At 72.0% G+C, this 43,021-nt stretch carries 45 protein-coding genes; 34 read left to right on the top strand and 11 right to left on the bottom strand.

The window, feature by feature from the left end; all coding sequences use genetic code 11:
* Positions 1–31: 31 nt before the first annotated feature.
* The gene (locus tag BIU96_RS02455) at positions 32–493 is read right to left on the bottom strand and encodes a DUF3817 domain-containing protein (RefSeq protein ID WP_071291081.1); all 462 of its coding nucleotides are present in this window, start codon (positions 491–493) and stop codon (positions 32–34) included.
* 52 nt (positions 494–545) lie between these two features.
* On the opposite strand from BIU96_RS02455, the gene BIU96_RS02450 reads away from it, so the two are divergent.
* The 3 genes from BIU96_RS02450 to BIU96_RS02440 all read left to right on the top strand — a co-directional run bounded on the left by BIU96_RS02450 (position 546) and on the right by BIU96_RS02440 (position 3,489).
* Positions 546–1,322 (top strand): ThuA domain-containing protein, encoded by a 777-nt coding sequence (locus BIU96_RS02450; protein WP_254785908.1) that lies wholly within the window; start codon positions 546–548, stop codon positions 1,320–1,322.
* Entirely contained in the window at positions 1,319–2,449 is a 1,131-nt protein-coding gene (locus BIU96_RS02445; protein WP_071291017.1) for a PP2C family protein-serine/threonine phosphatase, read from the top strand. The genes BIU96_RS02450 and BIU96_RS02445 overlap by 4 nt, the downstream gene beginning before the upstream one ends.
* A gap of 65 nt (positions 2,450–2,514) precedes the next feature.
* Positions 2,515–3,489, top strand: coding sequence for a helix-turn-helix domain-containing protein (locus BIU96_RS02440; RefSeq protein WP_139199713.1), 975 nt, complete (start codon positions 2,515–2,517; stop codon positions 3,487–3,489).
* Here the strand turns inward: BIU96_RS02440 and BIU96_RS19290 are convergent.
* Complete coding sequence (locus BIU96_RS19290; RefSeq protein WP_071291015.1) at positions 3,464–3,889, bottom strand: disulfide bond formation protein B; 426 nt, start codon at positions 3,887–3,889, stop codon at positions 3,464–3,466. The genes BIU96_RS02440 and BIU96_RS19290 overlap by 26 nt on opposite strands.
* Positions 3,890–3,956: 67 nt before the next feature.
* Here BIU96_RS19290 and BIU96_RS02430 point away from each other — a divergent pair, with 67 nt between their 5' ends.
* From BIU96_RS02430 to BIU96_RS02395, 8 genes are all read left to right on the top strand, one after another.
* Entirely contained in the window at positions 3,957–4,619 is a 663-nt protein-coding gene (locus tag BIU96_RS02430; protein WP_071291014.1) for a ScbR family autoregulator-binding transcription factor, read from the top strand.
* A gap of 141 nt (positions 4,620–4,760) precedes the next feature.
* Complete coding sequence (locus BIU96_RS02425) at positions 4,761–5,639, top strand: aminoglycoside phosphotransferase family protein (protein ID WP_071291013.1); 879 nt, start codon at positions 4,761–4,763, stop codon at positions 5,637–5,639.
* A 60-nt stretch (positions 5,640–5,699) separates the two neighbouring features.
* Complete coding sequence (locus tag BIU96_RS02420) at positions 5,700–6,311, top strand: hypothetical protein (RefSeq protein WP_133519219.1); 612 nt, start codon at positions 5,700–5,702, stop codon at positions 6,309–6,311.
* On the top strand, positions 6,308–7,021 hold the full coding sequence (locus BIU96_RS02415; RefSeq protein WP_083402588.1) for a DinB family protein: 714 nt from the start codon (positions 6,308–6,310) through the stop codon (positions 7,019–7,021). Before BIU96_RS02420 ends, BIU96_RS02415 begins: the two co-directional genes overlap by 4 nt.
* Positions 7,022–7,228: 207 nt before the next feature.
* On the top strand, positions 7,229–7,876 hold the full coding sequence (locus BIU96_RS02410; protein ID WP_071291011.1) for an ABC transporter permease: 648 nt from the start codon (positions 7,229–7,231) through the stop codon (positions 7,874–7,876).
* Positions 7,863–9,131 carry an ABC transporter ATP-binding protein gene (locus BIU96_RS02405; protein WP_071291010.1) on the top strand — a complete coding sequence of 423 codons (1,269 nt, stop codon included), beginning with the start codon at positions 7,863–7,865 and terminating at the stop codon, positions 9,129–9,131. The genes BIU96_RS02410 and BIU96_RS02405 overlap by 14 nt, the downstream gene beginning before the upstream one ends.
* Positions 9,128–9,889 (top strand): ABC transporter permease, encoded by a 762-nt coding sequence (locus tag BIU96_RS02400; protein ID WP_071291009.1) that lies wholly within the window; start codon positions 9,128–9,130, stop codon positions 9,887–9,889. The genes BIU96_RS02405 and BIU96_RS02400 overlap by 4 nt, the downstream gene beginning before the upstream one ends.
* Positions 9,886–10,929 carry a glycine betaine ABC transporter substrate-binding protein gene (locus tag BIU96_RS02395; protein WP_071291008.1) on the top strand — a complete coding sequence of 348 codons (1,044 nt, stop codon included), beginning with the start codon at positions 9,886–9,888 and terminating at the stop codon, positions 10,927–10,929. Before BIU96_RS02400 ends, BIU96_RS02395 begins: the two co-directional genes overlap by 4 nt.
* Here the strand turns inward: BIU96_RS02395 and BIU96_RS02390 are convergent.
* Positions 10,916–11,545, bottom strand: coding sequence for a TetR/AcrR family transcriptional regulator (locus tag BIU96_RS02390; protein ID WP_071291007.1), 630 nt, complete (start codon positions 11,543–11,545; stop codon positions 10,916–10,918). The genes BIU96_RS02395 and BIU96_RS02390 overlap by 14 nt on opposite strands.
* 81 nt (positions 11,546–11,626) lie before the next feature.
* Between BIU96_RS02390 and BIU96_RS02385 the strand changes: the two genes are divergently transcribed.
* The 3 genes from BIU96_RS02385 to BIU96_RS02375 all read left to right on the top strand — a co-directional run bounded on the left by BIU96_RS02385 (position 11,627) and on the right by BIU96_RS02375 (position 14,344).
* Entirely contained in the window at positions 11,627–12,451 is an 825-nt protein-coding gene (locus BIU96_RS02385) for an ABC transporter ATP-binding protein (RefSeq protein ID WP_083402587.1), read from the top strand.
* Positions 12,448–13,725 (top strand): ABC transporter permease, encoded by a 1,278-nt coding sequence (locus BIU96_RS02380; RefSeq protein ID WP_071291006.1) that lies wholly within the window; start codon positions 12,448–12,450, stop codon positions 13,723–13,725. Before BIU96_RS02385 ends, BIU96_RS02380 begins: the two co-directional genes overlap by 4 nt.
* Before the next feature lie 91 nt (positions 13,726–13,816).
* Positions 13,817–14,344, top strand: a complete 528-nt coding sequence (locus BIU96_RS02375; RefSeq protein WP_071291005.1) for a GNAT family N-acetyltransferase — start codon at positions 13,817–13,819, stop codon at positions 14,342–14,344.
* A gap of 152 nt (positions 14,345–14,496) precedes the next feature.
* Here BIU96_RS02375 and BIU96_RS02370 read toward each other — a convergent pair whose 3' ends face one another.
* Positions 14,497–14,772: a hypothetical protein gene (locus tag BIU96_RS02370; protein WP_071291004.1), complete on the bottom strand. Its 276-nt coding sequence runs from the start codon at positions 14,770–14,772 to the stop codon at positions 14,497–14,499.
* Positions 14,773–14,875: 103 nt separating this feature from the next.
* Between BIU96_RS02370 and BIU96_RS02365 the strand changes: the two genes are divergently transcribed.
* From BIU96_RS02365 to BIU96_RS02350, 4 genes are all read left to right on the top strand, one after another.
* Positions 14,876–15,550, top strand: coding sequence for a hypothetical protein (locus BIU96_RS02365; RefSeq protein WP_071291003.1), 675 nt, complete (start codon positions 14,876–14,878; stop codon positions 15,548–15,550).
* Between the two features lie 524 nt (positions 15,551–16,074).
* Positions 16,075–16,353, top strand: coding sequence for a hypothetical protein (locus BIU96_RS19285; protein ID WP_139199709.1), 279 nt, complete (start codon positions 16,075–16,077; stop codon positions 16,351–16,353).
* 40 nt (positions 16,354–16,393) lie between these two features.
* Positions 16,394–17,839: an NAD(P)/FAD-dependent oxidoreductase gene (locus BIU96_RS02355; protein WP_071291002.1), complete on the top strand. Its 1,446-nt coding sequence runs from the start codon at positions 16,394–16,396 to the stop codon at positions 17,837–17,839.
* A gap of 3 nt (positions 17,840–17,842) precedes the next feature.
* Entirely contained in the window at positions 17,843–18,286 is a 444-nt protein-coding gene (locus tag BIU96_RS02350) for an SRPBCC domain-containing protein (protein ID WP_071291001.1), read from the top strand.
* Between the two features lie 74 nt (positions 18,287–18,360).
* Here the strand turns inward: BIU96_RS02350 and BIU96_RS02345 are convergent, their stop codons facing one another.
* Entirely contained in the window at positions 18,361–19,179 is an 819-nt protein-coding gene (locus BIU96_RS02345) for a shikimate 5-dehydrogenase (RefSeq protein WP_071291000.1), read from the bottom strand.
* Positions 19,180–19,315: 136 nt separating this feature from the next.
* Between BIU96_RS02345 and BIU96_RS02340 the strand changes: the two genes are divergently transcribed.
* Together BIU96_RS02340 and BIU96_RS02335 are read left to right on the top strand one after the other, a co-directional pair.
* On the top strand, positions 19,316–19,507 hold the full coding sequence (locus BIU96_RS02340) for a PspC domain-containing protein (protein WP_071290999.1): 192 nt from the start codon (positions 19,316–19,318) through the stop codon (positions 19,505–19,507).
* A 54-nt stretch (positions 19,508–19,561) separates the two neighbouring features.
* Positions 19,562–20,959 carry an L-serine ammonia-lyase gene (locus BIU96_RS02335; protein WP_071291078.1) on the top strand — a complete coding sequence of 466 codons (1,398 nt, stop codon included), beginning with the start codon at positions 19,562–19,564 and terminating at the stop codon, positions 20,957–20,959.
* A gap of 73 nt (positions 20,960–21,032) precedes the next feature.
* Here the strand turns inward: BIU96_RS02335 and BIU96_RS02330 are convergent, their stop codons facing one another.
* The 5 genes from BIU96_RS02330 to BIU96_RS02310 are packed head-to-tail and all read right to left on the bottom strand — an operon-like array spanning position 21,033 to position 25,897.
* Complete coding sequence (locus BIU96_RS02330; RefSeq protein ID WP_071290998.1) at positions 21,033–21,869, bottom strand: class II fructose-bisphosphate aldolase; 837 nt, start codon at positions 21,867–21,869, stop codon at positions 21,033–21,035.
* Positions 21,866–22,840, bottom strand: a complete 975-nt coding sequence (locus tag BIU96_RS02325; protein ID WP_071290997.1) for a 1-phosphofructokinase family hexose kinase — start codon at positions 22,838–22,840, stop codon at positions 21,866–21,868. Before BIU96_RS02325 ends, BIU96_RS02330 begins: the two co-directional genes overlap by 4 nt.
* Positions 22,837–24,003 (bottom strand): N-acetylglucosamine-6-phosphate deacetylase, encoded by a 1,167-nt coding sequence (nagA, locus tag BIU96_RS02320; RefSeq protein ID WP_071290996.1) that lies wholly within the window; start codon positions 24,001–24,003, stop codon positions 22,837–22,839. The genes BIU96_RS02325 and nagA overlap by 4 nt, the downstream gene beginning before the upstream one ends.
* Entirely contained in the window at positions 24,000–25,019 is a 1,020-nt protein-coding gene (locus tag BIU96_RS02315; protein ID WP_217642226.1) for an ROK family protein, read from the bottom strand. The genes nagA and BIU96_RS02315 overlap by 4 nt, the downstream gene beginning before the upstream one ends.
* Positions 25,019–25,897 carry an SIS domain-containing protein gene (locus BIU96_RS02310; RefSeq protein WP_071290995.1) on the bottom strand — a complete coding sequence of 293 codons (879 nt, stop codon included), beginning with the start codon at positions 25,895–25,897 and terminating at the stop codon, positions 25,019–25,021. Before BIU96_RS02310 ends, BIU96_RS02315 begins: the two co-directional genes overlap by 1 nt.
* Before the next feature lie 131 nt (positions 25,898–26,028).
* On the opposite strand from BIU96_RS02310, the gene BIU96_RS02305 reads away from it, so the two are divergent.
* The 13 genes from BIU96_RS02305 (at position 26,029) to BIU96_RS02240 (ending at position 40,993) form a co-directional block, all read left to right on the top strand.
* The gene (locus BIU96_RS02305; RefSeq protein ID WP_071291076.1) at positions 26,029–26,817 is read left to right on the top strand and encodes a DeoR/GlpR family DNA-binding transcription regulator; all 789 of its coding nucleotides are present in this window, start codon (positions 26,029–26,031) and stop codon (positions 26,815–26,817) included.
* A gap of 143 nt (positions 26,818–26,960) precedes the next feature.
* A complete protein-coding gene (locus BIU96_RS02300) occupies positions 26,961–28,172 on the top strand; it encodes a Gfo/Idh/MocA family protein (RefSeq protein ID WP_071291075.1) in 1,212 nt (403 codons plus the stop codon).
* Positions 28,169–29,479: a sugar ABC transporter substrate-binding protein gene (locus BIU96_RS02295; RefSeq protein ID WP_071290994.1), complete on the top strand. Its 1,311-nt coding sequence runs from the start codon at positions 28,169–28,171 to the stop codon at positions 29,477–29,479. Before BIU96_RS02300 ends, BIU96_RS02295 begins: the two co-directional genes overlap by 4 nt.
* A 114-nt stretch (positions 29,480–29,593) precedes the next feature.
* Positions 29,594–30,544: a carbohydrate ABC transporter permease gene (locus tag BIU96_RS02290; protein WP_071290993.1), complete on the top strand. Its 951-nt coding sequence runs from the start codon at positions 29,594–29,596 to the stop codon at positions 30,542–30,544.
* Positions 30,541–31,449, top strand: a complete 909-nt coding sequence (locus tag BIU96_RS02285; RefSeq protein WP_254785907.1) for a carbohydrate ABC transporter permease — start codon at positions 30,541–30,543, stop codon at positions 31,447–31,449. The genes BIU96_RS02290 and BIU96_RS02285 overlap by 4 nt, the downstream gene beginning before the upstream one ends.
* Positions 31,446–32,219, top strand: a complete 774-nt coding sequence (locus tag BIU96_RS02280; RefSeq protein ID WP_071290992.1) for a hypothetical protein — start codon at positions 31,446–31,448, stop codon at positions 32,217–32,219. Before BIU96_RS02285 ends, BIU96_RS02280 begins: the two co-directional genes overlap by 4 nt.
* A gap of 82 nt (positions 32,220–32,301) precedes the next feature.
* Positions 32,302–32,553: a hypothetical protein gene (locus BIU96_RS02275; protein WP_071290991.1), complete on the top strand. Its 252-nt coding sequence runs from the start codon at positions 32,302–32,304 to the stop codon at positions 32,551–32,553.
* A gap of 25 nt (positions 32,554–32,578) precedes the next feature.
* Positions 32,579–34,264, top strand: a complete 1,686-nt coding sequence (locus BIU96_RS02270; protein ID WP_071290990.1) for a bifunctional 3'-5' exonuclease/DNA polymerase — start codon at positions 32,579–32,581, stop codon at positions 34,262–34,264.
* A gap of 55 nt (positions 34,265–34,319) precedes the next feature.
* Positions 34,320–35,138, top strand: a complete 819-nt coding sequence (locus tag BIU96_RS02265) for a phosphatase PAP2 family protein (protein WP_071290989.1) — start codon at positions 34,320–34,322, stop codon at positions 35,136–35,138.
* Positions 35,139–35,630: 492 nt separating this feature from the next.
* Entirely contained in the window at positions 35,631–37,256 is a 1,626-nt protein-coding gene (locus tag BIU96_RS02255; RefSeq protein WP_071290987.1) for a serine/threonine-protein kinase, read from the top strand.
* Positions 37,257–37,307: 51 nt separating this feature from the next.
* Positions 37,308–40,442 (top strand): GH92 family glycosyl hydrolase, encoded by a 3,135-nt coding sequence (locus tag BIU96_RS02250; RefSeq protein ID WP_254785906.1) that lies wholly within the window; start codon positions 37,308–37,310, stop codon positions 40,440–40,442.
* A gap of 34 nt (positions 40,443–40,476) precedes the next feature.
* Positions 40,477–40,707 carry a hypothetical protein gene (locus BIU96_RS02245; protein WP_071290986.1) on the top strand — a complete coding sequence of 77 codons (231 nt, stop codon included), beginning with the start codon at positions 40,477–40,479 and terminating at the stop codon, positions 40,705–40,707.
* A gap of 64 nt (positions 40,708–40,771) precedes the next feature.
* Positions 40,772–40,993: a hypothetical protein gene (locus BIU96_RS02240; protein ID WP_139199707.1), complete on the top strand. Its 222-nt coding sequence runs from the start codon at positions 40,772–40,774 to the stop codon at positions 40,991–40,993.
* A gap of 145 nt (positions 40,994–41,138) precedes the next feature.
* Here the strand turns inward: BIU96_RS02240 and BIU96_RS02235 are convergent, their stop codons facing one another.
* Positions 41,139–42,077 (bottom strand): aldo/keto reductase family oxidoreductase, encoded by a 939-nt coding sequence (locus BIU96_RS02235; protein WP_139199705.1) that lies wholly within the window; start codon positions 42,075–42,077, stop codon positions 41,139–41,141.
* Positions 42,078–42,167: 90 nt separating this feature from the next.
* Between BIU96_RS02235 and BIU96_RS02230 the strand changes: the two genes are divergently transcribed.
* On the top strand, positions 42,168–42,980 hold the full coding sequence (locus tag BIU96_RS02230; protein WP_083402585.1) for a putative RNA methyltransferase: 813 nt from the start codon (positions 42,168–42,170) through the stop codon (positions 42,978–42,980).
* The last annotated feature ends 41 nt before the right edge of the window (positions 42,981–43,021 follow it).

Genomic DNA, 43,021 nt, shown 5'->3' with positions numbered 1-43,021 from the left:
ACCGCGCCTCCCGTCCGTCTTTGCGTCCGTCTCAGGCGCGGGACGGCACGGGCGGACCGATCACGAGCAACGCGCCGAAGACGAGGGCGACGGCCACGACGCCGATCCCGGCGGACACCGCCGGCCGGCGCACCACGAAGAAGAGCAGCCGGTCCCAGAAGCCCGTCCGGGCACCGATGTCGGGCGAGCGGCGCCACGGCCCGTCGAGCATCCCGCGCCGTGCCACCGCGACCTCGAACGGCACCGTCGCGTAGGGCACGACGGCACTCGCCCAGCCGAGCACGAGCGCGCCGGCCGACCACCGCTGGTTCACCGCGACCACGGTCGTCACCACCAGGTACGCCAGGAACACGAACCCGTGCACGCCGCCGCCGATCCGGACGCCCCAGTCCCCGGCGCCGACCCCGTACTTCAGGACCATCCCCGCGATGAGCAGGGTCCAGGTCACGAGTTCGGCGATCGCTGCGGCGCGGAACAGGGAGCGTGGCGTCATGACGTTCATGGTGACGGACCGCTCCGGGGAAACACCCGGTAGCGTCGAGTGCATGTCGACGCCGACCGAGAACCGTCCCCTGAACATCGTCGTCTGGAACGAGAACGTGCACGAGACCCGCGGTGACGCGACGGTCGTCGGGCACTACCCCGACGGCATGCACACCGTGATCGCCGCCGCACTCCGCGAGCTCCAGCCCACCGACGACGTCTCCACCGCCACGCTGCAGGAGCCCGAGCACGGCCTCACCGCCGAACGCCTCGCCGCCACCGACGTCCTGTTCTGGTGGGGCCACGCCGCCCACGACGAGGTCTCCGACGAGGTCGTCACGCGCGTCGTGGACGCCGTGCACGCCGGGATGGGCCTCGTGGTGCTCCACTCGGGGCACTACTCGAAGCCGTTCAAGCGCCTGATGGGCACCACGTGCTCGCTGAAGTGGCGGAACGACGGGGAGCGCGAACTCGTCTGGACCGTCGCCCCGGAGCACCCCATCGCCGCCGGTGTGCCGCACCCGATCGTCATCGAGCGCCAGGAGATGTACGGCGAGTACTTCGACATCCCGCGCCCCGACGAAGAGGTGTTCCTGTCGACGTTCGCCGGCGGTGAGGTGTTCCGCTCCGGCGTCGCCTACCGTCGCGGGCTCGGCCGGGTCTTCTACTTCTCGCCCGGCGACCAGGAGTACCCCGTGTACCACCACCCCGACATCCAGCGGGTGCTGTCGAACGCTGCGCAGTGGGCCGCGCCGGTGTCCGAGCGGCGCGAGTTGACCGCCGACCCCCACCCGCGGGATTGGTTCCTCGGCGACGGGGCGAGTAGACAGGACACGTGACACAGCTCGACCCCGCAGCGCACCGCTCGGCCGTCGTCGAGGCGCTCGGCGTCCTCGGCAGCGGACCCGAGGAACGCTTCGACCGCATCACCCGGATGACCCAGGAGGCGTTCGGCGTCCCGCTGACCTTCCTCAACCTCGTGCACGACGGCCTGGTGACGGCGCAGTCGACGCAGGGCTGGCGGCAGGGCGGCAGCGCGCCGGCCGAGCAGGTGTTCTGCTCGACCACGGTGCTCGACGACGAGCCGATGGTGGTGCCGGACGCGACGCTCGACCCCCGCTTCGCGAACCTCGCCGCGGTCACCGAGCAGGGCATCCGGTTCTACGCGGGGGCACCCCTGTCGATGCTCGACGGCACGCGGGTCGGCACGCTCTGCATCATGGACGCGCAGCCGCGGACCCTGTCGGCGGCGGACCTCGACCTGCTCCGTGACCTGGCCCGTTGGGCGGAGCGCGAGCTCGGCCACTCGATCGAGGACGACCGCGTCCGACGGGTCGTCGACGGTCTGGTCCCCGAGCCGGTCTCGGTGCCCGGCCACGACCTCCACGTCCTGTCGCTGCCGAGTGCCGACGCCGGCGACGTCGCCGACTGGCGGGTCGCCCGCGACGGGCGACTCCACCTCACCGTCGGCGCGATCCCGTCGGCTGGCAGTGCCTCGGCGCTCCTCGCCGCGTCGGTGCGGGCAGCGGTCATCGCCCGGACCGACGTCCCGATGGAGGACGCCTTCCCGGGCCTGGAGGCGCAGGTCGCCGCCGACCTGTCGGTCGCGGACTCCGTGGGGTCGCTCTTCCACCTGCGGCTCGACCCGACGACGGGTCAGGTCGAGTACGGGGACGCCGGTCACGGTCTCGCCGCCCTGGTGCGGGCGGACGGCAGCACCGTGGCGCTGCGGTCGAACGACCTGCCGGTCGGCCTCCAGCCCGCGACGACCCCGCGGACCCCGGGCTCCCTGCAGCTCGCGTCCGGTGACCGCATCGTGCTGTGCACCGACGGCGTGCTCGCGGGCACCGGCGACCTCGACGCGCTCGTGGACCTCGCCCGGACGACCGCCGACGGCGCCGAGCTCGTCGAGCACGTCCGCCGGACCGCGACGCACGGCACGCTCCTCGTCCTCACCCGTCACTGACCGGCTTGTCCACAGCGGTGGGAGCCTGACCCGCGGGAGTCCTCCCGGTCCGGCACGATCGTGGCGTGCAAGCACACGATGTGTACCGGACGATGGTCGACCTCGTCGGGCTCGCGGCACGGTTCGACGGCGCGGTCCCGGCTGACGCGCACTCCGACTGGACCCTCGCGGTGCCGTGCGAGGCAGACCGGTTCGTCTGGGTGTCGACGAAGGCCCGACCGCTCCGGATCGGTTCCGGATCCGTCGTCGAGTACCTGGAGCCGGGTGACGCCGCGCTCATCAGGTCCGACGGTGAGGTCACCATCCAGACGGGCCCCGACGGCTCGGGACCACCGAGGGTCGACGAGTCGTTCGTGGAACTCCTGCGGGAGACGGGGCTCCTCGGGGCGTCCGACGATCCCGACTCCTTCGCGGACTCCGGGGTGTTCTACGGCACTGCTGCGTTCGGAGCCCTCGAACCCGAAGTGCTGGCGCTGCCCTCGGCGCTCAACTCGAGCCAGTGGACACCGACGACGATGGTCGTCCGCGAAGCGCATCAGCTCCTCGACGACCTCGCTGCGGGGCACCGGGCGGGTCCCCAGCGAGACGCTCTCGCCCGGGTGGTCGTCACGGCACTCGTCGACGGGTGGACACCACCCGCCCTCCGTGACGGGAGCCTCAGTCGTGCGCTCGAGCGGATCGTCCATGCCGAACAGCCGGTGCCGGTCGGGGAACTGGCCCGGATCACGAACGTGACGGACCGCACGCTCTTGCGGCGCTTCCGGGCTGCCACCGGCCGGACGCCCGACGGGTTCCAGCGGTGGTGGCGGTCGCTGCCGGTCCGCCGCGCGTTGCTCGACGGTGAGGACGAGTGCGCCGTTGCCCGCGCGTCCGGGTACAGCTCGGTCCGTGCGATGCGTCGGTCACTCGAGCGCGTCGCGAGGGCGGATCCGTTCGCGCGGATGTCGGATCCGGACCACGAACCCCGGCATTCGCGGTCCGGATCCGACATCCCGGAAACGGGATGCCGGTCTGCTAGCGGCGGGTGGGCTTCGTGGTGAGGGTGACGACGAGCAGGGTGGCGAGCAAGCCGACACCGGCCAGCTCGACGCCGAGGCCGAGGAGCTGCCAGTAGGCGCTCCCGACGACCTGCGGCTGGGTGATCGACTCCGGCCACCACGGGTCGATGAGCGGGAACGACCCCGGGAACGGGTCGAGTCCGAACACCGCGAGGCCACCGAGCAGCAGCACGACGCCGAGTCCGGCCATCGCGCCGCGCGAGCGTCGGAGCATGTGCGCGACGAGGGCCGCGGCGATGCCGGCGAGCCCGACGACGGCGACGAGGAACGCCAGCACGACGATCGTCTGCGGTGCCAGCGCCACCCAGTCGAGGACGGCGATCGGCAGCAGCAGCCACCGCCCCGTCCGGGCCCAGCGCGCGGGGTTCCGCCATCCGTCCATGCCCGGAACCGTACGACAGTCCGCCGGTGAGGATCCGGTGATCGGCCGCGGGTACGCTTGTCAGATCATGGCGCAGGACGGTCGGACGCGGCAGCAGCGGGCGGTCGCCACGCGCGCCGCGATCATCGAGGCTGCGGCGGGCGAGTTCGACGATCGCGGGTACACCGGGACCTCGATGGACGCCGTGGCCGAGCGCGCCGGGCTGACGAAGGGTGCGCTGTACTTCCACTTCACGTCGAAGGCCGACCTGGCGGGTGCCGTCATCGCCCGGCAGCACGAGGTCTCCCGGCAGTACGGCGAAGCGGCGGCGGCACGGGGCTCGACGCCGCTCGAGGTGCTCATGTGGATGTCGCAGGGCCTGGCGTCGCAGATGGTCCACGAGGTCGTGGTGAGCGCCGGCATCCGGCTCTCGACCGAGCCCGCCACGGCTGACGTCGCGCGCCAGGACCCGTACACGGACTGGATCGCCGTCGTCACGGGCCTCGTGCGACAGGCGGTCGACGCCGGCGAGGTCGACCCCGCCTGGGAGCCGGACCTCGTCGGACGCGTGGTGATCCCCGCGTACACGGGCGTGCAGACCGTGTCGGACGTCCTCGCCGACCGTGCTGACCTGTACGACCGGCTGCGGGAGCTGTGGACCGTGCTCCTCGCCGCGATCGTCACGGAGCGGATGCGGCCGGAGATCCCCCGACTCGTGGCCGTCATCGCACCGCTGCCGACGGGGAACTGACACGACGCGGGAACCGACGCGACGCGGGTCCCCCCAGGGACACCCACGTCACCGTTCCCTGTGAGGATACCAAGAGCGTCGCGAGCACTCCGGCCCCCGTTCACGGGTGCCGTCGGCGGTGGCCGGGGCTAGCCTGTGCCGATGGCCACTCCCGTTGCCGAGGTCGACGTCGACGTCCCGCTCGTGCGCGCGCTGCTCCGCGACCAGCACCCCGACCTCGCCGAGCTGCCGCTCGAGGTCGCCGCCGCCGGCTGGGACAACGTCATCGTGCGCCTCGGCGACCTGCTGGCGGTGCGGCTCCCCCGACGCGAAGCGGCCGCGACGCTCATCGAGCACGAGCAGCGCTGGCTGCCGGAGATCGCGCAGCGGGTGGCGGCGATCGTCCCCGTCCCCGACCCGGTGCGGATCGGCCGACCGGCTCTCGGCTACCCGTGGTCCTGGAGCGTCGTCCGCTGGCTGCCCGGCACGCCGGTCGGTGTGGGCACCGGCGGGGTGCACGTCGCGGAGGCGCTCGCCGCGTTCGTCGGCCTGCTGCACGTCCCCGCTCCCGAGGACGCCCCGGTCAACCCGGTCCGCGCCGTCCCGCTCGCGACGCGGAGCGACGCCGTCGTGACGCGACTCGACGCCGAGGAAGTGCCCCGGGCCCGCGAACTGGCTGCGGTCTGGCGGGCGGCGGCCGCCCTGCCCGCGTACGCCGGGCCTCCCGTCTGGGTGCACGGCGACCTGCACCCGTTCAACGTGCTGGTCGAGGAGGCACCGTCGGGCGGGACCCGCCTGGCGGCGGTCGTCGACTTCGGCGACCTGACGGCGGGGGACCCGGCCGTCGACCTCGCGACGGCCTGGCTGACGCTCGACCGGGAGGCGCGGCGCGCCTTCCGAGCACACGTCGCCGCCGACGACGACACCTGGGAGCGCGCGCGGGGCTGGGCCGTCTCCATCGCGTCGGCCCTGTCCCTGTCCGACGACCGCACGTTCCGTGCGGCTGCGCGCCGGGCGATCGACGCAGTGCTGGACGGCTGAGTCCGGGCGGGGCTATCGTGACCGCACCAATCCGTGCACGTGAAGATCGGAGGGGCCGTCATGACCCTCGAGTTCCGCGTCCAGCACGACGTCGCCACCGACGCCGCTCCACTCCCGTCCGTTCCCACCCGCACCGGCTTCCGAGGGCTCCTCGACCGACTGACCGCCCGGCGCGAGGCAGCCCGCGTCCGCCGGGTCGAGGCCCGTCTGCAGGAGCTCAGCGACCTCGAACGCCTGCTCTCCGGTGCCCGCAGCGTCATCGAGCGGGGGTGGATCCAGCACGCGTGGTTCGCGTACGTCGACGAGCACGGTCGGATGCGGAAGGCGTCGAGTGCCGCCGCGATGGACGTGCAGGGCCGACCCCTCGTCGCCGCGTGCCTGGTCGGCTCGGTGGTCTCCGCCGCCGGCGGGCCGCACGCCGTGCACTCGCAGGAGGTCCAGCGCGCGCTCGACCTGGTGTGGCACGCGCTCGCGGTCGAGGAGGGACAGCCGGTGCTGTGGTGCCCCGCGCCGGACATCCGGATGGGCCGTGTCCGCGACCTGACGAGCTGGAACGACTCCCCCGCGCGGAACTCGGGCGAGGTCGCCGGGCTGCTCCTCACCGCCGAACGCGTCGCCGTGCACGAGGCGGAGCGCGTCCGCGAGCGAGCGGTGGCACGATCGAGGGCATGAGCAGCGCCGACCCGGTCCCCGAGGTCCACCCAGCACCCGCACCCGCCCCGTCGGGTGGAGCGACGTCGATCGCCGCGGTCGGCGGGTCGCTGCTGTCCGACGAGGGGTCGGTGCCGCGGACCGACGACGCGCTCGTCAAGCAGACGCTGCACCGCTACCTGCAGAAGACCCGGGCAGCGCTGCTCGGCAAGCTGGACGGACTCGCGGAACGGCAGGCCCGCTGGCCGGTGACGCCCACCGGCACGAACGTGGCCGGGCTCGTGAAGCACGTCGCGGGCGTGCAGGCCGGGTACTTCGGCGAGGTGTTCGGGCGGCCGCTGCCGGACGCGCCCGCCTGGCTCGACTCCGACGGCGACGAGGACATGTACGTGACGGCCGACGAGACCCTGGACGACGTCGTCGCGTTCCACCACCGCAGCGCCGCGCACGCCGACGCCACGATCGAGGCGCTCGACCTGGACGCCCGCGGGGTGGTGTCCTGGTGGCCAGAGGGGCACCGCGACGTGACGCTGCACCGCGTCCTCGTGCACATGGCGTACGAGACCGCACGGCACGCCGGGCACGCCGACATCGTGCGCGAGATGCTCGACGGCCTCGCCGGTGACGGGGACGGCAACCTGGCCGAGCGATCACCCGAGCAGTGGGTCGAGTGGCGCGAACACCTCGTCGAGCTCGCCGAGCAGTCGGGCCTCCGCGGCCTCGGGGCGTAGCCGAACACTCCTCGGGATCGTTACCGTTCTCCCAGGGGCGGCCCCGTACCTGCCGCCTGACCTGGGGTTCCGGTCTGACCGAACGCGCAGGAAGCCGCCCGGATCGTCGTGGTGCGTTGTACAACGACCACGCGTGATGCGTACGTTTGAGCCCACTTGTGCCCCGGTCCGTGGGCACTTCGGCCGACCGGAGAGGGGCGCTTCCGCGTGTTCCAGTACATCGGGGAGCGGTGGGACCAGATCTGGTTCGCGTCGTGGCAGCACTTCTCACTGGTGGTCCAGTGCACGGTGCTCGCGACGGTCATCGCGGTGGTGCTCGCCACACTCGTCTACCGCAGTCCACGGCTGACCTCGGTCGCCAACGGGGTGTCCGCCATCGGCCTGACGTTGCCGTCGTTCGCGGTCATCGGTCTGCTCATCGTCCCGCTCGGCTTCGGTGTGCTGCCGTCCGTCGTGACGGTCGTCTTCTTCGCCGCCCTGCCGATCCTCCGGAACGCGGTCGTCGGCCTCGCCGAGATCCCGGCGACCGTGGTCGAGTCCGCCCGCGGCATCGGCATGAGCCGGTTCCGGACCCTGCTGCAGATCGAGCTGCCGATGGCGTGGCCGATCATCCTCAGCGGCGTCCGGGTGTCGGCCCAGATGGTGATGGGCATCGCCGCCATCGCCGCGTACGCCCTCGGCCCCGGACTCGGCGGCTTCATCTTCTCCGGGCTGTCGCGCCTCGGCGGTGCCAACGCCCTCTCCTCCGTCGTGGTCGGGGTGGTCGGCGTCGTCCTGATCGCCTTCGTCCTCGACCTGCTCCTCATCGGCCTCGGCCGCCTGACCATCTCGAGAGGTATCCGTGTCCAGCACTGACTCCGCCACCACCACCGCTCCCGACGGGGACGTCACCGGCCGCAGCATCCTGCTCGACGAGGTCACCAAGCGGTACCCCGGCCAGTCGAAGCCCGCCGTCGACGGCATCACGCTCGAGATCCCGGCCGGCCAGATCGTCATGCTCGTCGGCCCCTCCGGCTGCGGCAAGACGACGACGCTCAAGATGATCAACCGACTCATCGAGCCGACCGAGGGCCGCATCGTCGTCGGCGACGACGAAGTCACCGGCATCGACGCCGACGAGCTCCGTCGGCGCATGGGGTACGTCATCCAGGCCGGCGGGCTGTTCCCGCACATGACGGTCGCGGCGAACATCGCGATCGTCCCGAAGATGCTCGGCTGGTCGAAGGACAAGATCGCGGCGCGCGTCGACGAGCTCCTCGACCTGGTGTCCCTCGACCCCGACACCTACCGCGACCGCTACCCCCGGGAACTCTCCGGCGGCCAGCAGCAGCGCGTCGGCGTGGCCCGGGCGCTCGCCGCGGACCCGCCCGTCCTGCTCATGGACGAGCCGTTCGGCGCCGTCGACCCGATCACCCGGCAGCGCCTGCAGGACGAGCTCCTGCGCATCCAGGAAGAACTGCACAAGACGATCGTCATCGTCAGCCACGACTTCGACGAGGCCGTGAAGCTCGGCGACTGGATCGTCATCTTCACCGAGGGCGCGCACATCGTGCAGTACGACACCCCGGAGCGGATCCTGGCCGAGCCGGCGAACGAGTTCGTCGAGAACTTCATCGGCTCCGGCGCCGGCCTCAAGCAGCTCACGCTGAACCGGGTCCGCGACGTCGAGGTCGCCTCCGCGGTCACGTGCTCCCCCGGTGAGGAGGCGAAGGCCGTCCTGCAGCGCATGAACGAGGCCGGTGGCCACCAGCACGCCGTGGTCGTCGACGCTCGCCAGCGTCCGATCGGCTGGCCGTCGCGTCGGCAGCTCGAGCGTCTCGACCGCATCCCGGACGGCACCGAGCCGGACCTGCCCGTCGTCGGCGAGGGCGCGACCCTCAACGACGCGCTCGACACGATGCTCGTCTCGAGCGCCGGCGCCGCCCTGGTGACCGGTCGCCGTGACGCGTTCCGCGGCGTGATCACCGTCGAGACGGTCATGGAGGCGATCACCCGCTCCCGTGCGGCCGCCTCGGACGACCAGGCCTACACGCCCGTCGGGACGAACACGAACCCGATCGAGACGATGCCGTCCTCGCCGGCGTCGATGCCCACCGGGGAGGAACTGTGAGCGCAGTCGCCGCCGGCCCCGCCACCGGGGCCAGCACCTCGTGGAAGGGGCTGCTGTTCCAGCCGATCGCCATCCTCGTGGTGCTCGCCGGCTTCGTGGTCTGGCTCACGACCGCCGACCTCACCGCCACCGAGCGCGGCACGCTGAACCCGTCGACGATCCTGGAGCTCACCGGCCAGCACCTGCTGCTGACGGCGGAGTCCACGGTCCTCGTCCTCGTCATCGGGATCCCGCTCGGGATCCTGCTCACCCGCGGACCGCTGCGCCGGATCAGCCCGGCGGTCATCGCCGTCGCGAACTTCGGGCAGGCCGCCCCGGCCGTGGGGCTCATCGTCCTGCTCGCCGCGTGGCTCGGACTGAACCCCTGGTCGGCGGTCGTCGCCCTCGTGCTCTACGCCATCCTGCCGGTGCTCCGGAACACGATGATCGGCGTGCAGAGCGTCGACGCCCGTCTCGTCGAAGCCGGCCGGGGCATGGGCATGAGCGCGTTCAGCGTGCTCCTCAAGGTCGAGCTGCCGCTGGCCGTCCCGGTCATGCTCTCCGGCATCCGGACCGCCCTGGTCCTGCTCGTCGGCACCGCCAGCCTGGCGACCTTCGTCGGCGCCGGTGGCCTCGGGCTCCTCATCACGACGGGGGTGACCCTGTTCCTGACGAAGGTCCTGGTCTCCGGGGCGCTCCTGGTGGCCCTGCTCGCCCTGTCCATCGACTGGCTCGGCCGTGTGGTCGAGACGGTTGCACGACCGAAGGGACTCCGATGACGCACGACGACCTGCGCGACGCACGCCGCGCCTCCCGTCCGTCCGCCCGTCGCCGCCTGGCGACCGCCGCAGCCGTGGCGGGGGCGAGCGCCCTCGTGCTGACCGGCTGCGGGCTGCAGCCCGCGACCTCGTTCGTGCCGGCGGCCGGCCCCGGCTCGATCGAGCGCATCGACGACCTGCCGGACGGCGCCCACATCACCGTCACGTCGAAGAACTTCACCGAGCAGCTCGTCCTCGGCAAGATCGCGGTGCTCGCCGCGAAGGCCGCCGGGTTCGACGTCACCGACGAGACCAACGTGCCCGGTAGCGTCGCGGTGCGTGAGCTCATGACGTCGCACGGTGCGGACTTCACGTACGAGTACACCGGGACGGCCTGGCTGACCTTCATGGGCCACGCCCAGGGGATCCCGGACAAGACCGAGCAGTGGCAGGCGGTCAAGAAGGAGGATGCCGGCAACGGGCTGACGTGGCTCGAGCCGGCGCCGATGAACAACACGTACGCCTTCGCCGTCCGCGACGAGGCCGTGTCGGAGCTCGGCGACGTGAAGACCCTCTCGGACATCACCAAGCTGCCCGTCAGCGAGCGGACGTTCTGCGTCGAGTCGGAGTTCAACTCCCGCGCCGACGGGTTCAAGCCGATGCTCAAGAAGTACGGGCTCGAGCTCGGCGGCTCCGGCGACAACGGCATCCCGACGAGCAACGTCAGCATCCTCGACACCGGCACCGTGTACACGGCGACGGACCGGGGCAAGTGCAACTTCGGCGAGGTGTTCACGACGGACGGCCGCATCAAATCGCTCGGGCTCACCGTGCTCGAGGACGACAAGGGCTTCTTCCCGGCGTACAACGTCGCACCCGTGCTCGACTCGGCGACCCTGAAGGAGTACCCGCAGCTGAAGGGGATCTACGACCAGATCTCGCCGAAGCTCACCGACGAGGTGCTGCAGGAGCTGAACCGCCAGGTGGACGTCGAAGGGCGCGAGCCGGCGGACGTGGCCTTCGACTGGATGGTCAAGGAGGGCTTCATCACCCGCGGCTGATGCGGGCGGCGGTGTCGCGGATCATCGCGACCACCCGCTCCCGCACCGTCTCCGGGTCGGAGCCCTCGTGCCGCGCCGAACTCCGCAGGCCGGTCATGCACATGCCGAGCAGCATCTCGGCCGCCTGCGGGGTCGCCGCGTCCGGTCCCCACGCCGGGTCCCGCTCGAGGACCGTGCGGACGGCACCGGTCATGGCCTCGGCCACGGTCGTCATCCGCGACACCTGCCGCCGCATGAGCTGCGGGAAGCGCACGATCACCGCCTTCCGGGCGAGCCGTTCGTCCTCGTCGCCGAAGGACTCCCCGAACACCAGGAACGCCAGATCGACGACCGCCTGGGCCGCGGGCTCGCCCGCCACGGTCTCGAGGTGGGCCTCGAGCGTCTCCGGCCGGAGGTCGAGCTCGGTGTGCCCGAGGACGGCGTCCTCCTTGCTCTCGAAGTAGTTGAAGAACGTCCGCGGCGAGACGTCCGCACGCGCGGCGATCTGCTCGATCGTGGTGTGGTCGATGTCCTGCTCGAGTGCGAGTGAGCGGGCGGACTCGGCGATGCGCTGTCGGGTCTCGATGCGCTTGCGGTCGCGGAGGCCCAGTTCGGAGGCGGGCGCGGTGTCGGGCATGAGGCTGACTGTAACCCGAACATCCCGGCGCTTACAGCAGATGCAAACTTGCAGTCGTGCACCGGACAGTACGGTGGGCGCATGACCACTCCCGTGCTCGAGGCCCGTGGCCTCGCCAGGACCTACGGCCGCGGCTCCACGCGGTTCGACGCCCTCAAGGGGGTGTCCCTGCAGGTGCACCGGGGCGAGAGCCTCGCCATCGTCGGCAAGTCCGGCTCCGGCAAGTCGACGCTCATGCACCTGCTCGCGCTGCTCGACAAGCCCTCGGCCGGGCAGATCCTGCTCGACGGGACCGACGCGGCGACCCTCAGCGCCCGGCAGGTGAACCGCACGCGGAACAGCACCTTCGGCTTCGTGTTCCAGCAGTTCTTCCTCACGCCGAAGACCTCGGTGCTCGACAACGTCGTGCTGCCGCTGAAGATCGCGGGCGTCACCGGCGCCGAGCGGAAGCGCAGGGGCATGGCGGCGCTCGACGCCCTCGGCCTGGCCGACAAGGCGAAGAACGACGCGAACGACCTGTCCGGCGGGCAGAAGCAGCGTGTGGTCATCGCCCGCGCGCTCGTCGGCGAGCCGAGCGTCATCTTCGCCGACGAGCCGACCGGCAACCTCGACACGAACACCGGTGAGGTGGTCGAGGACATGCTCTTCGGGCTGCAGCGGGAGCGCGGGATCACGCTCGTCGTCGTCACCCACGACGAGGAGCTCGCCGAACGGTGCGACCGACGCGTGAACGTGCGCGACGGACTCATCGTCGAGACGTCCGGCGCCGGCGCACCTGGCGCGCCCGGCGCCGGCGCACCTGGCGCGCCCGGCGTCGGCGCTGGCGCACCCGGCGTCGGCGCACCTGGCGCGCCCGGCCCGTCCGAGTCGGCGGCGTCGGCCTCGCACGGAAGGCACTCCGCATGAACTTCCTCGACCTCCTGAAGACCGCGGTGTCGAACACCTTCCGGTCGAAGCTCCGCACCACGCTCACCGTCATCGCCATCTTCATCGGTGCCTTCACCATCACGCTGACCTCGGCGATCGGCACCGGCGTCAGCAACTACATCGACACCCAGGTCGCCTCCATCGGTGACACCGGCTCCCTGACGATCACGAAGACCGTCGAGGCCTCCACCGACAGCGGCCCCGCGAAGTACGACCCGGACGAGTCCAGCCAGAGCGTCAACCGCGGTCCGGCGTCCTTCGCCTACCTGTCCCAGTCCGACGTCGACACCATCAAGTCGGTCTCGGGCATCAAGGCCGTCCGTCCCGCTGTGGCGCTCAGCACCAAGTGGGTCGAGCACGGCAGCGACGGCAAGTACGTCGTCGACGTCGCCGCGAACGCCGGCGAGCTCGACGCCGACCTGGCCGCCGGCAAGCAGCTCGACGACTCGTCATCCGCCGGCAACCAGGTGCTCCTGCCGACGAACTACCTGAAGAACCTCGGTCTCGGCAGCGCGAAGGCCGCGGTCGGGCAGGAGCTCACGCTGGCCGTCGACGACTACCAGGGCAAGGAGCACACCCTCACCGCCACGGTCGTGGGCGTGCAGAACGAGTCGCTGTTCGGTGGCGGGGCCGGGGCGAACGCCGCCCTCACCGACGCGATGCAGGCGGCGCAGGAGACCGGCAAGCCCGCGTCGATCGCGACCTCGTACGCCAGCGCCACCGCGACGCTCGACTCCGGCGCGGACGCGTCCGCCGTCAAGAGCGCGCTGTCGAAGGACGGCTACACGGGCCAGACCATCCAGGACCAGCTCGGGCAGTTCCAGACGGTCATCAGCGGCATCGTCGGCGTCCTCAACGCCTTCGCCGTCATCGCACTCGTCGCCGCCGGCTTCGGCATCATCAACACCCTGCTGATGAGCGTGCAGGAGCGCACCCGCGAGATCGGGCTCATGAAGGCCATGGGCATGGGCGGGGGCAAGGTCTACACGCTGTTCTCGCTCGAGGCCGTGTTCATCGGGTTCCTCGGCAGCGCGATCGGTGCCGGGGTGGCGATCCTGCTCGGCACGGGGATCTCGAACGTCCTCGCCGGCAGCGTCCTCAAGGACCTGCCGGGCCTGCAGATCATGCAGTTCGCCCCGTCGTCGGTGATCACGATCATCCTCGTCGTGATGTTCATCGCGTTCCTCGCCGGCACGCTCCCCGCTCGACGGGCGGCCCGGCAGAACCCGATCGAGGCACTGCGCTACGAGTAGCGGAGCGCGCCAGCCGCGCTGCTGATCCCGATCACGCGAACGCCCCCGTCCACGCCGGACGGGGGCGTCGTCGTGTGCCTAGGGTCGGAGCGTGGCGGCATTCGGGCGGGACCTCGGGGACGGGTACACGCTGACGCTGCGGGACCTGTCGACCGTCCAGTCCCTGCACGAGCTGGTGCTCGCGAACCTCGACCGTCTCCGTGCCGCCGAACCGTGGGCGTGGCAGCCGCAGACCCTCGACACCGCCGTCCTGCACACCGAGCACCTGCTCGGTCAGTACGCGATGGACCGCGCGCTCCCCTGCGTCATCCGGTTGGACGACCGCATCGTCGGGGCCGCCTCGCTCGCCTTCGACCCCTACCTCGGGCAGGCATCGCTCGGCTACTGGGTGGATGCGGGCCTGGAGGGACGGGGTGCCGTCCGCCGCGCCGCCACCGTCCTCGTCGGGGTCGCCCGGGCACGCGGGTCGGCGCGGGTCGAGATCCGGACGGCGGTCGACAACGAGCGGAGTCGCGGCCTGGCCGTGCGGCTCGGCTTCACCGAGGAGGGCACCCTGCGGAGCGCGCTGCCCCTCGGGACGGAGCGGGTCGACGTGGCCGTGTACGGGCTGGTGTTCTGAGCGCGCATCCGCCCTGCACGTCGGACGGTGGGTGCGTCCGGCACGTCGGGCAGCGGGTGCGTCCGGCATCGCACCCCCGCGCGGACGTCGCGCCCGCGGGCGGCGGGGCGCGATGTGCGCGGAGGGGTGCGACCCGCGTCACGACCGCGGCGTCAGGAGCCCTGCGTCGCGGCCTGCCACACGGCGAACGCCCCGCCGACGACCAGCAGCACGATGAGCAGCACCCACACCGCGAGCGCGATGAGGTTGAGGAAGATCCCCCAGCCCGCACGCCCCCGGGCGAACGGCTCCCGGCTCCGCGAGGCGATGCCGAGGCAGAGCCCGACGACGGGGGCGACGAACGTCCAGCCGGCGAGCAGCGAGCAGATCCCGAGGACGAGACTCGCCGTGCCGAGTCCGGTGCGGGGCGATTCCGAGTACGTGGCCATGCACCCGACGCTACGGACCCCGCCGAGGCGAGTCGTCCCTCCAGGGCCTGATCCGGGTCCACCTGCGGACGGAGGGTCACCGGACGCCGGTATCGTCGATGTCATGGCCCTGTTCGGACGACGCAACAAGCACGACGTGCGCGACCGGCCCATCAGCCAGGTCGAGTTGAAGCGCGCCGTCGACGAGGGGTTCCTCATCGCGAAGGCCGCCGTCACCATCGCCGTGGCGAACCGGATCATCACGAACGCCCTGCGTGACCAGGGGTACTTCGACCACGCCGTCATCGCCGAGGCCGCGCGCGAAGAGCTGCACCGGATGGCGGACGAGGAGCGCGGCGACGCCGAGCGCATGCGCGACATCCGGTCGAAGTCGAGCAAGCAGAAGGGCCGCTCGCGGCACCAGCACGACTACCGGCGCGGTGACGACCTCAAGCTCCGCACGCGCGAGGCGACGTACGAGAAGCTCGCCGAGATGCTCGACAAGCGCCGGTCGGACCAGGGGTTCGTCGACGGCATCGTCCTGGCGGCCCGGGCTCGGGCGTGGGACGACATCGGGACCACCGTTGTCGGGCGCCTCGGCTGGGCTCAGCGGCCGGCCGACGACTACGAGGTCGGGCGCGACGACCGTCTGCAGCAGATGCTCGACGAGGACTTCGCGACCCTGCTGGCCGAACACCCCGTCGGGTCGGAGACGCCCGCGGACGCCGACGAGCCGGACGCCGCGGACGCGGGCGACGACGGGACGGACCCGGCCGACCCGGACTCGACACGCGCCTGACCCCTGGTACTTGATACTTCACGCTTGCCTGGATAGGGTGAACAGGTAACGCCCCAGGACAATTCGGCACCGCCGGACTCCTGGGGCAATTGCTTTCCCAGGGGTGTTCGTGATCGATCCGGCAACCCTCGGCGCGCTTCCCACGCTCGTCTCGGCGCCACGCTTCGAACCATACCGGCGTCGGTACCGCGGCCGTTCCGACCTGGCCGCACGCCTGTACGCATGGAACATCGAGCTCACGACGGCGTTCTGGGGCCCGGTCGGCTGTCTCGAGATCTTCGTCCGCAACGCGGGTCCACGATGCCCTCCGCCGCGGTCGTCGGGACGACTGGTGGAACGACCCGGGCGTCCGCCTCCTCGACCGTGAACGCCGCGCGCTGGACGACACGGTCCGGACGCTGCAGCGCCGTGGCGAGGCTGATCCGGCGCCGGACCGGGTCGTCGCGGCGACGAGTTTCGGACTCTGGGTCGGACTGACCGATGCCGGACGGCCCCGCGACCCGCTGTGGAGCTACGAGACCACCTTGTGGCAGCCACGGATCGTCCACGCCTTCCCCGGTCTCGCCGGGGTCCGCCGCAAGCAACTCCACCGGCGGCTGGACGACGTCCGCCGTTTCCGGAACCGGCTCGCGCACCACGAACCGATCCACACGGCGCCACTCGAGCAGATCCGTGACGACATCATCGCGATCGCCGGGTTCGTCGCGCCGGACGCTGCCGCACTGATCGATGGGGCGCACCGGATCGACGCGGTGCTCGCCAGGAAGCAATCGGCCGTCGAGACCGGTGCGTCCGTCATCTGACCGAGACCACGCGCAGTCGGGGAACCCTAGGCTCGGAGGCATGGTGGATGCGGTGGTCGTCGGAGCCGGACCGAACGGGCTGGCGGCCGCGGTGACCCTCGCGCGCGCTGGACTGTCCGTCGAGGTCGTCGAGCGGAACGACACGATCGGCGGCGGTGCACGGACGTCTCCGCTGACCCTGCCCGGCTTCCTGCACGACGTCTGCTCCGCCGTGCACCCGATGGCGCTGCAGTCCGAGTTCTTCCGGCTGTTCCGACTGGAGGACCGGATCGAGCTCCGGCTCCCCGAGGTGCAGTACGGCCACCCGCTCGACGGCGGACGTGCTGGTATCGCGTACCAGGACCTCGACCGCACCGCCGACGAGCTCGGTGTCGACGGACGGGCCTTCCGCCAGCTCATGCGACCCCTGTCGGGCAACGCCGACCAGGTCGCCGACTTCGCCACCGACGCCCTGCTCCACGTGCCGCGGCACCCGCTGAGCGTCCTGCGCTTCGGGCTGCGGGCACTCGAGCAGGGCACGAGCGCCTGGAACCTGCGCTTCCGCGACGAGGTCGCGCCGGCGATGGTGTCCGGAGTCGCGGCGCACTCGATCCAGCACCTGCCCTCGCTGGCGACCGCGGCTGCCGCCCTCTCGCTCGGCGCCTACGCCCACGCGCGGGGCTGGCCGGTGCCGATCGGCGGGAGCCAGGCGATCGTCGACGCGCTCGCCGCGGACCTGGTCGCGCACGGCGGCCGGATCGAGACCGGGCGCGAGGTGCACTCGCTCGCCGACCTCACCCCGGCGAAGGCCGTGCTGTTCGACACGAGCGTCCCCGGGATGCTCCGGATCGCCGGCAAGCAGATCCCGACGCCCCGACGCGGAGCGCTCCGCCGCTTCCGGTTCGGCAACGCGGCGTCGAAGGTCGACTTCGCCCTGTCCGACCCGGTGCCGTGGACGAACGAGGCGCTCCGGAAGGCCGGCACGGTGCACATCGGCGGGACGCGCGCGGAGATCGCTGCCGCCGAGGGTGCCGTCGCCCGCGGCCAGCACGCCGAGTGGCCGTACGTGCTCGGTTCCGAGCCCACCGTGGTCGACCCGAGCCGTGCCCCGAGGGGCAAGCACGTCTTCTGGGCGTACGCGCACGTCCCCGCGGGGTCGGACGTCGACCAGACCGAAGCGGTCACGCGGCAGATCGAGCGCTTCGCGCCGGGGTTCCGCGACACGATCCTGCAGTCCAGCAGCCGGACCGCCGTGCAGATGGCCGAGTACAACCCGAACTACGTCGGCGGGGACATCGCGGCGGGTGCCGCCAGCTTCTGGCAGCTCGTCAAGCGGCCACTGCTGTCATCCGATCCGTGGCGGATGGGCGGCGGCATGTACCTGTGCTCCGAGGCGTCCGCGCCCGGCCCGGGCGTGCACGGGATGGCCGGCTGGCACGCCGCGCGGAGCGCGCTCCGCCACACGTTCGGACTTCCCGGAGACGTCCAACTCGCACCGGAGGAGTGACCCATGGCGAAGAACGTCCGCATCCTGCACACCACACCCGAGGCCGTCTTCGACGTGCTCGGCGACGGCTGGCTCTACACGACCTGGGTCGTGGGGGCCTCACGGATGCGGAAGGAAGAGGCCGGCTGGCCGCAGGTGGGCACCCACCTGCACCACTCGTTCGGGTCGTGGCCGTTCGTGATCGACGACGTCACGACCTCACTGGTGTGGGACCCGCCGCACCGCATGGTGATCCAGCCGAAGGGCTGGCCGATCGGCGAGGCCCGCGTCACGCTGACGGTCGAGCCGCACGCTCGTGGCTGCAAGGTCACGATCGTCGAGAACGCGGTGGCGGGACCGGGCGCCCACGTGCCGAACGTGATCATGCAGCCGATGATCTGGATCCGGAACCGCGAGACGCTGCGGCGACTCGGCTGGGTCGCGGCGGGTCGCGCCGAGAACGGATGACGAGTCGGACTGGAGGCGCGGCGCGGGCCCGCCCCGCGCCTCCAGTCCGTCACCCGGTCACGTCCGCGACGCCGTCACTCGGCCCGGCTGAACTCGCTCGCCCGTCGGACCTGGTCCTCGGTCAGGGCGACGCCCGTGTACCGCTCGAACTGACGCGCTGCCTGCAGCGCGATCACCTCGGCGCCCGTGATGACCCGCTTGCCCATCGTGCGACCGGCGCGGACGAGCGGTGTCTCGGAGGGGAACGCCACGACGTCGAACACCGTCTCGGCCGCTTCGATCCGTTCTTCCTCGAAGGCCAGCACGTCCTGCTGATCGCCGCGCATGCCGAGCGGCGTGACGTTCACGACGACGTCCGCCGAGGACGCGTCCCGCTCGTCGGCGACCCACTCGTACCCGTACTGGCGCGCCAGCGCGGGCCCGGTGTCAGCGTTGCGAGCGACGATGGTGAGCTCGTCGAAGCCCGCACCCCGGAAGGCCGCGGTGACGGCCTTCGCCATCCCGCCGGATCCGCGTAGCAGGACGCTGGCCGACGGGTCGACCGCGTGCGAGGCGAGCAGCGCCGCGACGGCTTCGTAGTCGGTGTTCGAGGCCGTCAGCACGCCGTCGTCGTTCACCACGGTGTTGATCGACTCGATCGCGGCCGCTGATTCCTCGACCACGTCGACCAGGGGGATGATCGCCTCCTTGAAGGGCATCGACACCGAGCAGCCGCGGATCCCGAGGGCGCGGATGCCGGTCACGGCGCCCGGCAGATCGGTCGTCGTGAACGCCTTGTAGGCGAAGTTCAGGCCGAGTTCGTCGTAGAGGAAGTTGTGGAACCGGGTGCCGATGTTGCTCGGCCGAGCGGCGAGTGAGATGCAGACCTGCATGTCCTTGTTGAGGATGGGCATGCCTCCAGTCTCCCACTGACATGCCGATGGAGCGGTCCACCTTGACGAGGTGGGGACAAAGGTGGGGTTGTCCCCACCTCGGTTCAGGGTGTCCCCCGGATGTGGTCGGGGTCGGCTGGTCCGTACCGTCGACGTCATGAGCACACTCACTCGCCCGCGCCAGGGTCGACTCCTCGCCGGGGTCTGCGCCGGCATCGCCGACCGCTTCGGCTGGTCCCGCACCTTCGTCCGCATCGCCTGGGTCATCCTGAGCTTCTTCCCCGGCCCGCTCTGGATCGCCTACGTCGTCCTCTGGATCCTCATGCCGAACCAGGGCTCGCGGCGCTGATCCCGTGCCGGGGCCGCTGACCGCTCCCCCGTCCGGACGGGTTAGTGTGGCGTGGTGCCGGTCTCCGTATTCGATCTGTTCAGCATCGGGATCGGTCCGTCGAGTTCCCACACCGTCGGGCCGATGCGCGCCGGTGCAGGCTTCGCCGCGCAGCTGGTCGACGCCCCCGTGGCGTCGGTCGCCGTCCACCTCTACGGCTCCCTGGCGTCGACCGGACAAGGGCACGGCACCCTCGGGGCCGTCGTCGCCGGTCTGATGGGCGCCGATCCGGAGACCGTCGACCCCGACGCGATGACCGCTGCGCTCGCCGAACTCGAGGGGACCGGGGTGCTCCGGCTCGCCGGCGGCGCCACGGTGCCGTTCCGGCTGGCGGACATCGTCCTGCACCCCCTCACGATGCTCCCCCGGCACCCGAACGCGATGCGGCTGCGCGCCGACGACGCCTCCGGAGCGACCCTCGCCGAGGAGACGTACTACTCGATCGGCGGCGGCTTCATCACGAGCGACCGCGGGTCCGACGTGGCCGAAGACCGCGCGGGCGACGTGGCCGAGGCTGCGATCCCCGTCGACGACGCCGTGCCGTACCCGTTCTCGAGCGGCGCCGAGCTGCTCGCCGCGTGCTCGGCATCCGGGCTGCCGGTGAGCGGTGTGGCCCTGGCGAACGAGACCGCCACGCGCAGCAGCGACGCGGTCCGTGACGGGCTGCTCCGCATCCACGACGTCATGGAGTCGTGCGTCGACCGGAGCGTCGAGCGCTCCGGCACGCTGCCCGGCGGCTTGACCGTCCGCCGTCGCGCGGCGAACTGGCACGACCAGCTCACCCGCGACGACCCCGAGCACGACCCGCTCTTCGCGATGGAGTGGGTGAACCTGATCGCCATGGCCGTCAACGAGGAGAACGCCACGGGCGGCCGTGTCGTCACCGCACCGACGAACGGTGCGGCTGGGATCATCCCCGCCGTCCTGTACTACGCGCTCACCTACGTGCCGACCGTGACCCCTGCGAACCGTGACGACACCGTCGTGCGGTTCCTCCTCACCGCCGGCGCGATCGGCTCCATCTACAAGGAACGGGCATCGATCTCCGGCGCCGAGGTCGGCTGCCAGGGCGAGGTCGGCTCCGCGGCGTCGATGGCGGCCGCCGGGCTCGCCGAGGTCCTCGGTGGGACGCCCGAGCAGGTCGAGAACGCGGCGGAGATCGCCATGGAGCACAACCTCGGGCTGACCTGTGACCCGATCGGCGGTCTCGTGCAGATCCCGTGCATCGAGCGGAACGCGATCGCGGCGAACAAGGCGATCAACGCCGCCCGGATGGCACTCCGGGGCGACGGCGTGCACCACGTGTCGCTCGACCAGGTCGTCGAGACGATGCGCCAGACCGGGGCCGACATGTCGACGAAGTACAAGGAGACCGCGATGGGCGGTCTGGCGGTGAACGTCCCGCTCTGCTGACGGCCGCCGCTGACGGCCACGGCTGACGGCCGCCGGGCATCAACCCGGCAGCAGCGTCAGCCGAGCAGCAGCGTCAGCCGTGCAGCAGCGTCAGCAGGCGCGCGGTCTCGGTCGCGATCGCGTCGCGGCCGGCCGCCACGTACTTGCGCGGGTCCACGAGGTCGGGTCGCTCGTCGAGCACCTCGCGCAGTGCCCGGGTGAACAGGCCGTTCAGGTGGGTCGAGATGTTGATCTTGGCCATGCCGGCGCGGACGGCCCCGCGGAGTTCGTCGTCGGAGAGCCCCGACGAGCCGTGCAGGACCAGGGGGACCGGCACGGCGGTACGGAGCTGTTCCACGAGCGACCGGTCGACCGAGGCCTCGCGTGTCTGCATGGCGTGCGAGGTCCCCACCGCGACGGCGAGGGCGTCGACACCGGTGTCGGCGACGAACGCGGCCGCGTCGACCGGGTCCGTGCGCACTCCCGGAGCGTGCACCCCGTCCTTGCCGCCGACCTCGCCGAGTTCAGCCTCGATCGCGATGCCCGCCGCGTGGCAGGCCGCGGCGAGCTCGCGCGTGGCGGCGACGTTCGCCGCGAAGTCGAGGTGGGAGCCGTCGTACATGATCGAGTCGACGCCGAGGTCGATGCCAGCGAGCACGAGGGCGCGGTCCTCGACGTGGTCGAGGTGCACCAGGACCTCGACGTCCGCCGATCGTGCGATGGCCTGCGTCGCGGTCGTGATCGGCGCGAGACCACCGTGGTAGCGGACGCAGTTCTCGCTGATCTGCAGGATGACCGGCAGGCCGGCGAGCTCGGCGCCGGCGACGATCGCCTCGGCGTGCTCGAGCAGGACGACGTTGAACGCGCCGACGCCGCGGTGGTCGGTGCGGGCGGCGTCGAGCAGCCCGGTGAGGGCGAGGTCGGTGATCATGCGGTGCTCCTGGTTCGGGCGTCCGGGGACGCGGGTTCGGCGCGCTGGGTGGAGGACTGGAGGAAGCGTCGGACGGCGGCGGCGTCGACCTCGCCCGCGACGGGCCGGAGGACGGCCGCCGCACCGTAGGCGGCGGCGGAACGGAGGGTTGCTTCGTCGACGACGGGAGTCGAACGGGCCGTCTGCGCCTGGACCATCGCCATCACGAGGCCCGCCGTCGCCGCGTCGCCCGCGCCGGTCGGGTTGCCCGTCACGCCGGCGACGGCAGGGACCTCGAGGACGGCCGCGCGGGTGTGTGCGGCGATCCCGTCGGAGCCACGTGAGACCACGACGACGCCGGCACCGCGGTCGAGGAGCCGGAGCGCCCCGGCCCGTTCGTCGTCGGTGCCGGTGGCCTCGAGCAGTTCCGACCGGTTCGGCTTGCAGATGGTCGCTCCGGCGTCGGCGGCGGCGAGGAGCGCCCCGCCCGAGCAGTCGACGATGCTCGGCACACCGTGGCGGCGAGCGGCCCTCACCCAGGCGGCGACCACGGCGGGGTCGGCCCCGTTCGGCAGGGAGCCCGACACGACGAGGGCCGCGCAGTCCGGACCGGCGAGCAGCCGGTCGACCACGGCGGTCACGGCGTCCCACTCGTCGACCGCGACGACCGGGCCGGGCTCGCCGTACATGGTCGGGTGCGCGAGGTCGTCGACGACGGTGACGGTGGTGCGCGTCTCCTCCGCCACCGCGACGTCGCTGTGCGAGAGGCCGAGGCCGTCGAGCGCATCGGCGACCCAGCGGCCGGGCGCGCCGCCGAGCGGCAGGACGGCGTGCGTCGCGAGCCCGGCACCCGCCAGCACGCGACCGACGTTGAGGCCCTTGCCACCGGGGCGGCGGGCGACGTCGAGCACGCGTCGTGTCTCGCCGATGCGCTGCTCGGCGACCCGGTAGGTGACGTCGACCGCGGGGTTCGGGGTCACGACGAGGATCACGGCGTTGCCTCCTGTGATGTGGATCGGTGCGCGGACGCGGGCACTGCCCGCGCCGCGCCGATCGGGACGGTCGGGGCGGTCGTGCGGCCGTCGTGGTCGACCACGACGAAGTCGGCGGGCGCGCCCACGCTGAGCGGTACCGGTCGGCCCAACAGCCGTGCGGGGCGGACCGCTGCGGCCGCGACGACCTCGGCGACCGGCACACCGGCGGTCAGCAGTCGGCGGACGGCGTCGGCGACCGTGATCGTGCTGCCCGCGAGGGATGATCCGTCCGCCAGGCGGGCGACTCCCCCACGGACCGAGACGGCGGACCCGGCGATCGTGTGGTCACCGTCGCCGCACCCGGTGGCGGACATGGCGTCGGAGACGAGCACGAGGCGGCCGGGAGCGGCCGCACGCACCACGTCGACCGCGGTCGGGTCGAGGTGGTGCCCGTCGACGATGCACTCGAGCAGGAGCCGCTCGTCGGTCAGTGCGACGCCGACGGGGCCCGGAGCACGGTGGTGCAGCGGCGGCATGCCGTTGAAGAGGTGGGTGACGAGCGTCGCACCGGCGTCCACCGCCCGTCGAGCCTGGTCGGCGGTCGCGTCGGTGTGGCCGATCGCCACGACGACGCCCGCGGCCACCAGTCGGGTGATGGTGTCGAGGGCTCCGGGGAGTTCCGGCGCGAGGGTGACGACGCGGAGGGCGCCGTCCGCCGCTGCCAGGTAGGCGTCGACCTCTGCCGGGGTGGGGTGGTGCAGCAGGTCGGGGCGGTGGGCGCCCCGACGTGCGGGCGCGAGCCAGGGGCCCTCGAGGTGGAGCCCGGCGAGCGTGCCGTCGGCGACCAGGGGGCGCAACCGGTCGAGGGCGTCGACGGTGTCCTGGACCGGCCCGGTGGCGATGGAGGCTATCAGTGCCGTGGTGCCCCGCGAGCGGTGGTGTGCGGCGGCGGCCCGGGCGTCGTCCGCCGAGCAGCTGGCGAAGTCGTGTCCGAGGGCACCGTGGGCGTGGAGGTCGACGATCCCCGGCACGATCGTCCCCTCGACACTCGTCGTGGTCTCGGTCGTGGGCGCCGCGCCGGAGCCGGTCGCGCTGACGAGGCCGTCGTCGACGAGCAACCAGCCGTCGTGCAGATCGGCGTCGGCGGTGACGATGCGTGGCGCGCGGACGAGGGCGGTCACACCGACACCTCGTGCCGCGAGCTGTCGGACGCGAGACCGGCCCGTCGTGCGAGCAGTGCGGCGCCGATCGCACCCGCCGCGTCACCGTGGCGGGCCGGGACGATCGCCGGGGTCCGGAGGCCGGCCGTGCGCTCGGCGACGGCGGACGTCAGCGGGTCGAACAGGAGCGCGCCTGACTCCGCGAGTCCCCCGCCGACGATGATCGTGTGGCACCCGGCGACCGCCGTGGTCCACACGAGCGCATCCGCGAGCACGTCGACGCACTCGTCCCAGACGCGGGTCGCGGCAGGGTCGCCCGACCGCACCCGGAGCATCGCCTCGTGTGCGGACGCAGAGCCGGAGCGGCGTGCGACTCCCCCGGCCGATGCGATCTCCTCGACCCGGAGTCCGGCGTGCGGCCCGGAGGTGATGCGGACCTGACCGATCTCCCCCGCCCATCCGTCGCCCGGCACGACGGCACCGTCGACGACGAGAGCACTGGCGAGGCCGGTGCCCACCGGGACGAACGCGACGGATCCCCGGCGCAGGGCGGCGCCGGCACCGGCACCGGCACCGGCGGGGGCGTTCGCACCCGTCACCGCTGCTCCCTGGGTGGTCTCCGCCAGGGCACCGGCCCGGACGTCGTGCCCGAACGCGACGGGAACGCGTAGGCCGCGCCGTGCGAGTTCATCGCGCACGGCATCGCGGACCGGTACGTCGCGCCACCCGAGGTTCACGGCCAGCACCACCCGTCCGGTCGACTCGTCGACGACCCCGGGTGTCACCAGCCCCACCGCGTCGAGGGGTCCGTGCGCGAGCGCCGTCTCGGCCAGGTCGGCCACGACGCCCGCGAGCCGCGTGGCGTCGTGGTCGTCGCGCGGCGTCGGCAGCCGGGTCTCGCCGAGGACGGTTCCGTCGGCATCGGTCCTCCGGGCCTTGATGCCCGTGCCGCCGACGTCGACGCCGAGCACCGCGCCCGCGGCGGACGGCGGCATCGCGCCTGCGGCGGACGGCGGCATCGCGCCTGCCGCGGACATCAGGTGAGGATGACCGAACGGGTCAGCGAGCGGGGGTTGTCGGGGTCGAGCCCGCGCCCCTCGGCCAGGGCGACGGCGAAGCGGTGCACGACGACGAGCCCGGCGATCGGGTCGAGGTCGTGCTGCACGAACCGTGCGCCCGTCGCAGCGACCTCGTCGGCGAGGCCCTCCGGAGCGGCGCCGAGTGACCAGACGAGGCGTCCGGGCTGGGCGATCGCGATCGGGCCGTGCCGGTAGTCCATCGCCGGGTACGACTCGGCCCAGAACTGTGCCGCTTCGCGGGTCTTGAGCGCCGCTTCGAACGTCAGGCCCACCGCCGGACCGCGTCCGACGAAGCTGACCTGTTCGGCGTCGAGCAGGTCGTCGATCGGCAGCGCGAGGGCGACCTCGGCCTGGGTGGCGAGTGCGTCGACGTCGTCGCCGATCGATGCCCGCAGCAGTGCGAGCGTCGTGGTGGCGAACCGGGTCTGCACGACGGAACGCTCGTCGGCGAAGGGCAGGGCGATGACGTCGTCGGCGACCGCAGCGGCCGGGCTGTCGGCGACGGCGGTGATGAGCACCGTCCGCTGCCCGGGCAGGGCCTGCAGCAGGTCGACGATCTCGGTCGTGGTGCCGGAGCGGCTGATGGTGACCACGCGGTCGTACTCGCGGGTGGGCGGGTACTCCGAGCCGGCGAAGGCGTCGGTCACGCCGAGGCCGGCCTGCTCGCGGGCGACGGCGTAGCTCATCGCGATGAACCAGCTCGTGCCGCAGCCGACGACCGCCACGCGTTCACCGGCCTGGGGGAGTGCATCCGCGAAGTCCGGCAGGAGCGCCGCTGCTGCGCGCCAGGTCTCGGGCTGCGAGGCCAGTTCGGCGCTCACGAAGGTGTCGGTCATAGGTGCCTTCCGTCCGGGTCGATCTCGGTGATCGATGATCAGGAAGCGTAGCGAGCGATCGTGCGCAACGGAAGGGCAAAACGTCATTACCGATCACGGCGTGCGCACGGCGACGCCATAGGATGGCCGTCATGACTCCGCAACAGCGGCTCAACGCCCTGCTCGAACTCGTGAGCGAGCGCGGCAACGTGTCCATCGCCGAGATCGGCGAGATGCTCGGGATCTCGCCGGCGACCGCCCGTCGGGACCTGGCGACGCTCGCCGACCAGCGGCTCGTGACACGCACCCACGGGGGAGCCGCTGCGCTCGGCGCCGGGTACGAGCTGCCGCTGCAGTACAAGATCGCCCGCCAGGCCGAGGCCAAGACCGCGATCGCCCGCGCAGCGGCGCGGCTCGTGCACCCGGGCGACACGGTCGGTCTCAACGGTGGGACCACCACGACCGAGGTCGCGCGCGAGCTCGGCAAGAGCGAGCGCTTCACCCGGGCCGACGGCGAGTACGGGGTGACCATCGTCACGAACGCCCTCAACATCGGGTACGAGCTCTCCGTCCGCGCCAACGTCAAGATCGTGGTGACCGGTGGGGTCGCACGCCGCCAGTCGTACGAGCTCGTCGGGCCGCTCGTCCGCGACACGCTCGACGAGTTCGCGTTGGACGTCGTGGTCCTCGGCGTCGACGGCCTGAGCGGGCAGTACGGTGCGACGACGATGCACGAGGGCGAAGCCGAGGTCAGCCGGCACTTCGCGTCCGTCGGTCGTCGCGTCATCGTCGTGGCCGACTCGACCAAGATCGAACGGGCGACCTTCGCCCGGATCTGCCCCCTCGACCGGATCGATGCACTCGTGACGGACCAGCCGGTCCCTCCGGCGTTCGCCGCCGAGCTCGCCAGCGCGGGCGTCCAGCTCGTCGTCGCGGACTGAGCGGCCGGACGCGTCCCGTTCCGCCGGACGTTACCGGCGTGTAAAACCCTTGCATCTCGCTTCCGTGAGCGATCCGTGAGCGCCTATTGTGCATTCATGATCGATTCGGCATCATGGGCGTCACAATCACGCAAGGGAGCGAGATGACCCTCGACACGAACACCCCCCTCCGCGTCGCCGTGGTGGGGATGGGCCAGCGGTCCGCCATCGCGCAGCACGTCGCCGAGGCGGTCGCCGCAAACCCCGACCTGGAGGCACGGGTCACCGCCGTCGCGGACGTCACCGCCGACGGACGGGCACGCGGGCACGCCGAGTACCCCGACGCACGCGTCGTCGAGTCGCACCGCGACCTCGTGGGTGCGGTCGACGCCGCGATCGTCACCACCCCGGACTGGACCCACGCCGAGATCGCGATCGACCTGCTCCGCGCCGGCATCGCGGTCTACCTCGAGAAGCCCCTGGCCATCACGGTCGAGGACGCCGACGCCGTGCTGAACGTCGCGGCCGAGACGGGCACGCCGCTCTACGTCGGACACAACTTCCGGCACGCCGCCGTCGTGCGCCTGATGCGCGAGGTCATCGAGCGCGGTGAGATCGGCGAGGTGAAGGCGGTCTGGGTCCGGCACTTCGTCGGCAACGGCGGCGACTACTACTTCAAGGACTGGCACGCCGACCGCACGAAGGTGAACTCGCTGCTGTTGCAGAAGGCGAGCCACGACCTCGACGTCATCCACGCCCTCGCGGGTGGGTACACGAGCCGGGTCGTCGGGATGGGCACGCTGTCGGTGTACGGCGACGTCACCGACCGGCGCGACCGCAGCGGCGAGCTGATGGGGGACTGGTTCTCGTACGACAACTGGCCGCCGCTGGAGCAGACCGGTCTCAACCCCGTCGTCGACGTGGAGGACGTCTCGATGGTCATGATGACGCTCGACAACGGCGTGCAGGCGAGCTACGAGCAGTGCCACTTCACGCCGGACTACTGGCGCAACTACACGGTCATCGGCACCGAGGGCCGACTCGAGAACATCGGCGACACCGGTGGCGGTGTGGTGAAGGTCTGGAACCACCGTCGCGGGTGGGACGTCCAGGGCGACCACGAGTACCCGATCGACGGCGTCGAGGACGGCCACGCCGACGCCGACCTGCTCACCATGACCGAGTTCCTGCGCAGCGTCGCCCTCGGCGAACCGACCTCGCTCTCGCCGATCGCGGCACGTGCCGCTGTCGCCGCCGGTGCCCTCGCGACCCGCTCGCTCCGCAGCGGATCCGAGCCCATCGACGTCCCCACGCTGCCGGAGGCGACCCTCCGGCACTTCGCGACCACCCCCGTTCCCGAAAGGACCACCCGATGACCGCTCCCACCGCCCGCCCGGGCCGCGGCCGACGCCGCGCACTGCTCGGTCTCGCCGCCGCCGTCAGCGCCGTCGCGCTCCTCGCCGGCTGCAGCACCTCGTCCTCAGGCAGCACCGGCGGCTCCGGCGAGGTCGCGAAGGACACCAAGGCGAACCTGACGTACGCCGTCTGGGACCAGAACCAGGTGAAGGCCATCAAGGCCAACATCTCCGGCTTCAACGAGAAGTACCCCGACATCAAGGTCAACGTCGACGTCACCCCGTACGCCAGCTACTTCACGAAGCTGCAGACGCAGGGCTCGAGCAACACGCTGCCCGACCTGTTCTGGATGAACGGCCCGAACTTCCAGCTGTACGCGGGCAACGGCAAGCTCGCCCCGATCACCGACGAGGTCAAGTCGGGCGCGATCGACCCGAAGAACTACTCGTCGGCGCTCAACAAGCTCTACACGTACGACGGCACCCAGTACGGCGTCCCGAAGGACTTCGACACCATCGGCGTGTGGATGAACAAGTCGCTGTTCGAGCAGGCCGGCGTCGCGATGCCGTCGAAGGACTGGACCTGGGACGACTTCCAGAAGACCGGTGCCGAGCTGTCCGAGAAGCTGAAGAGCAAGGGCGCGTACGGCGCCGCTGCCGGCATGGACGGCCAGACGACCTACTACGACACGATCTTCCAGGCCGGCGGTTCCGTCCTCGACGGCGCCCAGTCGGAGTACGACACGAAGGCATCGGAGGAGGGCCTGCAGTTCTGGACCGACCTGATCGCCTCCGGCGCGTCCCCGTCCATCAAGCAGCTCACGGACACCACCGCTGACCAGTGGTTCACCTCGGGCAAGGTCGCGATGTACCAGGGCGGCAGCTGGTTCCGCTCGGCGCTGATCGGCAGCGACATCGAGAAGGACGTCGTTGCGTACCCGCTGCCGAAGGGCAAGGAGCGGGCCACGGTCATCCACGGCGTCTCGAACGTCGTCGCCGAGGGATCGAAGAACAAGGCTGCGGCGCAGGCGCTGCAGGCCTACCTGGCCTCCAAGCCCGCTCAGCAGCAGCAGGGCGACATGGGCGCGGTCATCCCCGCGTACACGGGGACGCAGGACGCCTTCACCAAGACCATGCCGGACGCCGACCTGCAGGTGTTCCTCGACGCAGTGGAGTACGCCAAGCCGCTGCCGGTGTCGAAGAACACCGCCGCGTGGAACACCCTCGAGACGAACCTGCTCCCGAGCGCCTTCGACGGCTCCGAGCCGGTCGACCAGGTCGCGAAGGACCTGGCGAAGAAGATGGACGCCGCACTCGCCAAGGAGTGACGGCCCCGGTCGACCGGCCGGGCCTGATCCCCGGCCGGTCGACCGTCCTTCGTCCCCCGTGCGACGAGCCACACGTCGCACCAGATCCGACCGCCCTGGCCGAGGAGCGACCTGATGACGACCAACACCCAGCGACGCGATGCTGTACAGGCGTCCCCGCCCCCGACGACCCCCGAGGTCCACCGCACCAGCGCGCCGCGTACCGACGGCTGGTGGCCGTGGCTGTTCGTCCTGCCGCTGCTCATCGGCGTCGGCACGTTCTTCATCTGGCCGATCGTCCAGACGTTCTACTACTCGTTCACCAGCTGGGGGGTGTTCGGCGGGCCGAGCTTCACCGGGATCGCGAACTACGTCCGCCTGGTCACCGACCCGCAGCTCTACCAGTCGCTGCTGAACACGATCGTCTACACGGTCATCGTGCTGCTCGGCATCCCGATCGCGGTGTGGCTCGCGAGCCTCCTGAACACCCCGGGCCTGCGCTTCGCACAGTTCTACCGCGTGCTCTTCTTCCTGCCGTACGTCGCGATGCCGGCCGCGATCGCCCTCGTCTGGCGCATCATGTTCAACGGCGACTTCGGCATCGTGAACTCGTTCCTCGGACTGTTCGGCATCGACGGCCCGTACTGGATCTCCACACCGGGCTTCGCGCTCGTCGCCGTCTCCCTGGTCGGCCTGTGGTCCTCGCTCGGCTTCTCGATGATCATCCTCGGCGCGGGCCTCAAGGACATCCCGCCGGAGCTCTACGAAGCGGCCGAGCTCGACGGAGCCAGCCGGTGGCGGCAGTTCCGATCGGTCACCGTGCCGCTCCTCAGCCCGAGCATCTTCTTCGTGCTCATCGTCACGACGATCTCGAGCTTCCAGCTGTTCGACCTGCTCTACGCGATCCTCGGCCCGCTCAACCCGGTGATCCCGAAGACGATGTCCCTCGTCTTCTACTTCTACAACTCCGGGTTCGTCGACGGCGACAAGGGCTTCGCGGCGGCGATCGCGATGGTGATCTTCCTGCTGATCGGCATCATCACCGTCATCCAGTTCCGTGTCCAGAAGAAGTGGGTCCAGTCATGACCGGCATCACCGCACCGCGCGGCGCCCAGACCGGCGTCACCACGAAGGCGTCCAGCACCGCCCGCGCCCGCTCGGGGACCGGGCCCCGTCGTCGTCAGGGCAGCCACTGGTGGATCCACGTGGTGCTCGGGGTGGGTGGGTTCGTGATGGCGTTCCCGTTCATCTGGCAGATCATCATGGCGCTGTCGACGAACGCGCAGGTGACGTCGCCCACGCCGGTGTTCTGGCCGGGGGAGCTGCAGTGGCAGAACTTCGCGCAGGTGTTCGAGCGCCTGCCGTTCCTGAGCCAGCTCGCGACGTCCGTGTGGGTCACGTTGATCCGCACGATCGCGCAGATCATCCTCTGCACCCTCGCCGGGTACGCGTTCGCGCGCATGCGGTTCCGGGGGCGCGGGCTCATCCTCGCGATCGTCCTGTCGATCCTGCTCGTCCCGTCGCAGGTCTACCTGATCTCGCAGTACCAGATCGTGCAGGGCCTCGGTTGGCTCGACACCCTCGCCGGCATCGTCGCGCCGGGCCTGTTCAGCGCCTTCGGCACGTTCCTGATGCGGACGGCCTTCCTGAACATGCCCGCCGAGCTCGAGGAAGCCGCCCGCATGGACGGCGCGAACCCGTTCCAGACGTTCTGGCGCATCATGCTGCCGCTCGCCCGACCGTCGATGAGCGTCCTCGCGATCACGACCGTGCTCTGGTCGTGGAACGAGCTCCTCTGGCCCCTCGTGGTGTCCACCCGTGCCGAGTCCATGCCCCTCGCCGCCGGACTCGCGACGCTGTCGAGCGACCGGACCGTCGACTACCCGGTGCTGATGGCCGCGAGTCTCATGGCGATGGCCCCGGTGCTCATCATGTTCATCGTGCTGCAGCGGCGGGTGATCGACGGACTCGCCTCGTCCGGGCTGAAGTGACCGCCACCACCCCCGAGCAGGCAGCGCGCCCCGCGTCGGTCTCCCTCCTCACCGCCGCCGCGGCGACGCCCACCGCCGCCGCGGAGGTGGCGTCGGCGCTCGCCGCGACGGTCGCCGACGCCACTCCGGTGGAACAGGAGGCGCTGCTGACGGCGGCGTTCCGCGCCGCGGTGCCCGGCAGCGCCGAGGCGCTCGTGGCGCGCGGGCTCCCGCGCAGCGTCGCCGAGGCGTCCGTCGCCGACGTGGACCGCAAACTCGAGCGGTACGGACTCCGCGGCGCCGGGGTGGACTGGCTCATCTCGGTGCTGACCGGTGGCGTGGTGGCGGTGGGCCGCCTCCAGTTCGAAGTGGGAAACCGCCTGGCGGACGGTTCCCCCGCCTGGGGCGTGCACGTCCCGGAGACCGGACCGCTCGACCCGGACGCGTGCGACCGCGCGTTCGCCCGTGCCCCGGAGGTCCTCCGCCGGTTCGCGCCGACGCTCGCGGCCGACCGGTGGCAGTGCCGTTCGTGGATCCTCGATCCGGGCCTCGCCCGAGCGCTCGGCCCGGACGCGAACCTCGTGCGGTTCGCCCGTCGGTTCCGGCTCGTCCCGCCCGGACCGCACGACGCGGCGGAAGGGGACGCCAGCGTCGCGAAGTTCGTCTTCGGCGTCCCGTTGGCCGCCGCACGGGCGTCGAAGGCACCGGGGCGGCTGCCCGCGGCCGTGCTCGACCGGTGGGCGCGAGGGGCGCACTGGACGGAACGGACCGGCACCGCGCCCGTCGGCTGAGCGTGCCCGCCTCGCCGGAGCGGCCACGGCCACTCCCGCATCGCCGGACCGGCCACAAGCGCGTCCGGGTACCGTGCTGGCCATGACGAAGCCCGACCACGACCACCTCGGCGACGGCGTGGACATGTCCTTCGAGGAACGCCGCCAGGACACCTTCCGCCGCATGTCGGGTTCCGACGAGCACGACGCCGACCCCCGGGTCGAGGTCTCGCGCGCCGAGGACGGCGACGTCCGCATCGACGTCGCCGACACCGCCGCGGTCCGTCCCGGCGGTGTGACACGCTCGAAGGACGACGACGGGCAGGGCTCCGGCGAGGTCGTCGAACTCGACTGACGGTGGAGCACGGCATGATCGTTCCGTGCACCTCGTCCTCCGCCGCGTCGACGGCGGCGTCCTCGCGACGCCCCTGACGGACGCGGGGACCGCCGACGGTGAGCCGATCCGGGTGGACGAGCCGCGCCTCCCGGCCTTCATCGCGTCTCGTGACGCACCCGATGTGCGCTGGGTGTGGGACGACACCGCACGGTGGTACCCGGCCGTGCTCGCGGCCGGTGGCCGGGTCGGCCGCTGCACCGATCTGCGACTGTGCCGCCGGATCCTGCGGTCCGCCCTGTCCGCGCGTGGCTCGGCGCTCGCCGCGGCTCCCGTCGACGGATGGGACGCCGCCGTCCAGGAGGCACGGGTCGTCCGCCCGACGCAGGCCCAGCTCTTCGACGACGCCCTGTTCCAGGTCTCCCCACCCGACGACGCGCTGGATCCGGTCGCGGAGCTCCGCTCCCAACTCGACGCGATCGCCGGATCGACTGCGCCAGGCGCGCTGCGCCTGCTGACCACCGCCGAGTCGGCGGGTGCGCTCGTCGCCGCGGAGATGCTGCACGCTGGCCTGCCGTGGCGGTCAGACGTGCACGAGCAGCTGCTCGAGGACGCCCTCGGCCCACGCGTGCCCTACGGCGTGCGACCCCGACGGCTCGAGGAGATCGCCGCCGTCGTGCGGGACCGGGTGGGGGACGCCACGCTCAACCCGGACTCGCCGGCGGACGTCCTGAAGGCGCTGCGGCGTGCCGGACTGATGGTGACGAGCACCCGCAAGTGGGAGCTGCAGGAGATCGAGCACCCGGTCATCGAACCGCTGCTCGAGTACAAGCGGCTCGCGCGCCTGCTGACCGCGAACGGCTGGACCTGGCTCGACGAGTGGGTGCACGACGGACGGTTCCACCCGAAGTACGTCGTCGGCGGGGTCGTCACCGGGCGCTGGGCCGCCGACGGCGGGGGAGCGATGCAGCTGCCGAAGGGCATCCGCGGTGCCGTCATCGCCGACCCCGGCTGGAAGCTCGTCGTGGCGGATGCCGCACAGCTGGAACCGCGGGTGCTCGCCGCGATGGCCGGTGACCGCGCGATGGCCTCGGCCGGCGACGGGCGCGACCTGTACGACGGCGTGGTGGCCTCCGGTGCGGTCGAGTCGCGGCAGCAGGCGAAGGTCGCGATGCTCGGTGCCATGTACGGGGCGACCCAGGGCGAGGGCGGTCGGCTCGTGCCCCGGCTCGCGCGGGCGTTCCCGGACGCGATCCGGCTCGTCGAGCGGGCCGCACGCGCGGGGGAGCGCGGCGAGCCCGTGACGACGCTGCTCGGACGGACGTCGCCGGTGCCGGAGGCGTCGTGGTTCGAGGCCCGCAACCAGGCGTACACGGTCGACGGGACCCCGGCGATGCAGCGCGCGGTCGAGTCACGCGCCCGGAGCTGGGGGCGGTTCACCCGGAACTTCGTCGTGCAGGGGACCGCGGCCGAGTGGGCGCTGGCGTGGATGGGGTCGCTGCGGTCGCGGCTGGCCGAACGCTTCCCGGGGCGGGTGACCGACGGCCCGCACCTGGTGTTCTTCGTGCATGACGAGATCGTCGTGCACGCCCCGGCGGAGCACGCCGAGTGGGTCGCCGAGCAGGTCCGGGCCGCGGCGGCGGATGCCGGACGGCTGCTGTTCCGGGACTTCCCGGTGGTGTTCCCGCTCTCCGTCGCGGTCGTCGACGACTACGGCGCCGCGAAGGACTGACCTGCTCCGTCCGCGGGGTACGGCATGCACATGCGGACTCGGGCAGGGTGGGTCGATGGACACCGAGCACGCCGACCACCCCGACCAGCGCGAGGTACCGGACCAGCGCGTCGGTGACGTCGACCTCACGACCTGGCGGACGAAGGCCGGGCGTGCGGGTGCGGACCGCTGGACGGAGCTCGGGCACCGGTGGGGGGCCCTGCCGCTCCTGATCGTGACGCTCGTGATCGGCATGGGCGTCGCCGTGATGGCGACCTGGGCAGCGTCCGAGGTGTACGACGCCGTCCGCGAGGGTGACGACGTCGCCGTGCTCGACCGCCCCGTCCTCGACTGGATGCTGACGCTCCGGTCGCCCACCGCCGACACGCTCGTGACGTGGTGGACGGACATCGCCGGCACGATCGGGATGCCGATCGTCGCGCTCGGCTTCCTGGTCGGCTTCACGATCCAACGGCGCGCATGGACGCCGCTCGTGCTCCTGGTGGCGGCGAGCGGCGGGTCGCTGCTCATGACCGTCGCCGGCAAGGACCTCATCGGACGCGCCCGGCCGCCGCTGTCGGACGCGGTGCCGCCGTACGAGCACTCGCCGTCGTTCCCGTCGGGGCACACCCTCAACGCGACGGTGATCGTCGGGACGATCGTGTACCTGCTGATCCTCCGGCAGTCCCGCACGGTCACTCGGGTGTGGACGATCGTCCTGGGCACGGCCTTCGTCGTGTCCGTGGGGATCTCGCGGGTGTTCCTCGGTCACCACTGGTCGACGGACGTCCTGGCGGCGTGGGCGCTCGGGCTGGCGTGGCTGGCCCTGGTGATCACGGCGCACCGGCTGTACCTGACCGCGCTCCGCCGCGGTGCGCGCCCCGTCCGGCGCTGATCGCGAGGAGCCGTGTGCGATATCCACAGGGCTTCGTGGCGGCGAGCCGGAACCGGGAGGATCGAGACGTCGGCCGGGAATCCAGGCGAAGCCCGGCCGGACTCGAAGAAGCACGAGAAAAGCCCCCAGCAGCAACTGGGGGCTGATCTCACCTCGTGAAGAGGTCAGTGGTCTGAGTTGCGTAGTAACTCGAACCGCCGCGGTGTTCGAGTGTACGCGACCCTGCCGGTCATCCGGAAGGGGAGCTCGGACCGCGGTCTCCTGCCCTGGGAACGGAGGCCGGCGATGGCGAAACACCGACATCGTTGCGGTGACCGCAGGCGGCTCGTCGTCGTGCTCGAGGTACTCGGGTTGACGACGGCGATCGTGTCCCTCGTGGCCGCGATCCTGCAGTTGTCGTAGGTCCGCGGGGCGGTCGGAGCACGGTCTCCGGCCGCCCCGTCCTCCGCCGCGGTGCGCGCCCCGTCAGGTCCTCCCGGTAGGTTTCCCCGCATGGAAGAACGGGTCTTCGGCGGTCGGTACCGCGTCACGGGCACGCTCGGTCACGGCGGCATGGCCTCCGTCTACCGAGCGGTCGACGAGCAGCTCGGACGAGAGGTCGCCGTCAAGGTGTTCCGCATCGGACCGGTCGACCACGGGGAGCGGGCACGGGCCGAGGCCGAGATCCAGACGCTCGCCGGACTGCGGAGCCCGGCGCTCGTCACGCTCTACGACGCCGCCCTCGACGACGCCGACGGCGACTCGTACCTGGTGATGGAACTCGTCCCGGGCAGTGACCTGGCGACGCGGCTGCGTGAGGGTGCGCTCGACCCCGCGACCACGGCGCGGGTGGGAGCGCAGGTGGCCGACGGCCTCGCCGCGGTGCACGCGCAGGGCATCGTCCACCGTGACGTGAAGCCGGCGAACGTCCTGCTGGAGAGCGACGGCTCGCACGTCAAGCTCGCGGACTTCGGCATCGCGCTGCTCCGCGACGCCGCGCGCGTCACCGGCACCGGCACCGTGATGGGCACCGCCGCGTACCTCGCACCGGAGCAGGTGACCGCGCAGGGCATCAGCGGCAAGGCGGACGTCTACTCGCTCGGACTGGTCCTCCTCGAGTGCCTGACCGGCCGCCGGCCCTTCCCGGGCAGCGCGGTCGAGTCGGCCACCGCACGGCTCACCCGCGGCCCGGAGATCGACCAGCACCTGCCGACCGCGTGGCGCACGCTGCTGCACGTGATGACGGCGCAGGACCCGGCGGAGCGTCCGAGCGCCGCCGAGGCAGCCCAGCGTCTCCGGGCCCTCGGCCACGACGAGGTCTCGACGGCGACCCAGCTCCTGCCCGGTGGGCCGGGCACGGTCACGCGGGCCGGAGCGGCCGGCGTGGCCGGCGCGGCCGGTGCCGCAGCGGCGGGAGCGGCGGGGGCTGCCGGAGCCGCCCACGCCGACGAGGCGACGCAGGCGATGCCGGTGAGCAGCGCCTCCAGGCCGGACGGCGCGGGCGGTGCGGACGACGCGACCCGCGTGCTGGGCGTGCCTGCCCCGAACGCCTCCGACGACGTCGCGACCACCGTCCTCGGCGCGCAGCGCGGCGCCGGAGCGGGCCAACCCGGCGGACCGGGCCAACCCGGCGGACCGGGCCAGCCGCGTGGTCCGGTCGGTGCGCCTCCGGCCTCCGTGGACGACCCGAAGCGGCGGCGCCGCGGACCGATCATCGCGGCGGTCGTCGTCATCGTGCTCGTGCTCGCTGGCATCGGTGTGGCCCTCTTCGCGCTGAACGGCGACGACTCCACGCCCGCGCCGACGAACTCGAGCGAGCCCTCCAGCCCGACCGACCAGCAGCAGCCGAGCGAGCCCGAGCAGCAGCCGAGCGAACCCGAACAGCAGCAGCCGAGCGAGCCGGAACAGCAGCCCAGCGAGCCCGAGCAGCAGCCGAGCGAGCCGGAGCAGCAGCCGAGTGAGCCCGAGCAGCAGCCGAGCGAACCGTCGGTCGGGCCGGAGCCCAGCACGCCGGTCACCAACCCGGTCGAGGACCCGCAGACCGGCTCCGGCACCGCAGCGGACGGCTCGGGTCCGGGTGGCGCCGCCGACGCCGGACCGGGGAACTCGGAGAACGCGCCGGGGCAGAACAAGCCCTGACGGACACGCCGCGGGTTTTCATCCAGACGCTGGACCAAATAGGCTGACAGCGTGCGAGAACTGCAACGGAGCGGTGGCCCGACGACGGCGGTCGCGGCGCGGAACGGTGTCGGGTTCGGATCGGCAGAGGGCTTCCTCGTCGAACGGCCCGCGGGGGACGCGACCGCTGTCGCCGTCGTCCCCGGCTTCGACGGTCGGACGCTCCAGGGCGGCGACGAGCTGTCGTGGGTGTGGTTCCCGGAGCGGACGCTGCCGGACGGGGCGACCGAACCCACCGAGGCGGACCTGCCGCACTTCTGGGACGCCACGGCCTTCACGCTCGACGTCGTCTTCACCGACGGCACGCGGCTCAGCGACACCGCGGACGTGCACGACCAGTACGGCGACGCGCTGACGCCAGCGGCGCAGGACGGCGCCCGCAAGCAGTGGGTCGACCAGTGGAACCGACGTGCGGTGGACCTCACGTCGTTCGCGGGTCGGGTCGTGGACCGCCTGGAGGCGCGGCTCGGCTCCGCCCCGCAGCCGGACCCCGACGACGACGGACGCCCGGCACTGCGCGGCTGGCTCGACGACGTCCGGATCGAGGCCGCACGCCCGGCCCCGGCCACCCCGCTCGACCACGTCCGCACGACCCGCGGTACCCAGGCGTCCTCCCGGTTCTCCCGCGGCAACAACGCGCCCCTCGTCGGCCTGCCGCACGGCGGGGTCTTCGGGCTGCCGATGACCGACGCGTCGAGCAACCGCTGGCCGTACGCCTACCAGGAGCACGACCGCGTCGACGCCGAGGGACGACTCCGCCCGGCGATCCAGGCGTTCGCCACGAGCCACATCCCGTCGCCGTGGATGGGGGACCGGGGCGTCTTCCAGGTGATGCCCTCACCGCTGGACACCCCCGACCCGGACCGCTCGGCGCGCGCGCTCGGCTTCGACCACGACGACGAACTCGACGGGCCGCACCGCTACCGGGTCGCCCTCGACGGCGGCGTGACGGCCGAGATGACGGCGGGGGAGTTCGCGCTCGGCTTCCGCTTCACCGGCACCCGCAGCGTCGTGCTCGACCACCACGGCCGGGTGTCCGACGTCTCGGTGACGGTCACGGACGGCACCGCCGTGGTCGAGGCCCTGCTCGACGACCGGCCGGGCACCCCGCCCCACCACGTGCACGTCCGGGTGCCGGGTGTGACGGCGGACCACACGACCGTCGGCGAGCACGAGCTGCGCGGGTGGCTGACCGTCGGGGGAGCGACCACCGACGTGCTGCTCGGCATCTCGACGGTCTCGGCGGAGGACGCCCGCGCGAACCTCGACGCCGCCGGGTCGTTCGACACCATGGTCCTCGTCGCCGCGGAACGCTGGACGGCGGAGCTCGCGACCCTGTCCTTCGACGGCGCGACCCCGGACCAGCTGACCTCCCTGTACTCGGGGCTGTACCGGCTCTTCCTCTACCCGAACCGTGCCGGCGAGACCGCACGCGACGGGGTGCCGCGCCACCGCTCCCCGTACGGCGCCGTGCAGGCGGAGCCGATCCGCGACGAACCCGGCCCCGAGATCGTGGAGGGCCCGTTCACCACGACGAACGGCTTCTGGGACACCTACCGCACCGCGTGGCCGCTGCTCGCGCTCCTCACCCCGGACACGGCGGCCGGACTCGCGCAGGGCTTCGTCGAGCACCACCACGACGGCGGCTGGACGCCCCGGTGGAGTGCCCCCGGCGCCGAGGACTGCATGACGGGCACCACGAGCGACACCGTCTTCGCCGACCTCGCGGCGAAGGGCGTGACGGGCTTCGACCTGGCGGAGGCGTACCGGAGCGCACTGCGCAACGCGACCGTCCCGCCACGGGACGAACGTGTCGGGCGCAAGGGGAGCCTCCCGGGCGCCTTCCGCGGCCACGTCGACACCGTGACCCACGAGGGGATGTCCTGGACCCTCGACGCCGCCATCAACGACTGGGGGCTGGCGGTGATGGCGAGTCGCCTCGCCGCGCGGGCCCAGACGCCGGCGGACCTCGCCCGCTACGAGGCCGAGGCGGAGTGGTTCTCACGCCGTTCGCTGCAGTACCGGAACGTCTTCGACTCCGAGCGTGGGTTCTTCATCGGCCGCGACCCGGACGGCTCGTGGCGGATCGGCACCGAGTTCGACCCGCGTGACTGGGGTGACGACTACACCGAGACGAACGCGTGGGGCACGGCCTTCACCGCCCCGCACGACGGTGCCGGCGTCGTCGACCTGCACGGCGGCCCCGAGCGGTTCGACGCCGCACTCGACGCGTTCTTCGCCACGCCGGAGACCGGAGCGACCGTGCGGTCCGGGTCCTACGGCTTCCCGATCCACGAGATGACCGAGGCCCGCGACGTCCGGATGGGCATGCTCGGCCTGTCGAACCAGCCCGCGCACCACATCCCGTTCTTCCCGATGTTCACGGGCCGGCACGACGACGCGCACCGGGTCGTCCGCGAGGCCCTCGAGCGCCTGTTCGTCGGCTCCGACCTCGGCCAGGGCTACCCCGGAGACGAGGACAACGGCGAGATGAGCGCCTGGTACGTCTTCGCCACGATCGGCCTCTACCCGCTGGCACCGTCGACTGGTTCCTACGTGCTCGTGCCGCCGTCGGTCCGCAGGACGGTGCTGCGCCAGCCGGGAGGCGCGGAGACCGTCATCGAGGTCGCCGCCGGTTCCACGGGCGCCTACGTCGCGTCGGTGACGGTCGACTGCTCGCCCTGGACGTCGGTCAGCATCCCGCACGACGTGGTGGTGCGGGCGTCACGCATCGAGTTCACGCTGTCGGAGACGCCGCAGGGTTGGGCGTCGGACACCCGCCCGGTGTCCGCGTCCGACGTGCACGGGTACCGGGACACCCCGGTCGACGTGCTGCCGTGCACGTCTCCGACCTCGGACGACGTCGGACGGACGGTGACGGCGCTCGCCGCTGGGTCGTCGGTCGCCTTCGATGTCGCACCCGTCGAGAGCTCGCTCTACACGGTGACCGTGGCGACACCCGGCACGTACTCGTGGGAGGCCTCGCTCGGCGACACCCGCGTCACGGTGCAGGACGCCGTCTTCGACTGGGCCGGCCAGACCCGGGTGTTCCGGCTGCAGGGCAGCGGTTCGGCGTTCGCGTTCACGGCGCGCTCCGACCTGGAGCTCACCCAGCTCGAACTCATCGCGGCCGACGGACAGCGTTGACCCGCCGTTCACCCGACCGGAGCATGCTCGGCGCATGTCGATGAGCGCACCCTTCGATCCCGAACAGCCCGGCCGTTCCGTCCCCGTGGACGGGTCCGACGAGGACGAACTCCAGGTGGAGGAGGACCGCGGCGCCGACGTCGGCGAGGACTCCGACGACCCGAGTGCCTCGCCGGTCGACCACCACGACGAGGACGAGGCCGGCGGCGGACCGGTCTTCCGCCGCCCGCACGCCGGCGACCGCCTGCACCCGGACGACCTCTGACCACATCGCGCGTGCCGAGCCCGCTCTTGGCGGATTGCCAAGCGCGCCCGGCATGCTCGTCCGCATGTCGATTGCGAACTCGTTCGATCCGTCCCAGGGCCGCGCGATCCCCGAGGACCAGCTGACCGAGAGCGGGCTCGAGCTCGACGAGGACCCGGCGATGCTCGGGATCTCGTTCGACGTGGTGGGCGGCGCGTCCGCCGACCCCGCGGCGGTGTCGCCCGTGGACATCGCCGTGCCGGTGCCGGTGCCGGTGCCGACGTCCGCCGACTCCTCCGACGACTAGCGCGCGCCTGGTCGAACCGGGCGTACTCGGTCGAACCGGGCGTACTCGGACGAATCGGGCGTACCTGGTCGGAAGTTCCGACCGGGTACGCCCGAAGGTGCAATGCATCGCGTGCGTTCTGGGAAGGAACGTCAGCGGTGCCGGGTCAGGGAACGGTGTGTCCCGCGGCCGTGAAGATGCGGTACCACTCCTCGCGGGAGAGCTCGACGTCCGAGCCCGCCGCCGAGTCGCGCACGCGCTGCGGGTTCGTCGTGCCGAGGACGACCTGGAAGTGCGCGGGGTGCCGGGTGATCCACGCAACCGCGATGCCGGTCGGGGTGACGCCGTGCGCCGCCGCGATCTCGTCGAGCAGGTCGTTGAGCTCCGCGTACTGCTCACGGTCGCCCAGGAAGACGCCGTCGAAGAAGCCCTTCTGGAACGGCGACCAGGCCTGCAGCGTCACGTCGTTCAGCCGCGAGTAGTTGAGGATGTCGTTGTCGCGGTCGATCGACTGGACGAGGCCGCCCATGTTCGCGGACACGCCCTGCGCGATGACGTTGGCGTGGGTGATGCTCAGCTGCACCTGGTTGAACGCGAGCGGCTGCTGCACGTGCTTCTTGAGCAGCTCGACCTGACCGGGGGTGTGGTTCGAGACGCCGAAGTGGTGCACCTTGCCGGCGGCGTGCAGCTCGTCGAACGCCTTCGCGACCTCCTCCGGCTCGACGAGCGCGTCGGGGCGGTGCAGGAGCAGGACGTCGATGTAGTCGGTGCGCAGGGCGGTGAGTGACTCCTCGACCGACTCGAGGATGTGCTCGTACGAGAAGTCGAAGTAGGCGCCGTGCGGCGTCGGCCGGATCCCGACCTTCGTCTGCAGCACGATCTCGGCGCGCTCGGCGGGGGACAGGCCTAGGGCGGCGCCGAAGCGCTCCTCGCAGCCGTGCCACTCGCCGTACACCGCGGCGTGGTCGAACATCGTCACGCCGGCGTCGCGCGACGCCGCGTAGAGCGAGCGGATGTCCTCGTCGCTCATGTCGTTGATCCGCATCAGGCCGACGATGACGTCGGAGGCGGTGAGGTCCGTCTGTGGCAACTCCAGTGTCTTCACGCCCACGATCCTGCCACCGGCACCCGCGGACAGGCAGGCCCTGCCCGTACCCGTGACGGCCCGCCTCGCCGACGCCCGTACGCTGAACGGGTGCGAGACGACCTGCTGCCGATGCTCGCCTGCCCCGTCTGCGCGGAGCCCCTCGCCCGCGTCGGACCCGGGCAGGTCGGCTGCGCGACCGGACACCGGTTCGACGAGGCGAAGCAGGGACACCTGACGCTCCTGCCGGCGAAACGGCGGGCCCTCACCGCGGACACCCCGGAGATGGTCGACGCCCGCCTGCGCTTCCTCGGCCGCGGACACTACGCACCCGTCGAGCGTGCGCTCGCTGCGGTCGTCGCCGAGGCGACCGCCCCGGGCATCGTCCTCGACGTCGGTTCCGGTCCGGGGACCTACCTCGCGCACGCGCTGCGCGGGGCGGAGGGGAGGCGCGGGGTCGCTTTGGACCTGTCGCCGGTCGCGATCCGTCGCGCGGCTCGGGCACACGAGCGAGCGGGGGCCGTCGTCGGGGACGTGACGGAGCGCCTCCCGGTCGTCGACGGCGCGGCAGCCGTCGTGCTCGACGTCTTCGCACCCCGCAACCAGACCGAGTACGCCCGCGTGCTGCACCCCGACGGTGTGCTCGTCGTGGTGACGCCGCGGACCGGGCACCTGGCAGAGCTCGCCGAGGCGACGATCACCGTCGACCCCGAGAAGGAACGACGCCTGCACGACTCCCTGACGCCGGCGTTCGTGCTGCGGTCCTCCGAGGACCTGACCTGGACGATGGACCTCACCGCCGAGGACGTGCACGACGTGGTGCACATGGGCCCGAGTCACCACCACGTCGCACCCGACGCGGTGTTCGCCACCGCGACGGTCACGGCGGCCGTGACGATCAGCACGTGGACGCCCACGCGCTGAGGAACGCCCTGACCGGTTTTTCGCAATGTCGGATCCGGACC

This window comes from Curtobacterium sp. MCBA15_008 (genome assembly GCF_001865065.1).
Taxonomy (GTDB): domain Bacteria; phylum Actinomycetota; class Actinomycetes; order Actinomycetales; family Microbacteriaceae; genus Curtobacterium.
The sequence above is the reverse complement of the archived record's forward strand: the minus strand, read 5'-3'. Positions and strand labels throughout refer to the sequence as shown.

Excerpts from the sequence above, each read along its gene's own strand:
- BIU96_RS02455 (WP_071291081.1), bottom strand. The coding sequence starts at position 493 with ATGACGCCACGCTCCCTGTTCCGCGCCGCAGCGATCGCCGAACTCGTG.
- BIU96_RS02450 (WP_254785908.1), top strand. The coding sequence starts at position 546 with ATGTCGACGCCGACCGAGAACCGTCCCCTGAACATCGTCGTCTGGAAC.
- BIU96_RS19290 (WP_071291015.1), bottom strand. The coding sequence starts at position 3,889 with ATGGACGGATGGCGGAACCCCGCGCGCTGGGCCCGGACGGGGCGGTGG.
- BIU96_RS02430 (WP_071291014.1), top strand. The coding sequence starts at position 3,957 with ATGGCGCAGGACGGTCGGACGCGGCAGCAGCGGGCGGTCGCCACGCGC.
- BIU96_RS02425 (WP_071291013.1), top strand. The coding sequence starts at position 4,761 with ATGGCCACTCCCGTTGCCGAGGTCGACGTCGACGTCCCGCTCGTGCGC.
- BIU96_RS02420 (WP_133519219.1), top strand. The coding sequence starts at position 5,700 with ATGACCCTCGAGTTCCGCGTCCAGCACGACGTCGCCACCGACGCCGCT.
- BIU96_RS02415 (WP_083402588.1), top strand. The coding sequence starts at position 6,308 with ATGAGCAGCGCCGACCCGGTCCCCGAGGTCCACCCAGCACCCGCACCC.
- BIU96_RS02395 (WP_071291008.1), top strand. The coding sequence starts at position 9,886 with ATGACGCACGACGACCTGCGCGACGCACGCCGCGCCTCCCGTCCGTCC.
- BIU96_RS02390 (WP_071291007.1), bottom strand. The coding sequence starts at position 11,545 with ATGCCCGACACCGCGCCCGCCTCCGAACTGGGCCTCCGCGACCGCAAG.
- BIU96_RS02385 (WP_083402587.1), top strand. The coding sequence starts at position 11,627 with ATGACCACTCCCGTGCTCGAGGCCCGTGGCCTCGCCAGGACCTACGGC.
- BIU96_RS02380 (WP_071291006.1), top strand. The coding sequence starts at position 12,448 with ATGAACTTCCTCGACCTCCTGAAGACCGCGGTGTCGAACACCTTCCGG.
- BIU96_RS02370 (WP_071291004.1), bottom strand. The coding sequence starts at position 14,772 with ATGGCCACGTACTCGGAATCGCCCCGCACCGGACTCGGCACGGCGAGT.
- BIU96_RS02365 (WP_071291003.1), top strand. The coding sequence starts at position 14,876 with ATGGCCCTGTTCGGACGACGCAACAAGCACGACGTGCGCGACCGGCCC.
- BIU96_RS02355 (WP_071291002.1), top strand. The coding sequence starts at position 16,394 with ATGGTGGATGCGGTGGTCGTCGGAGCCGGACCGAACGGGCTGGCGGCC.
- BIU96_RS02350 (WP_071291001.1), top strand. The coding sequence starts at position 17,843 with ATGGCGAAGAACGTCCGCATCCTGCACACCACACCCGAGGCCGTCTTC.
- BIU96_RS02345 (WP_071291000.1), bottom strand. The coding sequence starts at position 19,179 with ATGCCCATCCTCAACAAGGACATGCAGGTCTGCATCTCACTCGCCGCT.
- BIU96_RS02340 (WP_071290999.1), top strand. The coding sequence starts at position 19,316 with ATGAGCACACTCACTCGCCCGCGCCAGGGTCGACTCCTCGCCGGGGTC.
- BIU96_RS02330 (WP_071290998.1), bottom strand. The coding sequence starts at position 21,869 with ATGATCACCGACCTCGCCCTCACCGGGCTGCTCGACGCCGCCCGCACC.
- BIU96_RS02315 (WP_217642226.1), bottom strand. The coding sequence starts at position 25,019 with ATGTCCGCGGCAGGCGCGATGCCGCCGTCCGCCGCAGGCGCGATGCCG.
- BIU96_RS02310 (WP_071290995.1), bottom strand. The coding sequence starts at position 25,897 with ATGACCGACACCTTCGTGAGCGCCGAACTGGCCTCGCAGCCCGAGACC.
- BIU96_RS02305 (WP_071291076.1), top strand. The coding sequence starts at position 26,029 with ATGACTCCGCAACAGCGGCTCAACGCCCTGCTCGAACTCGTGAGCGAG.
- BIU96_RS02300 (WP_071291075.1), top strand. The coding sequence starts at position 26,961 with ATGACCCTCGACACGAACACCCCCCTCCGCGTCGCCGTGGTGGGGATG.
- BIU96_RS02295 (WP_071290994.1), top strand. The coding sequence starts at position 28,169 with ATGACCGCTCCCACCGCCCGCCCGGGCCGCGGCCGACGCCGCGCACTG.
- BIU96_RS02290 (WP_071290993.1), top strand. The coding sequence starts at position 29,594 with ATGACGACCAACACCCAGCGACGCGATGCTGTACAGGCGTCCCCGCCC.
- BIU96_RS02285 (WP_254785907.1), top strand. The coding sequence starts at position 30,541 with ATGACCGGCATCACCGCACCGCGCGGCGCCCAGACCGGCGTCACCACG.
- BIU96_RS02275 (WP_071290991.1), top strand. The coding sequence starts at position 32,302 with ATGACGAAGCCCGACCACGACCACCTCGGCGACGGCGTGGACATGTCC.
- BIU96_RS02265 (WP_071290989.1), top strand. The coding sequence starts at position 34,320 with ATGGACACCGAGCACGCCGACCACCCCGACCAGCGCGAGGTACCGGAC.
- BIU96_RS02255 (WP_071290987.1), top strand. The coding sequence starts at position 35,631 with ATGGAAGAACGGGTCTTCGGCGGTCGGTACCGCGTCACGGGCACGCTC.
- BIU96_RS02245 (WP_071290986.1), top strand. The coding sequence starts at position 40,477 with ATGTCGATGAGCGCACCCTTCGATCCCGAACAGCCCGGCCGTTCCGTC.
- BIU96_RS02240 (WP_139199707.1), top strand. The coding sequence starts at position 40,772 with ATGTCGATTGCGAACTCGTTCGATCCGTCCCAGGGCCGCGCGATCCCC.